The organism is Mycoplasma sp. P36-A1 (genome assembly GCF_049478495.1).
Taxonomy (GTDB): domain Bacteria; phylum Bacillota_I; class Bacilli_A; order JAJDGJ01; family JAJDGJ01; genus P36-A1.
The window spans coordinates 1,499,459-1,557,129 of record NZ_CP168083.1 but is presented as its reverse complement, the minus strand read 5'-3'; the positions used below and the strand labels follow the sequence as shown (position 1 = coordinate 1,557,129).

General features: G+C 27.8%; 55 protein-coding genes, 1 tRNA gene and 1 pseudogene (2 of these 57 running past the window's edge). 43 read left to right on the top strand and 14 right to left on the bottom strand.

All coding sequences use genetic code 4. From position 1 onward, the window contains the following. Both ACD762_RS07610 and ACD762_RS07605 read left to right on the top strand, forming a co-directional pair. A protein-coding gene (locus tag ACD762_RS07610) for a hypothetical protein (protein WP_423363384.1) crosses the window boundary here: on the top strand, positions 1-96 show its 3' end. The gene continues 171 nt to the left of window position 1, outside the view; only the last 96 of its 267 coding nucleotides appear in the window; its start codon lies off the left edge, out of view; its stop codon occupies positions 94-96. A gap of 405 nt (positions 97-501) precedes the next feature. Beyond that, entirely contained in the window at positions 502-945 is a 444-nt protein-coding gene (locus ACD762_RS07605; protein WP_423363383.1) for a hypothetical protein, read from the top strand. Here ACD762_RS07605 and ACD762_RS07600 read toward each other — a convergent pair. Together ACD762_RS07600 and ACD762_RS07595 are read right to left on the bottom strand one after the other, a co-directional pair. Then, positions 893-1,603: a class A sortase gene (locus ACD762_RS07600; protein ID WP_423363382.1), complete on the bottom strand. Its 711-nt coding sequence runs from the start codon at positions 1,601-1,603 to the stop codon at positions 893-895. The two genes, ACD762_RS07605 and ACD762_RS07600, sit on opposite strands and share 53 nt — an antisense overlap. A gap of 144 nt (positions 1,604-1,747) precedes the next feature. Continuing rightward, positions 1,748-6,208: a Cna B-type domain-containing protein gene (locus ACD762_RS07595; protein WP_423363381.1), complete on the bottom strand. Its 4,461-nt coding sequence runs from the start codon at positions 6,206-6,208 to the stop codon at positions 1,748-1,750. A gap of 236 nt (positions 6,209-6,444) precedes the next feature. On the opposite strand from ACD762_RS07595, the pseudogene ACD762_RS07590 reads away from it, so the two are divergent. The 13 genes and pseudogenes from ACD762_RS07590 to ACD762_RS07530 form a co-directional block, all read left to right on the top strand. Beyond that, positions 6,445-6,565: pseudogene (locus ACD762_RS07590) on the top strand (IS3 family transposase); the annotation flags it as partial. Next, a complete protein-coding gene (locus ACD762_RS07585; RefSeq protein ID WP_423363380.1) occupies positions 6,522-8,039 on the top strand; it encodes a hypothetical protein in 1,518 nt (505 codons plus the stop codon). The pseudogene ACD762_RS07590 and the gene ACD762_RS07585, both read left to right, overlap by 44 nt. 2 nt (positions 8,040-8,041) lie before the next feature. Then, positions 8,042-9,541 (top strand): hypothetical protein, encoded by a 1,500-nt coding sequence (locus tag ACD762_RS07580; RefSeq protein WP_423363379.1) that lies wholly within the window; start codon positions 8,042-8,044, stop codon positions 9,539-9,541. Positions 9,542-9,544: 3 nt separating this feature from the next. Further along, positions 9,545-10,015 carry a hypothetical protein gene (locus tag ACD762_RS07575; RefSeq protein ID WP_423363378.1) on the top strand — a complete coding sequence of 157 codons (471 nt, stop codon included), beginning with the start codon at positions 9,545-9,547 and terminating at the stop codon, positions 10,013-10,015. 2 nt (positions 10,016-10,017) lie between these two features. Further along, positions 10,018-10,371 carry a hypothetical protein gene (locus ACD762_RS07570; protein ID WP_423363377.1) on the top strand — a complete coding sequence of 118 codons (354 nt, stop codon included), beginning with the start codon at positions 10,018-10,020 and terminating at the stop codon, positions 10,369-10,371. Next, positions 10,350-10,643 (top strand): hypothetical protein, encoded by a 294-nt coding sequence (locus ACD762_RS07565; protein WP_423363376.1) that lies wholly within the window; start codon positions 10,350-10,352, stop codon positions 10,641-10,643. The genes ACD762_RS07570 and ACD762_RS07565 overlap by 22 nt, the downstream gene beginning before the upstream one ends. 115 nt (positions 10,644-10,758) lie before the next feature. After that, positions 10,759-10,995, top strand: a complete 237-nt coding sequence (locus ACD762_RS07560) for a hypothetical protein (protein WP_423363375.1) — start codon at positions 10,759-10,761, stop codon at positions 10,993-10,995. A gap of 51 nt (positions 10,996-11,046) precedes the next feature. Next, a complete protein-coding gene (locus tag ACD762_RS07555; RefSeq protein ID WP_423363374.1) occupies positions 11,047-11,616 on the top strand; it encodes a terminase large subunit domain-containing protein in 570 nt (189 codons plus the stop codon). Beyond that, a complete protein-coding gene (locus ACD762_RS07550) occupies positions 11,550-12,320 on the top strand; it encodes a hypothetical protein (RefSeq protein ID WP_423363373.1) in 771 nt (256 codons plus the stop codon). Before ACD762_RS07555 ends, ACD762_RS07550 begins: the two co-directional genes overlap by 67 nt. Then, entirely contained in the window at positions 12,320-12,598 is a 279-nt protein-coding gene (locus ACD762_RS07545; RefSeq protein WP_423363372.1) for an HNH endonuclease, read from the top strand. Before ACD762_RS07550 ends, ACD762_RS07545 begins: the two co-directional genes overlap by 1 nt. A 16-nt stretch (positions 12,599-12,614) precedes the next feature. Beyond that, positions 12,615-12,926, top strand: coding sequence for a hypothetical protein (locus ACD762_RS07540; protein WP_423363371.1), 312 nt, complete (start codon positions 12,615-12,617; stop codon positions 12,924-12,926). Positions 12,927-12,930: 4 nt separating this feature from the next. Continuing rightward, complete coding sequence (locus ACD762_RS07535) at positions 12,931-13,377, top strand: hypothetical protein (RefSeq protein ID WP_423363370.1); 447 nt, start codon at positions 12,931-12,933, stop codon at positions 13,375-13,377. Between the two features lies 1 nt (position 13,378). After that, positions 13,379-14,164, top strand: coding sequence for an N-acetylmuramoyl-L-alanine amidase (locus ACD762_RS07530; protein ID WP_423363368.1), 786 nt, complete (start codon positions 13,379-13,381; stop codon positions 14,162-14,164). Between the two features lie 275 nt (positions 14,165-14,439). Here ACD762_RS07530 and ACD762_RS07525 read toward each other — a convergent pair. After that, a tRNA-Cys gene (locus ACD762_RS07525) sits at positions 14,440-14,514 on the bottom strand. Between the two features lie 215 nt (positions 14,515-14,729). Here ACD762_RS07525 and ACD762_RS07520 point away from each other — a divergent pair. The 5 genes from ACD762_RS07520 (at position 14,730) to ACD762_RS07500 (ending at position 19,336) form a co-directional block, all read left to right on the top strand. After that, complete coding sequence (locus tag ACD762_RS07520; protein ID WP_423363367.1) at positions 14,730-16,064, top strand: MATE family efflux transporter; 1,335 nt, start codon at positions 14,730-14,732, stop codon at positions 16,062-16,064. A 15-nt stretch (positions 16,065-16,079) separates the two neighbouring features. Continuing rightward, entirely contained in the window at positions 16,080-16,532 is a 453-nt protein-coding gene (locus tag ACD762_RS07515) for a MarR family winged helix-turn-helix transcriptional regulator (RefSeq protein ID WP_423363366.1), read from the top strand. Between the two features lie 306 nt (positions 16,533-16,838). Then, positions 16,839-17,150 carry a hypothetical protein gene (locus ACD762_RS07510; protein ID WP_423363365.1) on the top strand — a complete coding sequence of 104 codons (312 nt, stop codon included), beginning with the start codon at positions 16,839-16,841 and terminating at the stop codon, positions 17,148-17,150. A gap of 45 nt (positions 17,151-17,195) precedes the next feature. Further along, on the top strand, positions 17,196-19,055 hold the full coding sequence (locus ACD762_RS07505; RefSeq protein WP_423363364.1) for a heavy metal translocating P-type ATPase: 1,860 nt from the start codon (positions 17,196-17,198) through the stop codon (positions 19,053-19,055). A gap of 47 nt (positions 19,056-19,102) precedes the next feature. Then, entirely contained in the window at positions 19,103-19,336 is a 234-nt protein-coding gene (locus tag ACD762_RS07500; protein WP_423363363.1) for a heavy-metal-associated domain-containing protein, read from the top strand. 230 nt (positions 19,337-19,566) lie between these two features. Here ACD762_RS07500 and lysS read toward each other — a convergent pair whose 3' ends face one another. Next, positions 19,567-21,051, bottom strand: a complete 1,485-nt coding sequence (gene lysS / locus ACD762_RS07495; RefSeq protein ID WP_423363362.1) for a lysine--tRNA ligase — start codon at positions 21,049-21,051, stop codon at positions 19,567-19,569. A gap of 200 nt (positions 21,052-21,251) precedes the next feature. Between lysS and ACD762_RS07490 the strand changes: the two genes are divergently transcribed. Together ACD762_RS07490 and ACD762_RS07485 are read left to right on the top strand one after the other, a co-directional pair. Next, positions 21,252-22,172 (top strand): 4-hydroxy-3-methylbut-2-enyl diphosphate reductase, encoded by a 921-nt coding sequence (locus ACD762_RS07490; RefSeq protein ID WP_423363361.1) that lies wholly within the window; start codon positions 21,252-21,254, stop codon positions 22,170-22,172. Positions 22,173-22,257: 85 nt separating this feature from the next. After that, complete coding sequence (locus ACD762_RS07485; protein WP_423363360.1) at positions 22,258-23,439, top strand: DUF998 domain-containing protein; 1,182 nt, start codon at positions 22,258-22,260, stop codon at positions 23,437-23,439. Between the two features lie 112 nt (positions 23,440-23,551). On the opposite strand, the gene ACD762_RS07480 is transcribed toward ACD762_RS07485, so the two are convergent. Then, positions 23,552-25,342, bottom strand: a complete 1,791-nt coding sequence (locus ACD762_RS07480; protein WP_423363359.1) for a hypothetical protein — start codon at positions 25,340-25,342, stop codon at positions 23,552-23,554. 110 nt (positions 25,343-25,452) lie between these two features. On the opposite strand from ACD762_RS07480, the gene truB reads away from it, so the two are divergent. From truB to ACD762_RS07435, 9 genes are all read left to right on the top strand, one after another. Continuing rightward, positions 25,453-26,304 (top strand): tRNA pseudouridine(55) synthase TruB, encoded by an 852-nt coding sequence (gene truB, locus ACD762_RS07475; RefSeq protein ID WP_423363358.1) that lies wholly within the window; start codon positions 25,453-25,455, stop codon positions 26,302-26,304. After that, entirely contained in the window at positions 26,304-27,233 is a 930-nt protein-coding gene (gene ribF / locus ACD762_RS07470) for a riboflavin biosynthesis protein RibF (RefSeq protein ID WP_423363357.1), read from the top strand. Before truB ends, ribF begins: the two co-directional genes overlap by 1 nt. A 25-nt stretch (positions 27,234-27,258) precedes the next feature. Beyond that, on the top strand, positions 27,259-28,620 hold the full coding sequence (locus ACD762_RS07465; RefSeq protein ID WP_423363356.1) for an aldehyde dehydrogenase family protein: 1,362 nt from the start codon (positions 27,259-27,261) through the stop codon (positions 28,618-28,620). Positions 28,621-28,629: 9 nt separating this feature from the next. Next, the gene (locus ACD762_RS07460) at positions 28,630-29,571 is read left to right on the top strand and encodes a TIGR01212 family radical SAM protein (RefSeq protein WP_423363355.1); all 942 of its coding nucleotides are present in this window, start codon (positions 28,630-28,632) and stop codon (positions 29,569-29,571) included. 182 nt (positions 29,572-29,753) lie between these two features. Beyond that, a complete protein-coding gene (locus ACD762_RS07455; protein WP_423363354.1) occupies positions 29,754-30,281 on the top strand; it encodes a gamma carbonic anhydrase family protein in 528 nt (175 codons plus the stop codon). A gap of 3 nt (positions 30,282-30,284) precedes the next feature. Beyond that, entirely contained in the window at positions 30,285-30,962 is a 678-nt protein-coding gene (locus tag ACD762_RS07450) for a YczE/YyaS/YitT family protein (RefSeq protein ID WP_423363353.1), read from the top strand. Then, the gene (locus ACD762_RS07445; RefSeq protein ID WP_423363352.1) at positions 30,943-31,500 is read left to right on the top strand and encodes a flavodoxin family protein; all 558 of its coding nucleotides are present in this window, start codon (positions 30,943-30,945) and stop codon (positions 31,498-31,500) included. The genes ACD762_RS07450 and ACD762_RS07445 overlap by 20 nt, the downstream gene beginning before the upstream one ends. Before the next feature lies 1 nt (position 31,501). After that, positions 31,502-31,951, top strand: coding sequence for a DUF1622 domain-containing protein (locus ACD762_RS07440; protein WP_423363351.1), 450 nt, complete (start codon positions 31,502-31,504; stop codon positions 31,949-31,951). Positions 31,952-32,357: 406 nt separating this feature from the next. Beyond that, positions 32,358-35,060, top strand: a complete 2,703-nt coding sequence (locus ACD762_RS07435; protein ID WP_423363350.1) for a hypothetical protein — start codon at positions 32,358-32,360, stop codon at positions 35,058-35,060. Positions 35,061-35,183: 123 nt separating this feature from the next. On the opposite strand, the gene ACD762_RS07430 is transcribed toward ACD762_RS07435, so the two are convergent. Continuing rightward, a complete protein-coding gene (locus ACD762_RS07430) occupies positions 35,184-35,624 on the bottom strand; it encodes a hypothetical protein (RefSeq protein WP_423363349.1) in 441 nt (146 codons plus the stop codon). Between the two features lie 560 nt (positions 35,625-36,184). Here ACD762_RS07430 and ACD762_RS07425 point away from each other — a divergent pair. Continuing rightward, positions 36,185-38,200 carry a hypothetical protein gene (locus tag ACD762_RS07425; RefSeq protein WP_423363348.1) on the top strand — a complete coding sequence of 672 codons (2,016 nt, stop codon included), beginning with the start codon at positions 36,185-36,187 and terminating at the stop codon, positions 38,198-38,200. A gap of 71 nt (positions 38,201-38,271) precedes the next feature. Further along, entirely contained in the window at positions 38,272-38,493 is a 222-nt protein-coding gene (locus ACD762_RS07420) for a transposase (protein WP_423363347.1), read from the top strand. 526 nt (positions 38,494-39,019) lie between these two features. Here the strand turns inward: ACD762_RS07420 and rpsD are convergent. After that, positions 39,020-39,634: a 30S ribosomal protein S4 gene (gene rpsD / locus ACD762_RS07415; RefSeq protein ID WP_423363346.1), complete on the bottom strand. Its 615-nt coding sequence runs from the start codon at positions 39,632-39,634 to the stop codon at positions 39,020-39,022. A gap of 374 nt (positions 39,635-40,008) precedes the next feature. Between rpsD and ACD762_RS07410 the strand changes: the two genes are divergently transcribed. From ACD762_RS07410 to ACD762_RS07400, 3 genes are all read left to right on the top strand, one after another. Then, positions 40,009-40,203 carry a hypothetical protein gene (locus tag ACD762_RS07410; RefSeq protein ID WP_423363345.1) on the top strand — a complete coding sequence of 65 codons (195 nt, stop codon included), beginning with the start codon at positions 40,009-40,011 and terminating at the stop codon, positions 40,201-40,203. 82 nt (positions 40,204-40,285) lie between these two features. Then, positions 40,286-40,711, top strand: a complete 426-nt coding sequence (locus tag ACD762_RS07405; RefSeq protein ID WP_423363344.1) for a hypothetical protein — start codon at positions 40,286-40,288, stop codon at positions 40,709-40,711. A 58-nt stretch (positions 40,712-40,769) separates the two neighbouring features. Further along, positions 40,770-41,588: a putative ABC transporter permease gene (locus tag ACD762_RS07400; protein WP_423363343.1), complete on the top strand. Its 819-nt coding sequence runs from the start codon at positions 40,770-40,772 to the stop codon at positions 41,586-41,588. A gap of 51 nt (positions 41,589-41,639) precedes the next feature. Here the strand turns inward: ACD762_RS07400 and ACD762_RS07395 are convergent, their stop codons facing one another. Continuing rightward, positions 41,640-42,860, bottom strand: coding sequence for an aminoacetone oxidase family FAD-binding enzyme (locus ACD762_RS07395; protein WP_423363342.1), 1,221 nt, complete (start codon positions 42,858-42,860; stop codon positions 41,640-41,642). Further along, positions 42,853-44,055: a CinA family nicotinamide mononucleotide deamidase-related protein gene (locus tag ACD762_RS07390; RefSeq protein WP_423363341.1), complete on the bottom strand. Its 1,203-nt coding sequence runs from the start codon at positions 44,053-44,055 to the stop codon at positions 42,853-42,855. Before ACD762_RS07390 ends, ACD762_RS07395 begins: the two co-directional genes overlap by 8 nt. A gap of 136 nt (positions 44,056-44,191) precedes the next feature. On the opposite strand from ACD762_RS07390, the gene ACD762_RS07385 reads away from it, so the two are divergent. Both ACD762_RS07385 and ACD762_RS07380 read left to right on the top strand, forming a co-directional pair. Next, positions 44,192-44,653 (top strand): pyridoxamine 5'-phosphate oxidase family protein, encoded by a 462-nt coding sequence (locus ACD762_RS07385; protein ID WP_423363340.1) that lies wholly within the window; start codon positions 44,192-44,194, stop codon positions 44,651-44,653. After that, positions 44,643-45,209: a nitroreductase family protein gene (locus ACD762_RS07380; protein ID WP_423363339.1), complete on the top strand. Its 567-nt coding sequence runs from the start codon at positions 44,643-44,645 to the stop codon at positions 45,207-45,209. Before ACD762_RS07385 ends, ACD762_RS07380 begins: the two co-directional genes overlap by 11 nt. A gap of 124 nt (positions 45,210-45,333) precedes the next feature. On the opposite strand, the gene ACD762_RS07375 is transcribed toward ACD762_RS07380, so the two are convergent. The 3 genes from ACD762_RS07375 to msrB form a co-directional block, all read right to left on the bottom strand. Beyond that, positions 45,334-47,058 carry a hypothetical protein gene (locus tag ACD762_RS07375; RefSeq protein WP_423363338.1) on the bottom strand — a complete coding sequence of 575 codons (1,725 nt, stop codon included), beginning with the start codon at positions 47,056-47,058 and terminating at the stop codon, positions 45,334-45,336. A gap of 108 nt (positions 47,059-47,166) precedes the next feature. Further along, the gene (gene asnA, locus ACD762_RS07370) at positions 47,167-48,171 is read right to left on the bottom strand and encodes an aspartate--ammonia ligase (RefSeq protein ID WP_423363337.1); all 1,005 of its coding nucleotides are present in this window, start codon (positions 48,169-48,171) and stop codon (positions 47,167-47,169) included. A 597-nt stretch (positions 48,172-48,768) separates the two neighbouring features. Beyond that, entirely contained in the window at positions 48,769-49,209 is a 441-nt protein-coding gene (gene msrB / locus ACD762_RS07365) for a peptide-methionine (R)-S-oxide reductase MsrB (protein WP_423363335.1), read from the bottom strand. Positions 49,210-49,627: 418 nt separating this feature from the next. Here msrB and ACD762_RS07360 point away from each other — a divergent pair, with 418 nt between their 5' ends. The 4 genes from ACD762_RS07360 (at position 49,628) to ACD762_RS07345 (ending at position 54,405) form a co-directional block, all read left to right on the top strand. Continuing rightward, positions 49,628-51,256 (top strand): oligosaccharide flippase family protein, encoded by a 1,629-nt coding sequence (locus ACD762_RS07360; RefSeq protein WP_423363334.1) that lies wholly within the window; start codon positions 49,628-49,630, stop codon positions 51,254-51,256. Further along, positions 51,244-51,954, top strand: a complete 711-nt coding sequence (locus tag ACD762_RS07355; RefSeq protein ID WP_423363333.1) for a pseudouridine synthase — start codon at positions 51,244-51,246, stop codon at positions 51,952-51,954. Before ACD762_RS07360 ends, ACD762_RS07355 begins: the two co-directional genes overlap by 13 nt. Positions 51,955-51,992: 38 nt before the next feature. Continuing rightward, positions 51,993-52,553: an ECF transporter S component gene (locus tag ACD762_RS07350; RefSeq protein ID WP_423363332.1), complete on the top strand. Its 561-nt coding sequence runs from the start codon at positions 51,993-51,995 to the stop codon at positions 52,551-52,553. Between the two features lie 604 nt (positions 52,554-53,157). Next, positions 53,158-54,405, top strand: a complete 1,248-nt coding sequence (locus ACD762_RS07345) for a GntP family permease (protein ID WP_423363331.1) — start codon at positions 53,158-53,160, stop codon at positions 54,403-54,405. A 222-nt stretch (positions 54,406-54,627) separates the two neighbouring features. Here ACD762_RS07345 and ACD762_RS07340 read toward each other — a convergent pair whose 3' ends face one another. Beyond that, positions 54,628-55,026 (bottom strand): hypothetical protein, encoded by a 399-nt coding sequence (locus ACD762_RS07340; protein WP_423363330.1) that lies wholly within the window; start codon positions 55,024-55,026, stop codon positions 54,628-54,630. Between the two features lie 222 nt (positions 55,027-55,248). Here ACD762_RS07340 and ACD762_RS07335 point away from each other — a divergent pair, with 222 nt between their 5' ends. Continuing rightward, complete coding sequence (locus ACD762_RS07335; RefSeq protein WP_423363328.1) at positions 55,249-56,532, top strand: hypothetical protein; 1,284 nt, start codon at positions 55,249-55,251, stop codon at positions 56,530-56,532. 58 nt (positions 56,533-56,590) lie between these two features. Here ACD762_RS07335 and ACD762_RS07330 read toward each other — a convergent pair whose 3' ends face one another. Then, on the bottom strand, positions 56,591-57,671 hold the 3' portion of the coding sequence (locus tag ACD762_RS07330; protein ID WP_423363327.1) for an amidohydrolase. The gene runs 239 nt beyond the window's last position; the window shows 1,081 of its 1,320 coding nt (coding positions 240-1,320); its start codon lies off the right edge, out of view; its stop codon occupies positions 56,591-56,593.

The window sequence follows — 57,671 nt, the reverse complement described above, 5'->3', positions numbered from 1 at the left end:
GAAAGCTATGAGGAACTTGGTATTTTTTTGCAACCAATGATGCAACAAATCACATCATTAAGTACTTCTCAAATGACTGCAAAAATAACAGAATAAAAAAATATTTTGCTAGAAATTATCACGTATTAGATATAGATGATTTAACAATCAAACAATTAATTGATTTATAACCAAGCGATGCTGAATTATACGCATTAGAGATATTAGAGACTCAAGGATTAAACATCCAAGAATTAATTTTAAGTAGTATTGAAATAAACGTTAAAGACTACATTACAAATTATGGAAGTAAACAACGAAAGAAAGTTAAAGGCATACTACAAATTATTCAAGAGTCAAAAGCTAAAGAAGAAAAAATTAAGCGTTATTTGGCACGCAAGGGTTTAAATAAGTAACTAGTACTTTAAACTAGGGTAGCTTTTACAACAAAGCGTAAAAATGTTGGGTAGGTTTAAATAGCCGTTAATTATTTAAAATAAAATACGAAACGGAGAAAGAAATATGCCAAATTTAATACCATTCCCAGTAAAAATGGGAGAGATTTTATCAGCTACTGCTACAAGATCATCAATCATTTTAGGAGCAGCTAGACAAGTACCAATTAATTGGGAAGGAAATAGAGCATTTTTAGTAAATGCTGATATTCCATCTTTTCAAACTGCATTAGGTCAAACTAAAAAAACAAATGAAGGTATTGTAGATAAAATTGATTTAGTTACATTAACTATACCTTGTGATTTCAGAATGACAAGACAAGAGATTGAAGCTGCTAAAGAAAACGGAACATACAATGAGTTAGTTGCTACTAGATTAGCTGAAAACATGTCTCAAATGTATCGTGCTATCGATTATGCAATTGTGCATGGTTATGATTTAGCTACTGGAACAAAAATTACAACATACGACAATGTAAATGGTTGTTTAGAGAATGCCCAATTGTTGTAATACGATATGCTGTACTTGGAAATAAACAAGTAATAATTGTTACCTGTGCATTTTGACTGGGATCAAGCACACTCACGTCATCAGCCTTAACCAGCCGTTGTTGTTTAATACGATATTCAAAAATACCGTCACTATTAGCTAGGTAAATGGCTTGATTATTCAACCAATTACTTTTTTGTCTCTGCCCATTCACAAGATAAGGTGAATCATTTTGATAATTTTGCTGCAAACCACTAAACCCCGTTAAACCATCATCAAAATTATGACTAGCCAGTCCATAATTACCTTGCCCCATTACTGGTACTTGCTTACCAGTTGGATCTACCGAGCTACGATTTGCATAATTTGCACCTGCTTGCAGACCTTTTTCTGAATAAGCATCATTAAAAATAGGCTCAAGAATACCAACAACAGGTATACTAACAAATCCTTGCTTTTTTAGACCAGTTTGCGTTTCACGCATTAGGCGTTGTCTAATTCTATTACGATCAACCAAACTCATCTTCTTGCTATCATCAACTACGACCCTATGTGAACGTATTTCTTGCACGATTTTATTATGAACGCCCAGCCAATTTTGTTGGTAGCAAATGTAACTAATGCTACATAAAATGATAATTAATAATATATATTGACAAATTTTATCAATTTTTCTCATTTTAACTAGCTTCCCATCTTAATTTGATACGCTATATGCATCCGCTTAAAAAAATAGTCTGTGAATCTGATGTTGCATACTGATTCACAGACTATTTTTATTTTTTAGATAATGTATTCATCTATCACATCGACATAAAATTTATTAGTCATTATGACGTCTCTTAATAAACACATACCCAAGACTACTTAATACAAACAAGATAAACACTAATCCAGAAATCACAAAGTTCTTCGAACTTAATACACCAGTGGCAGGAAGTATACTTTCCAGTAATCCTTGATGCTTATGATTTTTTGGTGTTCCTTGATTGATTGATTGATTCTTAACGGGTATTGACGATTCATTTAGAATATTAGTCAAATCATAACCACTAACCGTTGTTTTATAACCTGTGACCTTATCTTCAGAAATACTGTACTTAATTTCTTGACCAGCCTTGAACTTATCTAAGTCATTAAATTCATACTTCCAGTTATCCTTAGCGGTTACCGTCTTCGTTGCCACTTCCTTACCATTTGCCAATAAGTGTAGTGTGATACTGTCTGGCCGATTACCATCTTGATCATTATTATCTAACCACGTCTTCTGGCCTGACACACTCGTTTTAGCTACCTGATGCGTATTAACAATGTTATTGCCATCATACGTTGTCTTGTAACCGTCAACTGCTGCTTCGGCAACCGTGTACTTAATTTCTTGACCAGCCTTGAACTTATCTAAGTCATTAAATTCATACTTCCAACCGTCTTTTGCGGTTACCGTCTTTGAGTCAACCTTTTTACCATCTGCTAGTAAGTTAACCGTAATTTCATCTGGTCGTACACCATCTTGGTTATCATGGTCTGACCACGTCTTCTGGCCTGACACACTCGTCTTGGATACCTGATGCGTATTAACAATGTTATTGCCATCATACGTTGTCTTGTAACCGTCAACTGCTGCTTCGGAAACCGTGTACTTAATTTCTTGACCAGCCTTGAACTTATCTAAGTCATTAAATTCATACTTCCAACCGTCTTTTGCGGTTACCGTCTTTGAGTCAACCTTTTTACCATCTGCTAGTAAGTTAACCGTAATTTTATCTGGCCGTACACCATCCTGGTCATTATTATCTACCCAAGTTTTCTCACCACTAACCGAAGTTTTAACCTTCTCATTTGCGATTGTACTAATAACAAGCTTATCAGAATTAGTATCAGCAGCCTTCAATGTAATAATTCGGTCTGTAACCGTTTGATAATCAGTTGGTGCCGTTTCTACAAGAACATACTTACCACTCTTCAGATTATTCCATCTGATTTGTCCCTTATCATCCGTTGTTCCTGTACGCAATAGTTGACCCTTAGCATTATTTTTGTACGACCAAAGTTCAAATTTAACACCGCTTAGAACCTTGTCAGTATCCTTATCAACCTTAGTCAATTGATAGTCTAAATTCGTTCCTTCAGCAGTTCCACTATTGTTTACAACATCATGTGATGTTGTAACTTCTCCAGTAACTACTTTTTCACCTGTACCAGTGACAGTCACTGTATTTCTCAACGTATCATTTATCTTAGAACTATTAATTAATGTTCGATAATGAACAGAATATGATGTTGAAATTTCATGTAAGAATTTAATCGTCATGACTTGCTCACCACTTGTTTGGTCAGTCGTAATATCAATTGAATAATCCTTACCTTCTGTTAACACACTATCCTTATCAACTGTAATTGCACCGTTAGTGGCAATTTTTGTTCCATAAACAATAACGTCGCTCTTATCCAACACTTGATTCGTTGATGGCTTGTCAACAACTGTAACATCTTTCAATGTTGATTGCTCTGGATTTACTGTAATATTCCATACCGCATAAGCAGAATCTTCTGGATCTTGCTCACCAGTTTTATAAGCAACCTTACCACTATTTGGTACTGACACTTTAGCAGTTAGGTCCTTATCCTGACCATCATTTGTATACTTTGCAGTATTATCATAGCTAGGCGCGTCAATGACTTTACCTTCTAATGAAGTTTCAAATATCATAACATAAGCCTTATTGCTATTTTCTGGCAAATTAGCCGTTAGTGTTCTGCTATCTTTATCATAATCAATATTTGTATCAACTTGCTTACCTAATGTATAACTACCATTTAGATTAATTGTGGCTTCATATAACTTGGCACTATCAGTAACATACTCTGGATCCCCTGTCAGTGTATCTACCAATTTACCGTTCTTTAATTCTCGTTGATTATAATTAGCCACAACTGTCCATGTAATATGCTTATTGACTGCATTATAACTACCTGATTTTGTACCATCCGTTACGAATTCTTCTTTTGGTTTAAAATCTGCTTGACCATTATTAAGGTGAGCATCACCATTTTTATCTGTCCAAGTAGCCACAATTTTATTTGTCCATTTATTACCAATTAATTTTTTAGTATCAAAATTCGTCTTATATGTTAATAAGAATTCATCAGAAGTCGTTTTATATGCTCCTGATAATTCAATTTCGAACCCAGTATCCGTTTTAGTGAAATGATAGTCAGTTCCACGTACCAAAGCTTTATTGGTTGTAACATCCTTTAATACAAATGACTCATCATCTACTAATGTTAGACCGTCTGGAATTGTATCTTCAGCTGACCAGTTGGTCATTTCTTGTTGGCCTTGATTAATTCTCACATTCCATATAACTGTTTTTGCATTATAGTCAACAGCACCTAGAGACTTAACAATTCCTTGTTCCACAACCTTTTTGCCATCAACCGTCACTGTTTTGCCATTACTTTCAGCAGAGTTACCAATGGTTGTTGACCCATTAATTGGCGTATTCACTTGCGTCTGATAGGTAATTTTAACCGCTTGTTCTAAACTACTTGTAAACTTAATAGTCATTTGAGTCTTATCACTATTGTAAGTGATCTCATAGTCAGCTTGTTTAACTTCTTGACCACTATTTGGTCCATCCGTATATACTAGTTTTGGTATTCCAGTATATTCCTGTGCTCCTGATAAATTATCAGTTAATACAGTCCCAGCTAGTAGCTTCTTATCGCCCGCATTGTAGTTAATCGTCCAATCTAATTTTTGTGACCCTGAAGCTGAAGCACCCTCGTATTTCTTATCTAATAACTTACCATAACTAGCTGTTACTGTAGCCTGAGCTGGATAATCTTTACCATTGTTGACTAATGTTGCATTATTTTCAAATTTAACATCTCCACCCTCGTTTGGAATTGCATCCGCTTCTATATCAGTTGCATACTTAATTCTAAATGCTTGTTGTGTCTTTGAATAGTTTCCTATCAAAGTAACCGTACCGTTATCTGATACAGTATAATCAGTTTTCTCCGTTAATTGTTGACCTTCACCAGTAATATTACCTTTCAAATCAATATTCAACAGATAAACTTGAGTACCAGTTAATTTCAAACCCTTAGGTAGAGTATCTTTAATAACTGCATTATTTAAAGTCCTACCGTTAGTGTTAATATCAACTTGCCAATTCACACTTTGTGGGTTTTTGGCTGGTGATACAGTTCCAGACTTAGCAATATCATTACCACCAGTTGGATTAGCAATAATGTCAACCTTTTGATCTCCTGAAGTTGTTGGTACAATAATTGTCGTTTGACCAGGTTCAGTAACATTGATCTTAGCGCGATTGTAATTAAAGGTACCTTTAATATTCTCTATATCGTCAACATTTGAATTAAATGTGAAACGTACAGTACCATCACTTTTTATCTCATACGTACCATAGTCTCCAAGGTCACCTGTTCCTGCACGATAGGTAATATTTGCTGGTAATTTAAACTCAAAATAATTTCCAGCTTTAACACTATAGCCATCCTTTAGTTCATTAGGTATTGACCAATTATAGGCTAATGATACATTTGTATCAGCTGTGACATCTGCTGCACTAACCTCATTATTGCTTGGATCTGTAAATTTAATATCTGCTTTATCTATAATAGTGCCATTAGAACTATCAGGTAAGTAACTGCTAATATCATTTGCTTGCTCATCCTGAGTTGTTGCTTTTGGACTAACTTCACTTTTTGAAGTTATACTTGTGCTTGATGTTGTACTCGTACTAGTAGTTACTTTTTCTTCAGAACTACTAGTAGATGAAGATGATGTCTTATTCTGCTTTGCAGCCACATCAACGTTTGCTGTTAATTGACCATTTGTAAATGTTGCAGTTGCTGCCGTATCAGTGGCTGAAAAAGTAACTGGAATGTTAACTTGCGCAGAAACATTCTCATTAATCTCAACATCAATTTGTCGATTCTTAATTTGATACGTTCCAACATTTTTGCCTTCTGTACTTACCAATGTATTTAATACACCTGGTATCATTAATACATCTGAATCAAGTTTAATTTGTTCACTTTTCTTCTCAGAACTAGTATTATTTAAACTTAAATTTAATTCTGCTGTATTCTCCCCCGTTGTATTCTCCCCCGTTGACTTAGCAGTCATCTCTGTTACTACAGTCGATACTTCAACCGCTGCTACCTGAAGAACTGGCACAAACAACTGAGACACTAAACTTAACATCATTAAAACCACATAAAATTTCGTGGCATATCTACTTTTATTTTCCATTTGATACTCCTCCTTCAATATTTCAAACAATAGAAACAATAGTAAACTTTAACCCTGTAAAAACTTTGTACATTGAACAGAAAGTAGCCTATTGTCTAACTCAAACATAAAAAATCCACTTTAAACATCATTCATTTACCCTTAGGCGAATTTTTTAAATCAAGATAGAGCATACTATAGACGGCCCACTAAAAATTTTTATTTTCTATAACATAACGATCGTTTTTACTTTATTGTATTATAGCATATATCGTCGTCCTTCAAAACAACAAGTGGAGAGAAATTCTCTCAGAGAAGATAAAAGCTGTCTTTCATGAGCATAAAGGACGCTATGGTGCGGTTAGAATTACCAAGTTACGCAACAAATCCAGATATACCTAGAGATTTAGATACTTTAGTTAACGCATTAGACCAACAAGTATTAACACTGGATGATAAAAGTGATTTAGAAATAAGATTTCAAGAAAAACTTGCTGAAATGCAAGAGTACATAACAGCATTATCTGAGAGTAATGCTGTACCTACTTTGTATCAATTATCTACAGAAGTAGTTGCACCAAAATATCAAGTTAGCACTGTTGAAATTATAGAAGAGGTATTAATTTTAAACATTAATGATTTTGTTGGTAAGCCATTAACTCAAACAATGAGTGATGATATTGGTGAATACATTTCAATTGGAAGTGATACAAGTAGTGTATACATGATTTATGGAATTGATAGTCCATTAACATATTTGTGTATTAGATCTAATTTTGCATATAAACATGATATTTCAACGTATGATAAAACCAATATCAGAGAAGCAGACTTAGTTGTTAGTGATGAAGAATTAGCAAAAGATGATTGGCAAGGCCTTGGAGGATATTATGGTGAAGAAGACTATTCGGGGTTAAGGTTCATGATTTATGAAGAATCTAGTATTCCTAGTTTATATGCTATGTATAATGGTGATCATTTAAGTACAGTTTTTCCAAATAACTATAGTATGCAAGAGGTTGTATATGGATTAGAAATTCCTCTGTTTTCAGTTTTCTATCAAAAATTAACTAAAACATTTAGAATGTGGGATGGGAAAAAATTCGTAGATTTTGGACAAACCTTTTTGCCCCAAGAAGAAACTTATACTAAAGATGAAATTGATGCAATTACAGGTCTAAATTCATCAGAAATAGCAAAAAGAGAATATAAATTTCAAAGCGGTTCTAACGTATACATTGATAGAACTAATGAAGAGAATCCAACACTAAATGTATTAAATTTTGATGCGTTAGATAAAACAAAAGATGCTATTACTTCATTTACGGTCAGAGAAGATGAAACAAGTGGATATGATGTAACGTTAAATACTTTAAGCAGCGCTGAAAGTGGCGGTTTCAAAATAAAATTAGATAATGTTAGAAATGATGTTTTAGATACTCAAATTAGCGATTTAACTGATAGAGTCAGTAATAATTCAGAAATGATTGATAATATCAAAACACAGAATGTTTTGTGGTCCGGGAGTTGGTATATGGATGCATCTAAAACAATTAATTTAACTCAAAATGTTGATACATTAAATAATGGATTAGTATTTGTGTGGAGTGCATTCGCTGATGGAGAAGTAAGAGATTATTACTGGAATAGTTTTTTCATTCCTAAAAAATTAGTTGAATTAATGCCGGGAAATGGTCATACAATGCACGGTTCTATAGGCGCAAAAATTACAAGTTTTTCTAATTTATATAGTAAGTATATTTATATATCGAATAACAAAATTATTGGAAGTAATGATAATATCCAAAACAGCAATAATACAATGGTATTAAGATACATAATAGGAGTTTAATCATGGCAATTATTATAGAACAAGTTGGTGGTTTTATTCCACAAACAATAATAAAAATAACTGACAACACTAAAAATGCTTTTTTATCAAATATTAAAATTGAAAGAAAAGTAGGTTCTGCATCATTTGAAACTATTATGCAAACTGACAGTGATACTACTAAATATCAATTTCATGATATAAATGATTTTGGAAAAGTTTATGAATACAAAGTATCTTATGAGGTTTATCAAAAACAAGCTTATAAAAATTCTTCAGCTTCAAGAAAAAATTATTGGAGTGAAAATTGGAATTTAGGTGATTTAAAAGTTTCAAGTGATGGAGTATTGTCTGGCACAGGCACTGCTACTGCTAAGACTCAATATCTAAATAATTTAAACAAAAACGGTACTCATGTAGTTAATTTAAGTGCATGGATTGGTACTGGTGGAGATAATAAAGGTTTTAATGGTGGTTATGAAACTATAAAAATCAAAGGTAAAGGTAAAAAGAAAGATCGTATTGCATATAAGCAATTAGATAAAAATACTTATGATAATATCATAGTTTATTTTGACTATGGGAATAACCAAACACCAAGAAGTGTATTCTTTACAAAAGCATGGGCAAACTCTAAAGCATGGTCTAAGAGATTTTGGATGTTTATAAATAAACGTGATGTAGACAATAAAAGAAATCAAATTAAACTATTTAAAGATGGTGCTGATGGTTTTGATTTAAGATTATTCTTCAGGAAACGTGGCAAGGCATATGATTATGGATTAGCTAGAGATATGGCAAGTATGAGCAGAACGCAAGGTTTATCTACAAAAGGTGGTAAATGCACTAGGTTTAGAATGGCATTGAAAAATGGTGCTAAAGTTAGACCAGACTTTAATACAACTGTTACAAGTGGAACAATGTATAGATATGTAAAAGTAGGGTCTTACTCAAAAACTCAAAGAATAATTGCTAGAGATGAGCCAGATGTAGATTATGGAATCTTTATTAATGAGTTAGGTGAAGGCATTAGATTTAATCAATATGAGTCTAATGGAGTAATATCTACAGGACATTATACAACTGAATCAACTACTCAGATGTTAGAGATTCAAGGTAGTACATTGCCTATTGCATATATCAATGACAATAGAAAAACACCAAGTATAGATTTTACTATTTTAGTTGATAACATAGCGTATCGAAATAGAATTAGAGAGAAAGTTCTAATTCAAAATTATGTTTATTTATTTGTTCCAAAAAGATGGAATTATCAAATTAATACTGGTTTTTATGCGTATGAAAAATGTGAAGAGACAAGACTTGATGAAAACATATATTCATTTAGTTTTACTGGTGCAAGAGTTGTACAAGGTAATGTAACTAAACCGCCTAAGTGGACATATAGAAGATTAGCTGATGGAGAAAAGAATTATATTACAACTCTAGATAATTATAAAGACTATTCAGATTTAGCTATTAGTCCACTTGGTGGCGAGATAATAGGTCAAGAGGAGTGATAAGTTGTGAGATATTATAACAGTACTCAAAAAAAATATATGAGTATCATTGGTGATGAACCAACAATAACAGATGAGAATACTGATACTAGAAAGATTAAAATCAATTGCATTAAGTTTTTTGTTGCAAATACTAATAATAAAAACAAAGGTGAGTCATTTATATTAAGGCAAACAGATAGCAGTACTAAGGTATTGAATGACTGGTATACTTGCAAGCTAGGTAAAAAGGTTATGGGATATACAACCTTTGATAGCATTGCACCTAAGCGCACAACATCTGTTAATGTAACTCCACTTATTATTAGTGGTAGCTATGACTACGATGGCGAGAAGGAATCATTTGATATTCCTTTGTTAGCACCAATATACGCTAATGATAATATCAAGTGTAGTATAAGCAATAAATCAAGTACAAAGAATAGTTTAAGTATTAATCCAGAGAGTGGAATCATATCAGTATCAAAAGAGGTGTAGCAATGATTGCAAATATTATAGAGTTACTTAATAGCAAAGGTATAGTTGCTAATCAAAAGTATATAGCTAATCAAGGAGAAGAGTTAAAGTCCCAAGTAGTAATAACATTAGATAGTATTGTATCAAAGAATAGATTGATAGCTACTCATTCATTTAACATTCAATTCTATTACTTAAATGATAATGAAGTTAATAATCTATTTAATATATTAATGTGTGATGTAGTTAAGTTATCTAAGGTTGGTAATCCTAATCTAGAAGTAGTAAAGGATTCTAAGCAAGCACCAAGCAATATCCAGACAGCTACATATAAATATAGGATTGATGTGATAGCATGAGCAAAGACATTGAAGTAAAGCTTAATGAACCAGAGATATCTAAACAGATACTTAAGTCACCTGCATTAGATAGTTTGCTTAAACAAAAGTATGTAAGTGTAAATAAAAAAGTAGATGCTAATGCAAGTGAGGTTGAAATAAGAGTTGGAAGGCTTAGAAAGAGAACTGTTAGAAAGAAAACTAATGGTAGGAAATATAAACTAGAAGAAGCTAGTGCAAAGTATTTAATGCAAAATGGTAATGCAAAACAAAAAAAATTAGCAAGATGGTATTATGCTAACAAAAAGTAAGTAAATTAAAAATGGGGGGGGAGTCAAAGTCAAAGTGTCTATGTCTACCTCACACCTTTACACGGACACGCGCTATATTGATTTTTTAGGGGTAGTACCCTAAAAGGAGGTAAATATGACTAATAAATTAAAAGGGATAACAATAAATGATTGGACAGAAGATAATGCTAGAGATTTTTTGATAAAAGGTGGAGTTGTTACTACTGTTGTTAAAAATTTTAATTCAGAAGATGAATTAACACACTATTGTATAACAGAAAAACAAGTCCCTCCACATTACAAACTACATCTAAATAAAAAAGAAAAAATTCCAGAAAATAAGTTAGAGAAATTAAGAAAGCAATTAAAATAGATGGCTAAAAATAGATTTCAAAAAAAATTTTTAAAAGAGTTCTATTCTTTATTGTCGTTTAAGCCATATGAATGGCAGTCTGAAAGTGTTTGGAAATTCTTTAGAGATAATTTAGATACAGCCATATTTATTGCTCCAAGACAAAATGGTAAGTCACAAATTCTAGTATTGATCACTATGGTTGAACTACTGTTAAATAAAAAAAAGATACTATTTACATCGCATGAAGTAGCATCGTGTGAAGATTTTTTCAGAAAGATTACCTTTGAATTTGAAAGTAACCCAATATTTAATAATGAAGTATCTAAAATTATTAGGCAAAGAGGCGCTCAAGAAATTGTGCTAACAAACGGTGCATGTATACAATTTAGAGCTAGAACAAAATCCGCTGGTATTGGTGGAAGTAATGAAGTATTAATCTTTGATGAATTTCAATTTGTCACTGATGCAATGATGTCAGCAATGTTACCAACTATTTCGGCAATGGGAAATCCAAAAGTTATATATGCTGGTACATGCCCAAGGCTAATAGATGATGATGTTTTTTTAAAAGAATGGTTAACGAGTTTAAAGGCAAGCCAAATTTATTTGAATGGGGTATTGGCGATAGTTATTCACTAAAAGAATTAGAAGAACAAAATTTATTTTTGGATAAAGATTTATTAAAGAGAACAAACCCTAGTTTTAACATAAGTATAGATTATAAAACAGTTGTTCAAGAGTATAAAACACTAGATAACTTAGACTTTGCTGTGCAAAGATTAGGTCTTCTACATTCGATTGAAAATAAAGCTATATTTAATCAAAATTCAATTGAAAGAGTATTAACAAATCAAGATGAAGCACAAAAATACAAAGGCGAGTTTATACTTGGAATTAAATTCTCAACAGACTATCATTGTGCAGTAATTGCTGCTAAAAACAAAGATAAAATTTATTTACAAGTTTTAGATAAAAGAATGAATAAAGATGGTTTTGACTGGGTAGCAAAATACATACTTGAAAATAGCAACATTAAAGGTGTTGTTGCGGATGGAATGTTTAGAGATACTTTTGGCGAAATGATAAAGAAAAAATTTAAGAAAAGATATAAAAAAATTAATTCTCATGAATTTTTAGCCGGTCAACAATTATTAGAATATCAAATCAACACTAATGTTATTGATATAGCAAGTCAGCAAGGAATTACAGATGAATTTTTAAACGTGACATGGAAGCAAAAAGGCGACTATAAAAAGTTTACAAGTTTAAATGTCGAACAAGATATAAGTGTAATTGAAGCAATGGCATTAGCTAGTAATTATGCAGCAGAGAGGTTTAAATAATGGCAAATGATTTATTTAGTAGAAACAGAAAAGTTATTTTAGCAAAAGAAGAACATTGTGCAATATGCGGTCAGTATGTTGATAAAACATTAAAAACTCCTCATCCAATGTCTGCAGAAATTGATCATATAATACCTAAAGCGAAAGGAGGTAGAGATACATTAGACAATCTACAACTAACACATAGAGATTGTAATAGGCAAAAATCAGATAAAATTGGCTATGTTCATAAAAAAAAGAAGAAATTAGTGGGATATGAGCAATTAGTTAATTTTTAAGTCGGAAGGAGAATTTATGAGCGAAGATATAGCATTTTGGGCAAACTGGTTTAAAAATGTTGGAGCGAATTTATTAGCTTTAATTTCTTTTGCTGGAGCCTTGTATGGATTTTTAAAAGGAAGACATGGTAAAGCATTTATTAGATATGTCAGTATAGAAGCTAATGCTGGCTTGTTAGAAAAAATAAATGGAAATAGTGGTGGTATTAGGAACCATGAAACGCGAATTGTAGTTTTAGAAAATGCTAATATCATACATTCAAATGATATCGAAGAATTAAAAAAAGATACTGATCGTATAAACGATAAATTAATAAAGGGAGAATAGATATATGAATTTAGATAATTTTAATGCATTGTTTTTAGTAATAGCGCCTATAGTAATTTTTGTAGTGAACACTATCAAAAGTCAAATTGATAATGTTGCAAAAAGAAATTGGCAAGGGATTATGTTATTTGTAATTACTGTTTGTTTAACAACTTTAATAATCATTTATATTAAAGAATATAAGTTAATTCAAATTGAATTATTAAATAATATGAGTATTGAAAATGCAATCGGAGTTGGAATTGGATTAGGATTTGCAATAGGCGGGGGTTACGATACAGCAAAGGGAGCTTTTAATCAAATATTATATACTAAATTTATTGCAGGAGTAAATAATACAAATGCTGTTGTTGGGGGTAATGATATAATAGCTATTGATTCATCTGAATTTAATGATGACATTGAAGTGATTGATGAAGAAGTTATAGATAATGAAGAAGGAGTGATTTAGTATGGATTACTACTTGATTGGAGGACATGGCGCTGGAGATCCTGGCGCTGTCGGAAATGGATATAAAGAATATAAATTAACAAGAGAGTTTAATGCTTTGCTTGCTAAGTATCTTAAAAAGCTAGGTAAATCAGTACATATATACGATACTTCTAGAGATATGTATCAACAATCAGCTAAAGGAAAAGGACTTTATTCATGGCCACATGGAACTAAACCAATCATTATTGAAACTCACTTTAATGCAGGTGTATCAAGTGCGCACGGTAGTGAGGTTTTAATTGGTAGTGGTTTAGCAGCCGATAAATACGATAAATCTATTTTAAAAGCTCTAGACAAGTATTTTACTAATCGTGGTATTAAGAAACGTTCGGACCTTTTAAACATGAATATAGCCAAACAAAAAGGACTTAATTATAGATTAGTAGAAGTTGCATTCATTACCAGTAAATCTGACATGAAAACATATCAAGCTAATAAAAGTAAACTAGCACAATACATGGCTGAACAACTTACAGATAAAAAGCTTGTTAATAATAGTAAACCTAAAGGCGACCAACCTACACACAGTGCCTATTTCCGTGGTAATGACAATAAGGAATGTTATATTAATATTTACAGTTGGGACAAGATAGGTAAAGCTTCTTTGACAAGTAATTACTATGACACCCCTGTTGAAATACATACAAAAGGTAGAGGTGTTGTTAATGTCGCAACTAAAAAGAAAGTAAATATATGGAATAATGCTGATAGTAAAAGATTTTTGTTTAAAATTGTAAAAATATAAAACATTACTAAAGTAAAAAGACTAGCTTAATTGCTAGTCCTTTTTTATTGCCTATAAATATAAATGTGTTTCTTTAATCGTAATAGCTGCTATTAATTCACTTTCAAAATCACACGTTAATGTTTCTTTAAACTTTATAATTGTTTTAGCCATTCAATTTATCTCCTTTAAATATCACTATTTTCTGCGATTATCTAAATTCTTTGGCGACCGATTAGCGACTGAGCTTATAAAATATAATAAAAACCCCTTAAGTAAGGGGTTTGTTTTTATAATGGAGGTTCCTGCCGGACTCGAACCGGCGGTCACAGAGTTGCAGTCTGATGCCTTACCAACTTGGCTAAGGAACCCTTTATGTATTACTCATATATTATATTACAACTAGAATAGTAATGCAAGCATTAACTTTAAAAACTTTATAATTTTCAAATGTCCTTAGGTAAAGGTAATAGAGCTATATAAATATTTAATGTATCTAATAAAAAAGTGTTGACATAAGGTGTAAAGCTATATATAATAGTCCTTAGTCTTTACTATTAATGTTTCGGACTGAAAGGGGATTTTTATGGAATTATCATTAGATAAAAATATTAGTTTAAAAATGTTATTATTGTTTGCATTACCTACAGTAGTAGCTAATGTGTTGATGGGAATTTATTCCTCTATTGATGCGGTTTTTGTTGCAAGGTTTATTGGTGCTGAAGGATTATCAGCTGTTAATATAGTAATGCCACTATTAATGTTAATAATTGCAGTAAGTTTTATGTTGGGGACAGGTGGAAATGCCTATGTGGCAAAAAAGCTTGGTGAAAATAAAATAAATGAAGCTAGAAGTGCCTTTAGTCTTATAGTGGTTATTGCAGTTTCTTTTAGTATTGTACTGGCAATTATAGGGTATATATTTCATGATCAACTTATTTATATATTAGGTGCAGATGAAACTATTTATGAATTATGTATTAGTTATTTATATCCTTTATTAGTAGGGTTACCTTTTGTTATATTGGGTTTTATATTTCAACAGTTTTTTATAAGTGATGGTAAGCCTAGTATTGGACTTATTGGATCAATTATTGGTGGAATACTTAATATCTTTTTAGACTATTTTCTAATTGTTAAGTTAGGTATGGGTTTACAAGGAGCTGCAATTGCAACAACTATAGGTTATGGATTTCCAGCAATTATAGGATTAGTGTATTTTATGAATAATAAAAAAGAAGGCTTATATCTTACAAAGTTTAATTTTGATCTAGAAGTAATATATAAATCTTTAAGTAATGGTATGTCAGAAATGATTACAATAGCAGCTTCTGGTATAACTATGATTTTGATGAATAACATTATTATAAGAATATCAGGAATTAATGGTGTAGCTGCTGTTACAATTATTATGACTGTTCATGCGATTATCACTAATATTTACATGGGATATGCCTCTGGTATTGCTCCAATTGTTAGTTTTAATTATGGTAAAAATTATTATTCAAGATTAAAGAAAATATATGAACACAGTATTAATATAATATCAGTTGTTTCAGTATTATGTTTACTAATTTGTTTTATTTTTGCATCTTCAATTGTTACTATATTTGTACCAAAAGATGGAGAAGTATATCTTATTGCAGTTAGAGGTTTTAGACTATCTGCCATTGGATTTATGTTTTTAGGTTTTAATAACTTTGCATCTACTATGTTTACAGCTTTAAACAATGGTAAAGTATCAGCAGTACTATCAAGTTTTAGAACTTTAATATTCTTAGTTATAAGTTTAATTACACTACCATTTTTCTTTGGTTTAAATGGAGTATGGCTAGCAATACCTGTTGCTGAAATAATGGCTATTTGTATGAGTATGTACTATAATAAAAAGATGAAAGTAGTATATAAATATGCAGATTAGATAAGAGGTTATTAAATGAGTGATAATGTTATAAAAGATCAAGCTATAAGACTAACTAAAATGTGGCAAGCTTGTGATAAAATATATTTTGAATATGCTAAATCAGTAGGCTTAACAGATATAAGTTTAGTTATACTTGAATTTATTTTTAACTATGAAGGAGATTGTACTCAAAAGATTATATGTGATGATACATTTTATCCTAAACAAACAGTAAATACTATTATTAAGACTTTTATTGATGATGATATAGTAGTCTTAAATGAGATAAAAACTGATAGAAGAAATAAAGCTATTAAACTAAGTGAAAAGGGAAAGAATTTTACTAAAAAGATAATAACTGATTTAGAAAATGCTGAAATATCGGCCTTAGAAAACATGAATGTAAAACAAAGAGAACAGCTCTTACAATTAGTTGAAGTATACAAGTCTAGTCTTGTAGATAATATTAATAATATTATTAAATAAAAAAATTTAAAAACAAAAAAGCACTATATATTGCTAGTAAATCTATGCTATATATAGTGTTTTTTTCGATATAGTCTAAATTACTTTGAAATATGAATTATATATTAAAAGTTTTTTTGTGAAATGCTAATATGTATTACGCTATTTTAATTTAGTGCTAATTATTATCTAGTATATATTAACTGTAATAATCTTTAATTAATAATTAATTTAGATTAAGTGACTTATGTCACGTTATATATATTATATTTTTGATACTATATATCTATAATAAATATTTAATTACATAGAAATGAGGAAAAGAATATGACAAATAAAATGAGTATTGAAACAATAGAAGAAAACTATTTAAAAACACTAAATGTTTTTGTACCTGTAGTATCTCGTGTGCATGGAGCTAACCATCCAGAATTTTTTGAAGTAAAAAAGATATATGAGAAAATGGTAGAAAAATTGGAAGCAAACGGTTTTAATGATAAAAGCTTAAAAGATGATTTTCTAAAATTAAGAGAAATAACTACTAATTATACTATTCCATCTGATGTTTGTGAAAGTTTTGAAAAAGTATATTATTTATTATCTGAATTAGATAAAGAATATGAGTTGCAAAATGAATAAAAACTATCTCAAATATTTAGTGAGCATAGATTAGGAGGTCAAAGAATGCAAAAATTAGTGTTTAAAAATAAAAATTCTATTACAATAATAAGTGCAATTCTAATAATAACTGCATATCTTAGTAGTTTTGTTTTTCTAAAAGAACAAATTGCGATTTATTTGTTAATAATTGCATCTATCATTGGTGTAGCACCAATAGCAATACAAGCCTATCAAGCATTAAAGATTAAAGTAGTAAGCATAGATGTTCTTGTTACTATTGCTGTTATTGGGGCATTTATTATTGGAAACTATGAGGAATCAGCTATAGTAACATTTTTGTTTTTATTTGGAGCATACCTAGAACAAAGAACATTAAACAAGACACGCTTTGCTATAAAAGAATTAACTGAGATGGTTCCTGAAAATGCTTTAAAATTAGATGACAATAAAGAGTTTAAAGAAGTTTCTATAGATGAAGTAGAAATAGGAGATATTATACTAGTAAAAACAGGTTCAAAAATACCAGTTGATGGAGTCGTTATTTTAGGAGAAGGCTATGTAAATGAAGCTAGTATAACAGGTGAATCACTACCATCAAGTAAGAAAATAGATTCAGCTGTTTATGCAGGAACTTTTGTAGAAAATGGTACAATTCAAATTATCACTAATAAGGTTGGAGAAGATACAACTTTTGGTAAAATAATTGAATTAGTTGAAGATGCCCAAGATTCAAAGTCAGAAGCAGAACGTATTATAGATAAATTTTCTAAATACTATACACCTATTGTTTTGTTATTCTCCATTATTGTTTGGATTTTTTCAAAAAACATTGAACTTGCTATTACTATATTAGTATTAGGATGTCCAGGTGCTTTAGTTATAGGTGTTCCTGTCTCAAATGTAGCAGGTATTGGTAATGGAGCTAAGAATGGTATTTTACTTAAAGGTAGTGAAGTTATAAATGATTTTAGCAAAGTTGATACAATGATATTTGATAAAACTGGTACATTAACTATAGGACATCCTAAAGTTGTAGAAAAAGAAGTGTATACAAATGATGTAGAAACAGCATTTAGTTACTTAGCTAGTATTGAAAAAGAATCTAATCATCCTTTAGCAAAGGCTATTGTAAGTTATCTAAATGAATCTAAAACATTTCTAGTTAAAGAAACTGATGTAATAAAAGGTGGAGGTATCATTGCAACTGTTGAAAATCATCAAGTAATTGTTGGAAATGTATCATTAATGAAACGACAAAATATTAAGTTCAGTTGTAAAATTAATTCTGATATAACAAGATTTGAAAAGAATGGTAATTCGCTTGTTTTAGTAGCAATAGATGAAAAAATAGAATTATTAATAGGTATTCGTGATCAAATAAGACTAGGTGTAAAAGAATCACTTAAAACACTAAGAAAATTAGGCGTTAAAAATTTAATAGTACTCTCTGGAGATAACCAAGGAACTGTTGATTTAGTAGCAAAAGAATTAGAACTAGATGAAGCTTATGGACATATGCTACCAGAAGATAAATCTAACTATATAAAGCAATTACAAGATAAAGGAAGAATTGTTGCATTTATTGGAGATGGAGTAAATGATGGTCCTTCACTAGCATTAGCTCAAATAGGAATAGCTATGGGAAATGGAACAGAAGTTGCTATAGAAACATCAGATGTAGTATTGATGAACTCTGATTTTAATAAGTTACCACATGCTCTAGGTTTAACAAAAGCAATTTCAAATAATATAAAACAAAATATTATAATTGCTATAGGAGTAGTTTTAGTCTTATTAACAAGCTTATTCTTTAGCGAGTGGATGAATATGTCAGTAGGTATGTTGGTGCATGAATCAAGTATATTAGTAGTTATTCTAAATGCTATGAGACTACTGCATTACAGATTGAAATCAGGTAAATAATAATATAAACTAAAACAAACTAACATAATAAAAAGGAGAAATTTAAAATGAAAAAAGCAACATTACAATTAGAAACATTAACATGTCCATCATGCATGCAAAAAATAGAAAAAGGAGTTAACTCTTTAAATGGTATAAATAAAGATACTCTAAAAGTTTCTTTTAATTCAAGTAAAGTAAAAGTAGAGTTTGATGATCAAATAACATCAATAAATGATATAGAAAATACTATTACTAAATTAGGATATGAAGTATTAAAATCACAAGTTAAAGATATCTAATATATTACTAAGCATTAATCTAAATAAAGATTAAAAATAAGCCACTACATCTATCAAGATTAGTGGCTTATTTAATTATCTATAAATCACAATAAATAATTTATAAATTAATGATCAAGCAAGTTATGTTATGAAATATTATTATAAAAAAAGAAGAAAATTATTTCTTTCAGAGAAAATTTCTTCTTTTTAATATTTATCAAAATTTATAATTATTACTAAATAATTATTTATTTATTTTTCATATGTGGGAATAATAGAACATCTCTAATACTAGCAGAATCTGTTAGTAACATTACTAGTCTATCAATACCAATACCAATTCCACCAGTTGGTGGCATACCATATTCTAAAGCTTCTATATAATCAGTATCCATTTCATTAGCTTCTTCATTACCTAAGTCAGCTTCTTTTAATTGATTTAAGAATCTTTCTTTTTGATCAATAGGATCATTTAATTCAGTAAAGGCATTAGCGTATTCACGAGCATCAATAAATAGTTCAAAACGATCAGTAAAACGTTCATCTTCAGTGTTTTTCATTGCAAGTGGGCTAATTTCTACAGGGTGTCCATAAATAAATGTTGGTTGTAAAACTGTTTCTTCACATTTTTGTTCAAAAAACTCATTAATTATATGTCCAACACCATAGTGATGATCTTCATATTCAACACCATTGTCATCTGCTAATTTTTTAGCTTCTTCAATAGTCATTGGTTTCCAAAAATCAACACCAGTAACTTCTTTAACTATATCAACCATATGTTTTCTTACAAATGGTGCTTTTACACTGATGTTTTTGTTATCCCAACTTAATTCAGTTGTTCCATTAACTTTAAGTGCTAATTCTTCAAAGACACCTTCACATAATTCCATCATAGATTCCATACTTCCATAAGCTTCATAAAGTTCTACTGTAGTGAACTCAGGGTTGTGTCTTGTAGAAATTCCTTCGTTTCTAAATAATCTACCTATTTCATAAACCTTTTCCATTCCACCTACTATTAATCTTTTTAGTGGAAGCTCTGTTGCGATTCTTAAATAGAATGGCATATCTAAAGCGTTGTGATGAGTTACAAATGGTTTAGCGGCTGCTCCACCTAAAATAGGTTGTAAAATTGGTGTTTCAACTTCAATAAAACCAAGATTATCAAAATAGTTTTGCATAGCACGAATTATTCTAGGTCTTATAATTGCAACTTTACGAGATTCTTCATTCATAATTAAATCAACATAACGACGACGATATCTTTCTTCAATATCTGTTAAACCATGAAATTTTTCTGGTAAAGGTCTTAATGCTTTGCTTAAATGATGATATTCTGTTGCTTTAATAGATAATTCTCCATGGTTAGTTTTAAAGACAGTACCTTTAATTCCAACAATGTCTCCAATATCTTGCATTTTAAAGATATCAAACATATTATCTCCAATAGCATCTTTACGTACATAGATTTGTATTTGTCCACCTAAGTCTTGAATGTGCATAAATCCAGCTTTACCTTGATTTCTTTTAGTCATTACACGACCAGCTACAACTACATTAATATTTTTTTCAACTAATTCTTCTTTAGTAAATTGTTCATATTGCTCAAAAAGCTCATTCGAAAGGTTTGTTCTTTTGAATGGGTAACCAAAAGGTTTAACGCCTTTAGCTTCCATTTCTTTCATTTTCTCTCTACGGACAAGCTCTTGCTCAGTTAATTTTTCTTCCATATTATTGCTCCTTTCGATTTTAATCCATTATCTTGTTTATTATATCACAATAAGCACACACTTAGTAATGTTGAACATAAAAAGAGTTGATATACACACTATTTTAAGAGATATTTAATAAAATAGATATTATTAAATGAAATTTGTACATTATAGATTTGCCTTTATGTTAATGTTATAATTCTATTGGAGTTGATAATATGAAAGTTGATGTAATAAGTCCAAGAGGATATTGTTTTGGTGTTATCAATGCTATTGATACAGCATTAAAAGCTAAAGCAGAAAATCCACAAGAGAAAATTAATATTCTTGGTATGATAGTGCATAATCAATATATTGTAGATGCTTTAAAAAATAAAGGTATAAATACAATATATGAAAAAAATAAATCTAGATTAGAACTTTTACAGATGATTGAAGATGGTGTTGTTGTTTTAACGGCTCATGGAAGTGCTCCTGAAGTTAAAAAGGCAGCAATTGATAAAGGTTTAATTGTCTATGATGCAACGTGTAAGGATGTTAAGAAAACACATGATTTAGTATTGAATTATTTAAATGAAGGCTATGATATTATCTATTTTGGTAAAAAAAACCATCCAGAATCAGATGCTATAAAAGGAGTTGCTAATAATAATATTCATATTATAAGCAATATAGAAGATGCCTTAGCCTTAAAGATAAATAATGATAAAATATTACTAACAAATCAAACTACTATTTCCTATTTGGATGCTGAAAAAGTATTTGAACAGATTAAAGATAAGTATCCTAATGTAGTTGTTGCTGAAGAAATATGTAATGCAACAAGGGTTAGACAACAGGCAATTAGTAAAATTGCTGATGATGTTGATGCAGTATATATAGTTGGAGATCCTTCAAGTAATAATTCTACAAGATTAAAAATGTTAGCTGAAAATGATAATAGAAAAGCTTTTTTAATAGAAAGTGTTACTGAAATTAGAATAGAAGATTTAGTTGGCTTTAATAAAGTAGCTGTAAGTTCAGGTGCTTCAACACCAACATACTTAACACAACAAGTCATAAAGTATCTTCAATCATTTAATAAAGACAATAAAGATACCTATCAAAAACCTGAAATTGATTATAATAAAATAATTTAAAGAAGACTATATGTCTTCTTTTTTACACAAAAGGTTAGTAAAATGTAGATGTTGTTGTATAATGTAAAAAGAATGGGGGATAATAATGGAAAAAACAGACGAAGTCATAGTAATAAGTGAGAAATTAAATGACTTTATTAAAGCTAACAATGATTTAGACTATGAAGTAATGGTGAAAGAAGATGAATTTATAATCAAGCCATTCATTAAAACTAGCGATAATATGATAATATCATTAAGATGGTTTTTAATACCTTCAGTTATTAGCACATTAATATATTTAGGATTGTTGTTGTACTTAAACGTTAGTAAAGTACCAGTAAGTGGAGATTATTCTTTAGCTAGTGCTATCATTGTATTTGGTGTAATTAGTGCAATGTCTTCTTTTGTCTACTTTTATATCAAGAGTAGAAGACAAGTTCATAGTGTATTAGCCACTAGCTTGTACTGGAGAAACTTTTTTACAATAGTAATATCAGTAGGTATAATATTGACTTTTGTACTATTAGGGCTGTTTTGGATGGTTGAATTAATGTTTGTTGGAGTTAGTTTTGATATTTACAGTTCATGTTTTATATTCTTTATGTTTTTATGTATTACAAACTACACAATGATTTATTTAGCACTTTCAATATCACCAAAATTAATTATAAATTTATTTACAGTTTTTATAATTGGTGGTGTAATAATGTCGATGGTAGAAAATGGTCATTTACAATGGTGGCAACACAACTTTAGTTTTCTAGGAACTCAAAATGCCTCTAACAGTTGGCAATTTAATCTAACACTTCTAATATCATCATTGTTAATGATGTCATTAATAGACTACTTATTTGTCTTATTAAGAAAAAAAGATGTAATAAACAAAAGGCTTACTGCATTGAAAGTATTATTATTTGTAACAGCAATTAATTTAGGAGCAATTGGTTTATTTCCTAATAATGGAAAAGGTAATTTACATCATCTTCATGACTTAGTTGCCCAAATGCTAATTGTTTTTACTTTAGTTTTAATACTAGGAATAAAGTACTTTATTCCTAAAATAAGCAATGAATTTTTAGTTTATTCATATGGTAGTGCAATAGTTTTAGTAATTGTAACTTTTTTATATAAAGGTATTCATTATCTAAATCTTACAGCTTTTGAATTTATTTGTTTCATAATGGCTTTTGCATGGCTGATACTACTGTTTCAAAGCCTTCAAAAAATGGTGAATGATAATAAAGAAATAATAATAAAAAAATCGATAAAAAGCAAAACTGAATAACACAACAAAAGTAGATATTTTAACTAATATCTACTTTTTTATGTGATTCTTACTGTTAAAAAAACCTTTATTATTAGATATTGAAATCTTTTAATAAAGGTAATTAAATATTTTATTGTTGTTCAGAAAGAATTAAAGATTTACTATTATAGTATAATAAATCATTAATATAGTTTTTAGTGTTTGTTACTAAACCTTCTAAATGTTTTTTATTATTAGCACTAATTTCTAATAATGCAAGATATTCTAATAAGTTGTCTAATGATATTAAAACATATTCTAATTGTTGATTTATTGTTTTAATACTAATTAAGTAATTATAAAAACTACTTTCACCTAATACAATTTCATGAATATCATTAATGAAAATATCAACAGCATCTTCAATAGAATTTGCAAGATCATATCTTGAAGTGATATATTCTAAGTCAGCTTTTAAAGAGCCTTGACTTTGATAAGAAAAAGGCATTTTTAAACTGATACTTTGATTTTTAATAGCATTAAAAACTAGTTTTTCAATTTGTTCTATAAACAATCTATTTGTAACAATTCCAGACTTGATCGCATCATCAATTTTGTCAAATAATTGACTTTTATATTCAATGGCCCAAGGAGTAGGTAAAGTTTTGAATTCAAGATTATTTTTAACTTTAAAAATATTTTTAAATTTAAATCTTTCATAATCAAATAATTCATTGTTTATTTTTATTAGAGCATCAATAATATTATTAATAGCTTTGACATTAATTTCAACATCCTTGTTCATTTTTTGTTGATCAACAACTAAATATTGAGGATCAATATCTTTAGTAATACCATCTAACTTAGTAGTTATACGTTTATAAATATAATCAGCAGATTTTTCAATTACATAATGAATATTATCATATAAATGGCTATCTTGTTTTGTTATTGATAATAATGCATACTTAACTATTCCTTTTAAATCAGGAGATAAAGCATTATTAAATTCAATAAATTCATTGTGTTGTTTTAATTTCATTAAAGGTACTAAATAAGAATTAAAACTACTTTGAATTTCTTTTACTTTACTTGAAAAATTATCTTGAACATCATCAAAATTAAACTTTGGTGGTGTTGGATCTTGTTCTAATAAGTTATTACTTAATAAGTCAAAACTAATATATGAAGATAGTGTTGGTGCTTTAGAAATGATGTTAAAATAATCATAAGTACTAGGCATAACAACATTTTTAAGATCAGTTAAGTTATCTACACGATAATTATTGTATAAATAATTTTTAGGTAGACTAATAGAACCTCTAACAGCAAGTTCTAAATGATTAAATTGATCATAACTACCATATAAAGATCTATTAATTTTTATAATATTTCCAACATAACCATTTTCATATCTTTCACTATCTAAGGCAATTGCACGATACATAACATCAGCATCAACTCTTAAATGAATAATGTTATTTGAATCAATAACACTCATTTTATTTAATGGTGATGCATTAATACAAATAGCACGTACATGTGGATAATTAGTAGAAACAAATTGAGCGCAACCACCACCTAAAGAACTACCACCAATATATGCAATGCGGTAACCTTTACGTTCTATATACTCAAAATATTTTAATGCAACATCATAAACCATTTCACTCTTATTTAAAAAGCTATTCAGATTATCATTTCGCCAATCACTCATTGAGTCAAATCCCTCATAAATAATAGCAGTATCTTTAGATTTAGTATCTTGTATAGTAATAGTATTTAAGCTAGAACCAATAAAAGGTTGTTGAATATCAACTATTTTAATATCCTGATAATCTTTCATTAATTGTACATAGCGACTACTACTAGTATCTTTAAGTTCATCAATATGATATATGTGATTTACACTTAATTCTATTATAAGTTTGTCGTTTAACATAGTATCACCATCCTTCTCTATTATTATAGCATATTTTATAGAAATTTATTATTTGATAAGAAATTTTCTGTAACTCAATTTATATGGTAAAATAAGTAAAGGTGATAAAAATGAACGGAATTATTATAATAGATAAAGAACTTGGCTTAAGTAGCCATGATGTCGTAAGCAGACTAAGAAGAATATTAAAAACACGTAGAGTTGGACATGCAGGAACATTAGACCCAATGGCTAGTGGTGTTTTAGTCGTTATGATTAATAAAGCAACTAAACTATCAAACTATCTAGTGATGGATAGTAAACAATACATAGCAACCTTTAAATTAGGAGTATCAACAACAACACAAGATTTAGAAGGTGAAATAGTCTCTAAAAAAGAGTATAAAAATGATATAAGTTTAGAAAGATTAGATGAAGTATTGAAAAGTTTTGAAGGTAAAATAACACAAATACCATCAATATATAGTGCTATAAAAGTAAATGGAAAAAAACTATATGAGTATGCTAGAAATAATGAAGAAGTTGAAATACCATCAAGAGAAATAACTATAAATAAGATACAGTTATTAGAATTTAGTGATGATGAAATAAGTATTAAAGTAGATTGTTCAAGTGGTACATATATAAGAACTTTATGTTATGACATTTCAAAAGAATTAGGCTATCCAGGAGTTTTAACTAAACTAAGAAGAACACAATCAGGACAGTTTAATATTAATGATGCATTTACATTAGAACAAGTTGAAAAAAATGATTTCAAAATGCTTAGTATTAATGAAGGACTACAAGATTATGACAAATTAGAAGTAAATGAACAAGAAGCAAAAGATGTCTTAAATGGAAAACCTATTATAACTAATAAAGAAAAAGATTTTATAATAGTTGATAAAGATAAAGAAGTATTAGCACTGTATGGTGCTAGTGTTGATGGAATATCAAAAATGAAAAGAGGGCTTTGGTAATGAATGTTATTAAACTAAATGCAAATTATCAAAATGTACTAGACAAAGGTTATGTGGTAGCAATAGGTAATTTTGATGGTATTCACAAAGCGCATGAACAAGTTTTAAAAATGGCTCGTAAAATTGCTAAAGAAAATAATCTAATATTTGCTTTAATGACTTTTGATACTACTCCAAGAAAAGTAGTAAACCACATCGATAATTATTATATATTACGATCTCAAAAACAAAAATATGCAATCTTAGAATCTTTAGGTGTAGACACATTATTTTTAATAGAGTTTGATGAGACATTTAAAGATATAAATCCCAAAGACTTTGTTCAAAGATATATAATTAACAACAATATAAAATATGTAGTATGTGGATTTGACTTTGGTTTTGGTAAAAATAAAGAAGGAAATGTTCAATTACTATGTAAGTACCATGAGTTTAAAACCATCATACTTTCACAAGAAAAAATAGATGAAATGAAAATAGGTTCATCTTTGATTCATGAGCTAATATTAAATGGTGAAATAGAAAAAGCTAATTCTTTATTAACAATACCTTATAGCATGCAAGGTATAGTAGTAGAAGGAAATCAAAGAGGACGTACAATAAACTTTCCAACAGCAAATTTACTACCAGATGTTAACTATCGAATTCCTAAAAATGGAGTATATGCTACCAAAACTATAGTTGATGGAAAAAGTTATAATAGTATGACCAATATAGGACATAATCCAACCTTTAATTTTAATCTTAATACAAGAATAGAAACTAACATATTTGACTTTGATCAAGATATATATGGAAAAGAAATAGAAGTTATATTTTATAAGTATATTAGAAGTGAAAAAGTCTTTGATAACATAACACAACTAATTAATCAAATGAACAAAGATAAAAAGCAAATCCTAGATTACTTTAAAGAAAAGTCCCTATAATTATAATAAAGAAAAGAGGGATACTATGTATCAAGAAATAATAAAAAAACAAAAAGACTATTTTAATACTAATAAGACAAAAGATATTACACACCGCTACAATATGCTTAGACAAATGAAATTAATGCTAGAAGAAAATACTGAATTAATATATGATGCAGTATATCAAGACTTAAATAAAGATAACTATCAAACATTTACAACAGAACTAGCTTTATTGTATAAAGAAATCAAACATCTACAAAGAAATCTTAGTTTTTACAGTAAACCAAGATTAAAAAAGCCAACACTACATTTATTACCAGCAAGAAATTATACAGTTAATGAACCCTATGGAAATACCTTAATAATAGCACCATGGAATTATCCAATATTATTATCATTACAACCAAGTATTGCTTCATTAGCTGCTGGAAATACAGTGTTACTTAAGCCAAGTGAAATAGCTAAAGCAACTGAAAATCTTTTAAAACAACTAATACCAAAGTATTTTAAGCCAGAAGACTTTTCAATTGTTACAGGAGATAGTTGCTTTACAGATAAATTATTAAATGAGAAATTTGATATGATATTTTTTACAGGAAGTAGTAAAGTTGGCCAAATTGTTTATGAAAAAGCAAGTAAGCACCTATGTCCAGTAGTATTAGAATTAGGTGGTAAAAGTCCAGTAATAATTGCAAAAGATTGTAACTTAGATTTAACATGTAAAAAGATTGTTGAAGGTAAATTAATAAATGCTGGACAAACATGTATAGCACCAGACTATGTTCTAGTAGACCAATCTATAAAAAAAGATGTTATTAATAGATTAGAATACTATGCTAATAAATACTTAATTAATGGTATAGATGATTACAGTTATCCAAAAATAATAAATGATAGCCATCACAAAAGATTATTAGATTTATTAGACAATGAAATATTATTAAACGAGTTAGTTTATAATGATACCAAAATAAGTTTTACCATGGTAGAAAATCCAAGTCATAATTCTAAAATTATGCAAGAAGAAATTTTTGGACCACTTTTACCAATTATAGAATATACAAACATAGAAGAAGCAATCCAATACATAAAAGATAAAGAAAAACCATTAGCATTATATTTATTTACAAAATCAATAAAAATAAAAAAGAAAATAATAAAAGAAATAAGTTTTGGTGGCGGATGTATAAACGATGTACTGTTACACATAACAAGTGAAAGTATTCCTTTTGGTGGAGTTGGAAATTCAGGAATTGGCAACTATCACAATAAATATAGTTTTCAAACATTTTCACATGAAAAAGGCTATATCTCAAGACCAAGTACTTTCTCAATGCCAGTATATTTAATGCCGCAAACTAAAATAAAAGAAAAAATATTAAATATATACTTTAAAAAATAGGATGATTAGATGAAAAATAGATTTGAAAATAGTTGTGATAATAAAAGATATTATACTTTTAGTTATTATTTAAAGAAAACATATGGAAAAAAAGTAGCAAAAATAAGTTTAAATACCAATTTTGGATGCCCGAATAGAGATGGTAGTGCAGGATTTGGAGGATGCACTTTTTGTTCAGCTTTAGGTAGTGGCGATTTTGCAGGTAATATAAAAGATGATCTAGCATTACAATATAAAAATATCAAAGAAAGAGTAAAACATAAATGGCCTGATTCAGACTATATTGCATACTTTCAAGCATATACTAATACTTATGCACCACTTAAAGTATTAAAAGAAACATTTGAACCATTCTCTTTAATAGATGAAGTAAAAGCAATCTCAATTGCAACAAGACCTGATTGTTTATCAGATGAAATAATAACTTACTTACAATCATTAACTACAAAAAAAGACATCTGGGTCGAAATGGGTCTACAAACAACTTATGATCAAAGTGCTAAATCTTTTAATAGAGGATATGATTATGAAGTTTTTGTAGATACAATGAATAGGTTAAATCAAACAGATATTAAAGTTTGTATCCATATGATAAATGGATTACCAACAGAAACTAAAGAAATGATGTTAGAAAATGTTAAAAGAATCGCTAAGATACCTAATATTCATGCTGTGAAAATACATATGTTACATTTATTAAAAGATACTAAAATGGCAAATCAATATATTGAAAATCCTTGGCCATTACTAAGTTTAGAAGAATATGTTGAATTAGTAGTTAAACAACTAACTTATCTAAATAAGGATGTAGTAATTCAAAGACTAACTGGTGATGGAAAAGTAGAAGAACTTGTAGCACCATTATGGTCATTAAATAAAGGTAATGTTTTAAATTCAATAGATAAATACATGGCACTACACGATATAGCACAAGGTGATAACTATCAATAATACCAAAAAGCATCTAACTCACAAGAGTTGATGCTTTTTTTTGTGAAAAAAATTAAATAAATAATAATAATTTATTCAAAGATATTATTTATAATTCTGATATTTAAAAATATAATATTGTCGATATTTTATAAAAAAAATTATAATTATATGTTATAATTTAATAGAAGGAGTTGATTTAAATGAAATGTTATTCATTTAAGGGTAAAACACCTAGTATTCATAAGGATGCAGTAGTATTAGATGGTGTAAAAATTATTGGAGAAGTAAATATAGAAGCAAAAGCAAACATTTGGTATAATGCCACAATTCGTGGAGATTTAGCGCCTGTTACAATAAAAGAAGGTGCAAATGTACAAGAGTTAACAGCTATTCATAACGATGAACCATATCCAGTGGAAATTGGTAAATATACAACAATAGGTCATGGATGTATTATTCATGGAGCTGTTATTGGTGATTATTGTATGATAGGAATGGGAAGCACTTTACTTAATGGTGTTGTGATACCTAAGGGGTGTTTAGTAGGTGCTGGATCACTAGTAACTAAAGGACATGATTTTGAAGAAGGAATGCTAATAGTTGGTAGACCAGCAAAGGCAATTAGACCAGTTAGTGAAGCAGATAAAAAATATATAATTGAAAATGGATCTCATTATGCAGACTTAGCTCAAGAATATAGAACTGAAGTAAAACTAATAGAGGATTAATTGATGAACAAAGAGCTATTAATACTAACAATTAAAAGATGCTTGTTTTTATTTATTGGAGTAAATATTATGACTTTGGGAGTCGCTTTAATAATGAAAGCAGAAATTGGTGTACAACCATGGGACGTTTTTCACCAAGGATTGTCAAGTAAGCTAGGAATAAGCTTTGGACAAGCAAGCATATATGTTGGTTACTGTATATTAGCATTATCAGCACTAATAAAAATCTTTCCAGGACCAGGTACAATATTTAATATAATGTACATGGGAATAGCAATTGATATAATGATGCCATTAGTACCAGTTGCACCAAATTTTTATATAGGTGTTATAATGAATGTTTCAGGAGCAATTATATTAGCAGCAGGAACTGCACTATATTTAAAATCAACTTATGGAGCAGGGGCTAGAGATGCACTAATTATGGGAATAGTACATAAGTACAAAAAAGATACTAAGTTTGTGAAACCAGCTATAGAAGCAGTAGTATTAATAACTGGAATCATATTAGGTGGAAACTTTGGAGTAGGAACATTTATATCTTTAATATTCGTAGGATACTTTATAGATATATTCTTTAATATTTTCCAATTTGATCCTAAAATAACAAAACAGATGACTTTTTTAGATTTCTTTAATAAAGAAAAGGGGATATTAGCTAATGAAGATAGTAGTAATTAATGGATCACCACATAAAAATGGAATAAGCATGCAATTATTTAATCATGTAATTAAAGATATACAAGCAGATATCAAAGTCTATTCAGCATATCATGATAAAATTGCAGCTTGTATAGATTGTAAATATTGTTTTACACATTTTAATGAATGTGTAATAAAAGATGATTTTCAAGCAATGGTAAAAGATATGGATGATGCTGACGTAGTAGCATTAGTGAGTCCAATTCATTTTAGTACATATTCAGCTAAACTGTTACAAGCTATATCAAGACTACAAACAGTATTTGCTGTAAAATACGAGTTTAAAAAACCATTACCATTTAAAGATAAAAAAGGACTATCAATTATTACTGGTGGTAATAATTATCCAACACAATTCGATTCGTTTAAACCAATCGATCATGTAATCTTTAGACATATAAATGCCCATGAGGTAGAAACATTACATGTTAAAAAAACAGATAGATTAAGTATGGAAGAAATATTAGAAGAATATGCAGAAGAAATTTCAAGCATTAGAAAATTTTTAGGGGTTTAAGATGGAAACAATCAAAATGATTATCAACATTTGCAAGTACTTTGTAGATGGAGCTGCAGTAATAATAATGATGTGGGGAGTAGTATTATCATTAATAAAACTAGTAAAAGTAGAGTTTGCAAAATTCAATGATCTAGAACAAATCGTTTATAAAGAAAATATTAGAGCATATCTAGCAACATATATTTTATTAGGTTTAGAATTATTTATTGTAGCAGATATAATATTATTAATAGTAAGTCCAGATCAGACAGAATTAATGATATTAGTAGTAGTTGTTGTTGTAAGAACATTAATTTCTTTTTTCTTAGAAAAAGATTTTAGAGAAGCATTGCACAGTGCAAAACTTTTAAAAGATGGAGAACTAAATGATTTCTACATTCCAAGTGTATCTAGAAGGATGAGTAGAGTAAATACAGAAACAACAGAAACAACAACAGAAAATAAGTAAAAATATAAAGTCTAAAAGTTATACTAACTGTAGACTTTTTTTATGCTCAAAATCATCTTTTTAATATTATGAATTTTTGTTTTAAATTAAAGGTAATAGTATAAGCTAACAAATATACTAAATATGTAGATAATTCATTAAAAATACAGACTGTTACATATATAAATGAATTATATAGAAAGTTAACTATATGAGTATAAATAAGTGATTTTATATTCAACAAATAGCAAAACACTCCTAAAAATACGATATTAATGCAAATTAAGTGAAAAAAATAAACTATGCATAAGTATTGTTTATATATCAATTAGTTGCTATACTCAAACTGTTACTGAATACATACATTAAAGTAAAACAGTCGGGAACTGGTATTTCGTAACCAAAATACAATTTATGAGGAGATAGAATGAGAACACTTAAAAAAATAATGAGCCTATTAATGGTATTCTTTTTAGTTGTTGATGTTAACTTTGCTTCGCAAGTAATAACAGCTACAACTCAAAATTATCAAGAACATGTTGCTCAAACTCAAAAAATGAATGAAGAAAAAGAAATTGAAGATGCAGAACATGCAAAGAAAAAAGAGCAAGCTGAAGAATTAAAAGAACAGCTAAATGCAGAAAAAGAACCCCCTAAAGTAGAAGCCAAAGAGCCTACACTAAAACAACCAGAGAAAAAAGAAGTTGTTGAAGAAAAGAATAAAGAAAAAGAAACAAACGAAGTTGTTAAAGAAGAGAAAAATGAAACAATAGTAGTTGAAGAAAAACAAGATGTTTCTAAAAATAACAGTGAACAAAATACTGTTGATAGCAGAAGAGAAAACAACTATACAGTTACAATAAAATATTGTGTTAAAGATAATTCAAGTACATGTTTATCTGATATTAAAACTGTAAAAAGTGGTAGCAGTTTAACAGTTAATAAAAGATTTGGTAAGTATACTGATACTAGTTTATACAGATATGATAGTGCTAATAGTAATGGACAAAACATTACCTTTACAAATCAGACATACCGATCAACTATAAGAAGAAATACTACAATTACAGTTAACTTTATTAAAAAATCTCATCAAGTTACTATGAAATATAAAAAATGTTCAACAGATGAAAAAGTAAAAGCTCCAATAACAAGTAAAGTTGCTAATAATGGATCAGTAACTAAGAATATACCTTCTGAAATAGATGGTTTTATAATTGATAAATTGTATGATAATGATCAAAAAGAAGTACAATTTTCTGGTAATCAACATGAAATAAAAAATGTAAGAAAAGATAAGACATATACAGCATGTTATAAAAAGAAAGACTATAAAGTAACTATTAATTACTTAGACAATAATAGTAATTCAATAGAAAAAGCAAGTACTGTAACAATTACAGAAGGAAATAACTTAAATTTTGACATTTTAAAAACTCTTAAAAGTAATGGAAAGACTTATGATTTTAAAAGTGCTAAAACAAGTTGCGATAAAGATGTATCATATATAGAAGGGAAATTAGTTTTAAATAAAATTAGTAAAAATAAAACTATTAATGCAACTTATCAAGAACGTAAGCACCTTGTACAAGTTGAATTTATTGATAAAAAAGATGATGAAACATTAAGAGATTCAGAAGATCGTATGGTATCACATGATAAAGAATTTAAATTTTATGTAGATAACATAATTTATATAAAAAATAAAAAATATGAATTTGTAAAAGCTAAACTTGATGGAAAAGAAATATCACTAACTGATCATAAAATTACAATTGCAAACACTACAAAAAATAGAAACATAAAATTATACTATAAAAAAGTGAAATATGATGTTACTATAAAGTATTTAAAAGAAGGTACTGATTATAAGTTAAAAGATGATAAAAAATTACAAATAAAACAAGATGAAGGATTGAATGTAAAAATTCAAAATCCTATTACAAGTGATTATACTAAAAAAGAATATAATTTAGTTAAAGTTGTAAATAATGGTAAGGAAGTACAGTTAGATAAAAATAGTCAACTTATTACAAAAATAGATAAAAATGAAACGTTTATAGCGTATTATACTATTAAGACTAGTAATGTAAAAGTTAATTTCTTAGATAATGCTACTAAAGATCAAATATTAGATACAAAAGAAGAAACAATTGATCATCACGAAAAATTTAAAATGATTATTAATGATGAAGTAAATGCTAATGATACAAGATACAAATTAGTAAATATCATAGATAGTAATAATAATGAACATTTTTTAAATCAAAATTCTAAGCTTAAGATAGAAAAAATTAAAGATGATTTAGTAATCAATGTGTACTATGAAGTTATGAATAATAAAGTAACAGTAAACTTTTTAGAAGATGAAAATAGTAGTGAAATAATGACTTCGGTAAATGAAGATATTAATTATTATGGAAACTTCAATGCTGAAATTGAAAATGAAATCACAAAAGACGGTGTTCTTTATGAGCTAATAAAAGTTGGTGATGATAATCAATACGAATTAGAAGATGGTAAATTAGTATTAGATAATATTACAAGTGATACTACAATCAATGTTTACTATAAACAAGTATCATTCTTAAATGTAAATGTTAGATATGTACTTGTAGATTCTGTTGGAGTAGAAAAAACTGAATTACATAAATTGGAAGATGCTAGTATTAGAGAAGGTGAATCTCATACAGTTAATAAACTACCAGAACAAGGTGTAGATACAAATCTCCACGAATATAAAGACTATAAGATTACAAGAAAAGAAGCAAATAAGCTAAGTAGAGAAGGATCTAATGTAACAGATAGTAGTGAAACAATTGAGATTACAAATATCACTAAAGATAAAGATATCGAAATCTACTATGTTGAAAAAGAAACAACAACTAATGAAAAAGATGAAATAATTACAGATAGTGATGTTGATTCAAATAATGATACTAACTTAACAGATGTAAATAACATTGTTAATGAAAGTGATACAGATCAAACATCAAATATCGCAACAGATAATGATGATACAGAAACATACTTACCAAGTACAGGTAATTATATAATTCTTTATAGTATTATGTTCATGTCTATTGCATTAATAGTAAGTGTTTACTTAGATAAAAAAAGAAAAAACTAAATAATAAAACTAAGTTAAAAGAAATTTATTTTTATATCATGTATCTTCTATAAGAAATCACATGATATTAAGAATATCAATACTAATCAATATATCATTATATGGTATATTGATTTTTTTGTACTAAAAATTAATATTAGAAACATCAAAATAGACAACACCATTCATAATTACCAAGTGTGCATCATTAACACTTTCAATATCATCCAAAATAGTTAAAGTAATTAATGGATAATTTTTAGAATTAACTCTAAGAGTATCAACTAAACTCTGATATTTTTTAATATTGCTAGAATGATTAGTGATAATGTTATTCATAGTTTTATCAGTCAAAACTATCAAAGCAGAAGCAGCATCAGATACTTCATATGAGACATGAGCAATTGCTTGATAATAATCAAGTAACACTTCTTTTTGTTTGCTAAGTTCATGATCTTCATTTACTAATTCAGTATGTTGTAATGCATCACTTCTATTGTTGCTTATTTTATGTATATAAAGCATAGAAGTTACAAACACCATGAATAATAACATAATATATATTTTAGTCTTATTTATTTTCATATAATACCTCCAAGTAATTAATGATATTATCGCATTTTAGTAAAAAGTAAACAATAGTTTCTATAAAAATATAAAGATTAAATAATAGTACTGTTAATTACTAAATAAAATAATAAATAAATTAGTGATTCAATCTATTTTAGAAAAATATAAGAAAATTAGGTAGACAAATTTAGTTTTAATTGCAATAAAGTGTGAAAAAAAGATAAATTATAATTTTTAAAGTGGATATTTATATAATAATTTACTTAAAGTCTATTAGTATCAATTATAGTAAAAAGTGTGATATCTAAAGTCTTAAACTAAAAGTTCACAATAATGTCAAATGTAGATTAAATATATAAAACACGATAGATATCAACGTTTGTGTGATTTCAGTGTTGTGTATAAATAGTTGAATACAAAATATGTAGTTAATTGAACACAATTCTATTGCAAAAAATATAATTGGTTGTATACTATATGTATACATGTAAGAATTCCATATGGACATAAAACGTATTTTTAAAAATATCAAAAGAAGATAATTCTAATTATAAAATGAATGGAAAGATAATTAAATGAAAAAATTTAAAAAGATGATTAGTGTTCTAGTCGTATTTTTTTTGCTAGTAAATGTAGGTTTTGCAGTTAATAGTATTAATGCAGAAATAACAAATCAGCAAAAAGATATTGATAAAGTAAATAATGAAAAAGAAACAAAAAATATAATATCATTCACATTAATACCATTTGTAGAAACATCTAGTGAATGTGATTCAAAAAGAAGAGATTTATTACCTATAACCTTAAGTGGTGAAGCTGGTAGTGATATTACAATATCTAAATATATTGGTAGTAATGGTAAGTTTGATGATTATTATGGTGTTTGGCAAACTGATGATCAAATTGTTAAAGTGCCAACTGTTGCTAATGAAACAATTTATAAACAATATTTTGTAAATAATTTTGACCATGCTGATACTCAAGTTGAACATTATATTCTAAATGATGATGGTTCATCTGTTGAAGTTAAATTTGAAGGTGATGATGATAGTCCTGTATTTAGTGATTGTAAAATAGCAAGCAAGATTAAACAGTATAATGGACAAAAACTAGATTTAGTAGATTACCGTTTTAGTATAATAGGTTATGCACAAGATCACATTGCTGCTGCAGATATTGATGCAAACACTATTAAAGATGAACAAGGAATAAAAGATGTTGATGTTGATTATATTAGAAATATTATTATTGACAAAGATGGTGATAAACTAGTTAAAGTTTATAATTTATTTAGTGGAGAAGTAGGAATAACTAATCTTATTAAATATTATTATAAAATAGAAGAACCTGTTGTTAAAGAACATAATGTAAAAGTTAATTATTGTTTGATTGGCGATAAAAACTGTGAATCTACAGAATCTACAGTTATAGATGGTGAAAGTACAATAATTAATCAAAGATATAAAAGTTATTTAAATGCTGATAAGTATAAATTTGTAAAAGCTATTAATAATAAAACTGGTGAAAATATTACTTTTACAAATTCTAAATATACACTAAATAATATTATAGAAAATTCTGAATACACTGTCTATTTTGAAAAAGTTCAATTTAACATAGTCATTAATTTTTTAGAAAAAGGTAATGAAAGCAATATTTTAGACAAGCAAATTACTGTAAAAGTAGGATATGGTGAAACATTAAATCAAGCTATCTCTAGACTTTTAGTAGCAAATAATATGTTATATGATTTTGATAGCATTAAAGCTGAACATGGTAAGTATGGCTTAAATAGTAATGATGAAATAATTATTTCAAACATCAAAAACTCTAATATGATAAATGTATATTATAAAGTTCATACAAATAATGTTATTATTAACTATTTAGAAAAAGATAATGAAAAAAATATCTTAAGAAAACAATTAATTATTCCTGTAAAGCATAAAAGTGATCTTGTACAAACAATAATACAAAAAATTAATTCAAAAAATGAATTGTATAAATTTGATAGTATCAAAGATAACATCAAAAATTACAAACTAAATAGTAACAATGAATTAGTAATATCTAATATAGTAGAGCCCATTGAAATAAATGCATACTATATAAAACAAAAGTCATTTAAAGTTAATATTAAATATATTTTAACTAATAATAGTAATAAACAGTTGAAGCTTTTCAAGGAAGATAATTTACTTGTTGAAGAATTAGAAGATATTAAAGTAAACTTATTACCTGATAATAATGTAATAGATACTGCTTTATATCAATATAGAGATTATTCTATAAAGATTGTAAATAAAAGTCTATTAAAAGAATATGTCTCTAATGGTAAAATAAATATTAATGATATAAATAATAATATTAATATTATTATTAATTATGTAGAAAAAGAAAAAGCACCTATTATAGATAAAGAAAAAGACAATAATTCTAAGGAAGAAAAAGATAACAAAACCAAAAATACTAATGATAGTAATAAAATCACTTTACCAGTTACTGGTAGTAATTTTGTGATTTATAGTAGTGTATTAGTATTAACAGCTTTAAGCGTATGTTTGTATATTGAATACAATAAAAAGAATTAAATATTAAAACCGTCTATGCAATGCACCCAAAAAGTTAGACCAAAAAATCTAACTTTAAGGGGTGTTTTTATATGGCTAAATATAGCCTAGAATTTAAAATGAAATTAATAAATGAATACAAAAGTGGACGAAAAAGTATAACTAGTGTTGCTAAATCTAATAATATAGATAGATCAATGCTTCGTAAATGGATTAGACATTTTGAAGGAAAAGGTGTAGATTCATTAAAAAATCAAGATCAAATAAAATATATGATCAAGATTTTAAATTTATGGTTGTTAAAGAATATTTAACTTCGAGTATTAGTTATTTAGATTTAGCAATGAAATATGATATCAATAACTCTGCAATGATAGCTAGATGGAAATAAGACTACGAAAAAGATGGTATAATAGGTCTACAAACAAAGACAAATACATAATGTAAAATTTAATATTATAAGTTAATTTGAGATGCAACAGCAATGTTATATCTTTTTATTTTTTTTATAATTAGTTTTTAATTTTGATACCTTTATACTAATTTTAATAAATTAGTTGAATGAAAATCATACTTGTACTTGATGAAATGTAAAAAAATATTAAAACTTTTCAGGTGATTTTGTTAGTAACTTAAGAAAATAGACAAGTATACAAGCAGAAAGAATATTTAGAGTATGCATTTGTCAACTGAAAATGGATCTACAATAAAAAAGCAGACTACAGCTTAATTGATCTCTTGTTTTGATGTACTAATAATTCAGTAAACATGTCTGAAAGCAAAAAAATCTGCAATGCATGATTATAAAATCAATACATTACAGATTTTTTAGTTAGAATATTATCCTAATTTATTATAGTACTCAACGATTAGAGATTCATTAATTTCTTGGTTAAGTTCATTTCTTTGTGGTAATCTTACGAATTTACCTTCCATTTTATTAGCGTCAAATTCAACGAATTCAGGAATGTGAACTCTAGCTTCCATAGCTTCTTTAATAGTAGCTAAGTTTTTAGATTTTTCTCTAATGCTAATAGTTTGTCCTGGTTTAACACTGTATGAAGGAATATTTACTTTTTTTCCATCAACTAAAATGTGATTGTGGTTAACTAATTGACGAGCACCACGTCTAGTATTAGAAAGTCCCATTCTATATACTAAATTATCTAAACGACATTCTAGTAAGAATAAGAATCCACTACCTAAGATAGGGTCTAATCTTTTCTTTTTAGCTTTTTTGAAAGTAGTGTGGAATTGTTTTTCATTTACACCATACATAAATCTTACTTTTTGTTTTTCGTGTAATTGTAATCCATACTCTGATAATTTTGTTCTTCTACCTTTACCATGTTGTCCTGGTGCATAAGGTCTTTTTTGTAATTCTTTTCCGTTTTCAAGAATTGAGAATCCTAATCTTCTTGAAAGCTTCCAAGATGGTCCTGTATATCTTGCCATCTTAAATCCTCCTATATTTTATTATTGTTTTTGGCCACAATAACAAATTCATCATTTTCTAATAGGGATAAATTACGCGACTTTCATCTAACAGCCGATTACTTATCTTTAATTGTAATTCATATCTACTTTACTTAATGAACTGCTGTTTATTTATAGCTATTTAATTATATATTATTTATGCCAAATTGTCAAATTATACAACAATTTGACATAGAGTTTGCTAATCAATTTATTTTATATTTATAACTGATAAATTAGACTTTTAGGGGTGTTATTGATGATTAATTGCGAATTAATTGTGTACTTCTTTTATTATGGTATAATTATATTATATTTATGAAATTATTTTATAGATGGAGTGAGGTGGAAAAATGAATCGTGAAATTGAGAGAAAACATAATATAAGAAGGCTTATAATAGTATTGTTTAGTTTTTGTAGTGTATTATTTATATATTCTTTATTTTTCATGGATGCCGATTTTGCAACTGTAAAAAAAATAGTAGCAGTAGCTTGGTTAGTATCTTTAATTGTATTTATAAATAATTTAAAACGAGGGTTAAAGTAAAGTGTTTCATTTTTATTTTTTAATCTAATAGTATATACTTTTGTGTAGATGCTATTTAAGCAATTAAAATGGAGGATTATATATGAATACAGAACAATATGAGAATATTACTATTAAGTATGAAGATAAAAAAGTTAGTATAAATGTAGATGATAATTTAAAAACTTTTTTAGCACAACCTGAAGATGGATCAATGTTATTAGCAGAACATATAAAACAAGAATATTTAAAGCTATTTTCTAAAGAATTAAACATTTCAAATGATTCTATTGCTATTGAAATAGTGGCAAGAGAATACTCTTCTTTAATAACTAAAATGGCAGGAAGTATTTTAGTTAATTTACCTGATCAAATAAAAGGTAGTGCAAGTAATTTATTAGATAATTTAGAAGATCCTGGTAATGTAATTATTATTGGTGAAGCTGATGTCGATAGCAATCGTCAAATATGGGATGCTTTAGTTAAAGCTAAAGGAGTTATTTTTATGATTGCAGGGAAAAATGCATAATAATTAAATGAATGCTTTTTTAAGCATTCATTTTGATTTCTATAAGGATGGTGTGTTAATGGTATATATAGGCGCTATATTTATAATATATAGTTTTTTTGGTTGGTTGATGGAGTCTTTGTTATTTACAATGAGAAAAGGTAAGTTTGTAAATAGAGGGTTTTTAAAGGGTCCTTATACTCCTATTTATGGAGTTGGAATGATAATAATATTAAAACTTTTATCACCATTTCATAGCAATATATTTTTATTGTTTATTTCAAGTGGAATAATTTGTAGTGTGTTAGAGTATATAACTGGTTTTGTTCTTGAAAAGACTTTTAAAACTAGATGGTGGGATTATTCTAAGAAACCTTTTAATTTACAAGGTTATGTTTGTTTAGAAAATAGTATAGATTGGTGTATCTTAGGTTGTGTAATGATTAGAATTGTTCAACCTGAAGTTAATAAATTAATAAATGTATTTACTTATAGTACTTTAAGTATTATAGTTTATGTTATCTTAGCAATAATGATTCTTGATTTAATTACTACTGCTAGACAATTATTTAAAGTTAAAGAAATAACTAAATATATTGAAGAGTTACATAGTAAAGTATTACTTGAAGTTAAAGATGGTCAAAAAGCAATTTATAATAAACTTATAGATGATGTACTCGTTGAAAGAATTAGTTTTGATGATTTTATTAAGGCTGTTGAAAAGCTAAATATATCTAGTGGATTGAAAAAATTATCTGCTAAAATAGAAAGTATATATACAAGTGATAAACCATTATTTAAAAGATGGAAAGAAAACTATGATGGTTTTGGAATAGTTAATTCAAAACGTTTACAAAAAATTAAACAAAGAATTGAAAAAATAAAAAATAAAATATAATAAAAAAGACATTTAACCAAATTAATAATTTATCTGGTTAAATGTCTTTTGTTAATACTTAGCTGATGTTTTAGTTGTAATATCTTTTGCTATTGCATAACCACAGCTCAAGGCTACACTTATGTTATATCCTCCAATACTACCACTAATGTCTATCAGTTCACCTCCAAAGTAAAGATTAGAGATTTTTTTGCTTTCTAAAGATTTTGGCTTAAGTTCCTTTAAGTTGATTCCACCACCAGTAACAAAGGCAGATTCTGGCTTATATAAACTTTTAAACTCAAAAGTAAAATTACTCAATAGATGAGTTATACTATTAATTTGTTGTTTATTTAAGTAGCTATTATCTTGAGTAATATTAGCTTGATTACAAATGTAATCAGCAAGATTACTTGTTATTTCTTTAGCTAACAATTTCTTTAATTGTTTTTTAGGATTTTCTTTTATTAATTGTAAAATATAAGACCTTGTTTGTTCGTAGTCTTTATTTAATAAAGATAAGCTTATTTCTACATGTTCTTTTTGATGTTTGTTGATATACATGCTTGAATCTAAGATTGCAGGTCCACTTAAACCAAAATGTGTAAATAATATATCACCATTTATGGTTTTAATGTTTTTATTACCAGCTTTAATAGTGACATTAATATCTTGTAGACTTATACCCATTAATTCTGGTAATGGTATCTTTACATTTATTGAACATTCATTTGCTAAAAGAGGTTCAACTTTAATATCAAGATTTTTAGCTATATTAAATCCATCCTTATTTCCACCTAAATTAGGATATGTCATTCCCCCTGTAGCTAATATTACATAATCAGCTTTAAAAAGATTTGAGTCTGTCTGTATTTCAAAGGTATCATTTTCCTTAACAATATTAATGACTCTTTCATTTTTTAATATACTAATATCTTTTACTAAATATAGCAGTGCATCTACAATTGTTAATGAATCATTTGTAACAGGAAATATTCTGTTATTACGTTCTTCTTTAAGCATTACATTATTGTTTTCAAAAAAGTCTATTATTTGTTGTGGTCCAAATTGTTTAATTAAAGGATACATGAATTTAGAGTTATCTAAGTGATCTAGAAATTCTTTAATAGGTTTATTATTTGTCAGGTTACATCTTCCATTACCACTAGCTTTTAGTTTTCTCAATGGTTCATTGCTTTGCTCAAGTATAATTATTTCATTGTTTGTATCTTTTAGCTGAATTGCACTCATGATGCCACAGACTCCAGCTCCAATTATTACGATCTTAGCCATGTTGAACTAACCTTAATGCTTCAAATATAATATATTTTGCTGCTCTTGCTTGTACTAAGGTTCTGTTACCACCAAATTGTTGATGATAGTTATAGATATTGTTTTTATATGCAATTGCAAAATAGACTGTGCCTACAGGTTTTTCAATACTTCCACCATTAGGTCCTGCTATTCCAGTAATTGAGATACTTAAGTCTGCACTAGTTAATTTAGCTAAACCTAAAGCCATTTCCTTAGCACACTGTTCACTTACAGCTCCATAGTTTTGTAAAGTTATAGGACTAACATTTAAATATTTTTCTTTTGCTTCATTAGCATAAGTTACATGGCTTTCATTTAAAATAGAAGAAACACCAGATATTTGTGATATTAATGAACATGCAAGCCCTGCAGTACAACTTTCTGCAAAAGAAATAGTTATATGTTCTTGTATTAGTTGATTGACAAATACTTCTATTGGTTTTGAACTATCACAAAGATAATAAGCACTAAATATTTCTTTAAGTTCATTAAAACAATTTCTTATTTGTTCTTTGTTGCTTGATCTAATTCTAAAATTGATACCAAAGTCTTGCATATATGTACCGATAAAGACTTCATCATATTTATCATAAAGATGTAGCATCATACTTTCAGCATTACTTTCGCCAATTCCAGTTAAATATAAGTCTAATTCATAAATTTCTGTTTTAATTAATGTTTTTATATACTCATCAAACATAACTCTATTTTCAACTGGTGGACCTGGTAAAATACAATATGATACATTATCTTTATCAAAGTAGTAACCATTTGCAGTACCTCTGTTATTAATTAGAATAGTATCAATTGAAGTAAACAATGCTTGTTTTGAATTTACATCTTTATATTCAATATTTCTTTGTTTAAAATGTTCTTTTAGTTTATTTAATTCATTATCATTAATATTAAGTTTTAAATCAAGTGCTTTTGCAATACTTTCTTTAGTAATATCATCGCCAGTTGGGCCTAAACCACCACTAACTATTATTAAATCATGTTTAATCTTTAATAAATTTATAGCATCAATAATATCTTGTTCTTTATCTAAAACGGTAAGTTGAACATGAACATCGATTCCAATTTCATTTAATTTACTTGAAAAATAAGTTGCATTTGTATTAGTAACATAACCTTCAATTAATTCATTACCAATACTTAGAATTGCACATTTCATAATAATCACCTCTTTATTTATTATACACTATAATTAAAGTGATTGGTTATTTTGTGTTTATAGTACAAACTGCATACTTTACATTCTAATTTATAATTAATAGTGTGCTATAATATTTTAAGGAAGGGTGATACTAATGAGTTTTAAAAAAGAACTAGCTTATGATGTTTTTAATAATTGCGATTATGCCTTTATTGGGATGAATGATATTGATAATATGCCTTATGTTTTTGCGATATCGCCAGTTGTAATTGATGATGATATTTATTTTCATGGTGGTTTAAAAGGAAAAAAGATAGAATGCTTAAAGCATAGTGCTAATGTTTGTGTTAGTGCTGCCATTAACATGGAGCCAGTTGCTAAAAGATTTACTATTAATTATGAATCAGCAATTGCTTATGGTAGTGCAACTATTGTAGAAGATAGAACTATACAAATTAAGGTTTTAGAAGAAATAAGTAAGAGGTATGCACCCTATAATATGGATGATTTTAACAATGCAATAGAACGTTCGTTGCAACGTACTAACATTTTTAAGATTACTGTAAATGAAATAACTGGTAAAGAAAGAAAGGTTGGAATAGCACATGTTGAATAATTATTTAGAAGATTTAAAAAATTTGAGAAGTAGAAGAGAAATGATTCCAGAGTCTGTGGTATTAGAAGATTTAGAAAAAGCTATAGAATGTGCAAGATATGCTGCAAGTGCAGTTAATGCTCAAAAATTAAGATTTGCTTTAGTAACTGATTTAGATAGTGTTGATACAATGTTTAATGCTACAAATCTACCTACAAAACACAATATTCCTCAAGAAAAAGCTTGTGGAGGATTTATTGTTATTGGTTTAGAACAAGACATCCCAGTTGATTTTTTAACTGGTGTTAACTGTGGTATTTCTGTTCAAATAATTAGAGAAGCATTACAAAAATTAGGATATGCAAGTTTAGATATTCATAGTTTTGATAGAATAATCTTTAAAGAAAAAATTGGTGTTGATAACTTTTATCCTATTAATATTATTGCTGTTGGAAAATCAAATCAAGAAGTTAATATTGAAGATACTAATAATGATGTAACTAATTATACTAATGATCAAGGAATTCATACTGTTAGAAAATTAACAACTGATAAATTAATTATCAAAAAGTTATAATTTTAACATTTATATTTAAAGTGATTACACTATTTAATGTAATTGCTTTTTTTTATGTAAGCTAAATCATTACCTAATAAAAAAGATGACATAATAAGATACGTCATCTTTATAATATTTTTATTTATTTTTTTAAGTATTCTAGTAGTGAATTAGCTGCTAATTCAGGACCAGTTCTTTCAAAACCTTTAATTCCTAATCTAGTCATTAATGCACCTACTTGTATTTTTTCAGCAAACATTTTATCAAAGTATTTATCGATTAATACATCTGTTTGAGCTTGTCTTTGAACTGGCCCAAATGGATTTGCAAAGTATGATTTAACAAGTCCAATTTCAGAAGTAGTACCTTTGGCAAATCTAGCACCATCTACAAAAACTTGTTTTGCTTCTTTTTCATCAGTATAGAACACAATTGGTTGATCATGATTATCATAGTTGTTTGCATACAAGAACATATCTATTTCATATCCTTTAGTAATATCATCATATGTTGCAACTGGTATTACTATACGAGCATTTATTTTATCAGGATTCATAAAGATTGAACGATCAATAGTTCGATAAGCATAACCAGGGTCTAAATCATCAAGTCTTACAAAAGCTCCAATTTCAGTACCGTATGCTTTTATTTTTCCTTCTGATTCAAATAGGATACCCATATCATCAAAGATGATTTTAATATCGGTAATACCATTATCTTCTAATGTTCTTAATGCTTCTAATGTTTCTGATTTACCTGCTCCAGAATCACCCATGATTATTACATTTTTTTGTAAGCCATTATCCATTGTAATAATTGCCATTGCACCATGAATAGGAAGACCTCCATGATCGATACCTTTAACATTATGTAAAGTTAAAATCATTTTCTTCATGTATCCAAAATAATCAAACTCATCACTATATGAAGCATATCCAATAAATAAGTCTTCATCTTTATCATGATAGAAAGCAGTTTTTTCTTCAACATCTTTTGCTCCATAAACATAGATCATATCTGGTTTGTGGTCTCTAATGAAATCAGTATCTGCAAGTTCAAATAAGTTACCTAAAGTTACACCCATTGACATAAAATCTTTATGGAAATAGATTAGTGCAAAGTATTTTCCAACTCTTGCAGGATAGCACATAAATTCATTTTTATCTAAATCAACACCAATTAATGGATTAGTGTCTACTTCTTTAAAAACTCCTGTTCTAGTATTACGACGAGGATAAGTAATGAATGGAGGATTTAAAATAATAGATTCTATAATTGGAATAGCTCTAAGTTGATCGTATACACCTTTTTCAACTTCTAATTTTGTTTCGTTCAAAACAATACCAGCATTAACTCCTGCAATTAGTTGTCGATATACACGATTTTTCTTACCCATTAAGCTTTCTGATATAGTTCTATAGGCATCTAAAACTAACTTTTCAAAATCATCCATTGATTTAATAAATTGTTGATTTTGTAATCCCATTTGGGTTTTTTTATTATGTATTAAGGCATATCTTTCTAATGTACGCCAGTAATCATACATTGTTTCAACAAACTCTAAAATATCATCTGATTTTTCTAAATATCTTTCTAAGTCTGTATGTATTTTTTTTATGTTTTCAATATCCATTACTAACAACAATTTGAATATCGCAATTAAATCTTCTATAAGTAGTCGATCATTGGTATTAATTGCATTTAGTTTATGATAAAGTGGTTTATCTTTTCTTTTGATATACTCGATATGTCTTTTACATATCGCATGAAATCCTTTTGATTTTAGTAATTCAATTTTTGTAGTGCAATAACTTTTTGAAAAGTTTAATACTGCATTGGTATCACTGATAGTGAATGTCTTTGCCATATAAATTTATCCTCCATTTATTGTATATATTTAATCACATATACTATATTAATCTAATACTGTCTTGTTGACAAGAAATTATAACTATTATAATTATTTAAAACGAAATTATAACAGTTCAATGCCGCTTTCTTTACATTCTATGATCATTTCTTCTGGCCAAACTGAACTTTGTACTTCTCCAATATGAATTTTTTCTAAGAAGAACATACATAATCTTGATTGTCCTATTCCACCACCAACTGTATAAGGAAGTTCTTTTGCTAGTAATTCTTTATGGAATGGTAATTCTAATCTTTCTTGAGCATCAGCTTTAATCAATTGTTCTACTAATGATTCTTCACTAACTCTTATTCCCATTGAAGATAGTTCTAAAACTGAATCTAGTGGTTTGTTATAAACTAAGATATCACCATTTAAAGCCCAATCATCATAATCTGGAGCTCTCATATCATGTGGTTCTCCTGAAGATAATTTATCTCCTATTTGTTTTAAGAAAACTGCTCCATATTTTTTTACAATTGCTGTTTCTCTTTCTTTATCAGTATAGTCTGGATACATATCTAATAGTTCTTGTGAAGTTATAAAAGTAATTTTTTCAGGTAGCTTAGGACTCAAGAATGGATATATAGCATTGATATACTTTTCAGTTTCTTTAAAAACGGCAAAGATATCACTAACTATTTTTTCTAAATAAGCATCGCTTCTATCTTCTTTTGCAATACTTTTTTCCCAATCCCATTGATCGACATAGATAGAATGAATATTAGAGACAACTTCAGCTGTTCTGATAGCATTCATGTCAGCATATAAACCTTCGCCAATTTCAAGTCCATATGATTTAATAGCTTTTCTTTTCCACTTAGCTAAAGAGTGTACTATTTGTAAGTCTTGAGCGAATCTAGTTTCAAAAGTTACAGCTTTTTCCCATCCTGATAAGTTATCGTTTAATCCTGTATCAGCTTTTACAAATAATGGTGCTGAAACTCTTGTTAATTGTAATTTCTTAGCTAATGCAGTTTGAAAGAAATCCTTTAAATGTTTAATTGCTTTTTGCGTTTCTAGTAAACTTAATTCTGATTTATACCCTTTTTTTGTTATTAATGTTGACATGATTATGTCCTCCTTGTATTTTGATTAAAAAAAAAGTCCCTTCATATAGAAGCGACAGTCGCGGTACCATTCTACTTGATTGAATATTTTAAATAATTCGATCATCTTTGTTGTTAACGAATAATTAATTATCCGGGCAAGTCTACTATTATTTCTCCATGCCTACTCCAAAAGTGTTAGTTAATATTTAGTCATGTAGGCATTCTCATCATTTAGCCTTTTCTGTAACACTTCTTTGATATTACTTCTTTTATCTTAGTATTTTAAATATTCAATTTGTAATTGGTTGCGAATCGTTTTATAAAAAAAGACGTTTCTAGATTAAATCTAGAAACGTCTGTAAACGCGGTACCATTCTAGTTCAGATTAAAATTAATCTGCGCCTTTGCTTTGATAACGGACTAACTATGTCCGAGACAGTCTACTTATTATTTTCTCCTGTCTAGCTTGCAAAGTGTTCCTTTAATCATTAATTTTAAGTCTCTTTCAGCTGGTAAAGACTCTCTCTTTAAAAATCAGTTGTTGATTTAAGTTCTTTGTTCGTTGCTATGCATAACATATTACCATTGTATAAAAATAATTGCAAGTCTTTTTTATTTATTTTTCAAATAAAGACAAATATTGTTCATATACAGTGTTTTTTAATTGGTTTTTAGGTATAAACTCAATTGCAGCTGAATTAATACAATATCTTAATCCACCTGTTTTCAATGGTCCATCAGTGAATACATGTCCTAAATGAGAGTCTGCACCTTTACTTCTAACCTCTACACGGTGCATACCATGAGAAAAGTCAGCTTTTTCGATAATATTCTTTTTTGATGCTGGTTTTGTAAAAGCAGGCCAGCCACAACCAGAGTCAAATTTATCTAAAGAAGTGAATAATACTTCTTTACTTACTTTGTCGATATAGATTCCTTCTTCAAAAAAATTATCATATTCATTTGAAAAGGGAGCTTCGGTTTGATTATTTTGAGTGACTTCATATTCTAGTTTACTAAGTTTTTTTAAATTTTCATTTTTGATATTTTGATCCATATTAGTTCTCCTATTTGTATGATATATCCTTACTATAAGGCATTTAGCAATAAATTGCTTGATATATGTACTAATATAATTAAAATGCATCTGTTATAAAGAACAGATGCAATCAAAAAGGAAAATTATATAGTGTCAAAATTTGATGGGCATTTACTCTTCTGACACAAGATTATTATAGCATGCACACAATTGAATTGTGTATGTTAATTGTGTTTTGTATATGTATTTACTATACATTAGATATCTATAATTATAGTTTAGTGAAAACGGTAAGGTTATATTAGACTTATCTTTAAAATATATATCTAAATATAAAGAAATAAAAATGATATAATGTAAATTAAGATATATATAAGTATTTTATTGTTAATACAGTGTATGGTATAATTAAGATTGACTTTAAGGGAGTGATGTTGTGGAGAAAAATAGTTTACTTAAGGGTGCAATGTGGGGAACACTTGCAGTCTTTTTATCGAAGGTATTAGGGTTTATTTATCTTATTCCTTTTAATAGATTTTTAGATGTTAATGAACAAATAGTTTTTACTAGTGCTTATCGAATTTATGCCTATGTTTTATTAATAGCAACAGCAGGTATCCCATTTGCAACAGCTAGTATGATTGCTAAATATAACTCATTTAATAACTATCAAGTAAGTTTCAAATTACTTAGATCTAATGTAATGATGATGTTAACAATAGGGGTTGTTTGTTGCTTAAGCTTAGTTTTATTGTCTCCAACTCTAGCAAATGTAATTGTTACATCTGGTACTGATCCTGATGTAATTAGACATGTAACTTGGGGTATTAGGATTATTGCTCTTGCTTTAATATTTGTTCCTATTCTAAGTGTAGTTAGAGGTTTTTTTCAAGGATATAAAGAAATTCAAGTATCATCTATTTCTCAATTAGTAGAACAGTTTATTAATTCAACATTTATATTTTCTGTATTACTATTAGCAGGTGCTGGAATTGTCAATAATTTATATGCGGTTTACTTTGCTGTCTTTTGTGCAACATTAGGATCAGTAGCTTCTTTATTTTATTTATTAGTTAAATATCGTCATATGAGAAGAATTTTTCATAGGTTACATGAAAAAGGTGAAAAACTAGGCTCAAATGTTGATATAAGTACTATGGCTTTGTATAAAGAATTATTTGCAATATCAATTCCTTATATTTTAGTTATTTTACTAGCTCAATCAAATGATTTAATTGATTTATTTTATACTATTAGAGGGTTAGTTGCTCATGGCTTTACTACTGATGATGCTAAAGCATTTTCAACTATTTATGGAATGAGTGTCAATAAATTATTAACTATTCCTATGACTATCTCTACTGGTTTATCAGTAGCTTTAGTTCCTCATTTATCAGAAGCATATGCACAAAGAGATGGTCGCAAGATTCAACAATTAATTTTAAAAATAATAAATGGTACAATTGTAGTGTTAATACCGATTGTTATGTTAATGATGGCAACAAGTTATGAGACTTTTTATGTGATATCTACTGGTAGAAATGCTGCTTATGGTGCTTATATTTTTAATTACTTTGCACTATATTCAATTGTTAATACTTTCTCAGTTATCGTAGATAATATGATGCTATCATTATCACAAAGAAAAAGAGCTCTAGTCTTTATTGCTGCATCTACTACTTTTAAATTAGTAGCAACATACTTTTTGATAGTTAAATTTGGCATATTAGGATTAGCTTTATCTAGTATTATTTCTTGTTTGATTTCAATGATACCTAGTTTAATAGTATTAAAAAATATTTTCAGATTAGATTACACTGACTTTTTTACAACACTATTCTTAACAGCAGGTGCAAGTAGTATTATGTTTATTACTGTAAGATTTATTGCTTCTAAGATTGATTTTAATTCTTATTTCCTAATATTCATTGAAACAGGAATTTTGTATATCTTAGGTATTTTAATATATGTATTTATTGCAACTAAACTAAATCTTATTCCAGAAGATATTAAAGAGAAGTTTAGTTCTAAAATTGGAAGGTTGTTTAAAAGATGATGAGATTAGATAAATTATTAGCGCATAGTGGTTATGGTAGTCGTAAAGATGTCTCTAAACTAGTAAAAGCTAAACTAGTAGAAGTAAATGGTAAAGTAATTACCAAGGCTGATTATAAAATAGATGAGTACAATGATGAAATTGTTGTTGATGGTTTTATTCTTGAGTATGTTAAAAATGTATATATTATGTTTAATAAGCCTAGTGGTTATGTAAGTGCAAGTGTTGATAATGTTCATCCAACTGTTATGGATTTAATACCAGAATATAATTATTTAGATTTATTTTGTGTTGGAAGATTAGATTTAGATACAACTGGTTTGTTATTGATAACTAATGATGGTAGTTGGGCACATAGTATTTCTAATGCTAAGAAAAAAGTTGAAAAAGAATACCATGCATTGATTGATGGTCTATTATCAACTAATAATATTGCTAATCTAGAAAAAGGTGTTATAATAGAAAATGATTATTTGACAAAGCCTGCAAAATTGAAAGTTATAGAAAATTATGATGATACTTCTTTAGTTAGTATTATTATTACTGAAGGTAAGTTTCATCAAGTAAAACAAATGTTTGCTAGTCAAGGCTTTGAAGTTTTAAAGCTACATCGTAGTAGAATAAAAAATCTAGAACTTGATAAGAGTCTAGAATTTGGTGATTATACTTTATTAACAGATAATCAAATTGCAGAATTAATATTATAGAAACATCGTACCTGTATGGACGATAGTTGGAGGAAAAAATGAAAAATACTAGAATTATTACTATTGGAGCTATGTTTATGGCTATTATATTAGTTATGGCATTGGTACCATATTTAGGATATATTCAAATTAATTTAGTTGCAGTAACAATTATTCATATTCCAGTTTTAATTGGATCTATGGCTTTTAAAAATGTTAGAATGGCTATTATATGTGGAACTACATTTGGTGTATCAAGTTGGATAGTTGCTATGACTAGACCAAGTTCACCTACGGATTTTATATTTCAAAATCCACTTGTAAGTATTCTACCTAGAATACTCTTTGCACTATTAGCTTTTTATCTGTTTGTATACTTAATGAAAAAAGTTAAGAGTGTCTATGCAGCAAGTTTAACATCAACAATTATTGCATGTATATTTCACACTTGTAGTGTTTTAGGAATGATGTATTTATTTGGTGATAAATCATTGTTTCCAGGTGGCTTCTTTAATTTATTACTTGGTGTAGTTGCTGCTAATGGTTGGATAGAAGTTGTACTTGCAGCTATTGTTGTTCCACCAGTGGTCAAAGCATTAGGTGGTTTAAGAAAAATCTAGTTTTATATAAAATAATAATGAGTAGACAAGCTTTGCTTGTCTTTTTTTAAAAGGAGTTTATATGCTTAATCAAGTTAGCTATTTTAATTTATATTTATTTGATATGTTTAATATTTCTATTTATATTAATGGCTTATTAATTTTATTTATATTTATATTATCTTTGTTATATAGAAGTAAAAATAAATATATAAGATATCTTAATTACTTTAGTTATAGTATTATATTAATTGGAGTATTTAAAATTTTTATACAAAATACCGATCAATTAGCTTTAATTGATACCTCTTTATCTGCAATAAATTTTTACATTTATTCACTTTTATTTTTTGCAAAGTCAAATCTAGTAACATTTTTCTTTAGTTATGTTACTTTAAGAATTATTACATTAACCTTCTTTTCTTTTGTTTTTGAAAAAAAATATTCGTTTTTAATATTTGTATTACTATATTCAACTTTAACATTAGCTTTTAATGTAACAGGTTTATCATATAGAACTTTAAAATTTTCAGAAATAGCATTTTGTATAATAGGATATTATCTAGGTAGAAGTATAAAAACATTACTTAAAGATTGATTAAATATATAAAAAGGTGTGATTAAAATGGTTAGTAGTATTGGAGCTTTAGCAGCATTAATTGTAGCGATTATTTTGATATTAAAAAAGATATCACCAACTTACTCAATGATGGCAGGAGCTATTGTTGGTGGCTTAATTGGTGGTGTTTCTTTAGTTGATACAGTAGATTTTATGATAGTGGGGATACAAGATATTTCTCCAGCAATCATTAGAGTCATTGCTGCAGGTATTTTAGCAAGCTGCTTAATTGAATCTAATGCAGCTATAACCATTGCAGACTTCATTATTGATAAAGTTGGTCATAAACACGCAATTTTAGCCATTATATTAGCAACAGCATTACTTTGCGCTGCTGGTGTATATGGCGATATTGCGATATTGACTGTAGCTCCAATTGCAATGTCAATTGCTGCTAAAAGTGGTATTCACAAAAGCGGGTTGCTTATAGCAATGATAGGTGGTGTTAAAACAGGTACTGTTATGTCACCAAATCCTAATACAATGGCTATAACTGATAGTTTTAATATACCTTTAACCCAATTGATGTTTGCTGGAATTTATGCAGCAATCATAGGTATTATAGTTACCTTCATATTTGCAACTATGCTTAAAAAGAAAGGCGAATCTTTTGAAGTAAATGAAGAGCATGATAATGTTGAAAAGCCAAAATTATTAGCAGCTATTAGTGGTCCTGTTATTGCAGCAGCAATCATGCTTTTAAGACCATTATTTGGTATTGATATTGATCCATTAGTAGCATTACCAGTTGGTGGAATTGCAGGAATGATATTTATGAAAAAACAAAAACATATTGTTAACTATTTAGAACTTGGTTTAAGTAGAATGAGTGGAGTAACTTTGTTATTAATTGGAACTGGAACAATTGCTGGAATTATTAAAAATTCAGAATTAAAAGATACTTTAATTGATGCTATAAACATGCTAGGTATACCAGTATTGTTGTTAGGTCCTATTGCTTGTATTTTTATGAATATCGCAACAGCATCATCAACAGCTTCAACAACCTTAACATCTTCAATCTTTAAAGATGAAATATTAGCCTCACAATTGACTAGCTTGCAAGCTGGTGCAATGATTAATGCTTCTAGTTTTGTTTTTGATGGATTACCAAATGGATCTTTTTTCCATTTAAGTGCAAGTAGTGTTAATATGTCAATTAAAGAAAGACTTAATATCCTAATTTATGAAATTGGTATTGGATTAAGTATGTCTATTACTTCTATTATCGTTTTTGGAGTATTACAATTTTAATTAAATAACAAAATCAATAAAGACACTTTCTTACTATAAAATCCCCATTATAATAATTTCTATTTATTATAATGGGGGTTTTATTGTGCAAATAAAAACTATTTGGATTATTGATTTATTTGTTTATGAGTAATAAAAAAGTGATAATTACATTGTATCATCACTTTTTAATATAATATTGATGCTAGGTATAAAGCACTCTAGATAATGTGTAAGCATTTATTATTTAATAGTTTTTGTTTTCTTTTGTTGTTTTAAATATTCTTTAATTAAAATATCAACGGCAATTATTGAAAACATAATAAAGAATATAGTTTTATTTCTTGTTATGATTAAAAATATATACGATATTATGAAGATTATTGATACAACTATGTCATTGTAAAAAGAAAAATCCTTGACTATGACATTTCCTTCAATTCTATTTCTATAAAAATAAGCTAATATGCTTGTTACTATCCATAAAAATGTAAAGATGTAATACTCACTAAAAAATGGGACAGAGAATAAAGATGCTAATATTGTTAGTATAAAAAAAACTATATTTGCTTGTTTTAGATACTTATATGTTGTTTCTACTGAATTTGTACTACTTTTTTTATTGTTTTGTTCAATGTTCATAATATTTTTTCCTTTCTTAGTTATTGATATTTTTTAATACACTTACATAATCATTTATCTATTAAGCATATTATATAATATATATATATGTCTATAGCAGATAATTATACTATATTTTTTCTATTTTAAATATTTACATATTTTGTTGATTCCTTCTTTAAATGCCTTATTTTTTTTAGATATGTTATAATTATAATAACATGAAATAAACGAGGAATATAAATGAAAATAGGAATAATTGGGCCATATAATTCGTGCCACAAAATAAAAAAAGTCTTATTAGAATATAATACTAACATTAGTATTAAACTTTATATTAGACAAGAAATTAATAAAGCTTATGAAGTTATTAAAGAGTGTGAATCTGAATGTGATGCTATCATTTTTACTGGAATAGGAGTTTACCAATCAATTGTAAATGTCCATAATATAATTAAACCCTTTGTCTATATATCCCGAGGCGGGACTAGTATATTTAAGGCTTTATGGCAGGCGAAAAATGATTTTGATACTTTTACTTATTTAAGTGTTGATGTTGTTGATAAAGTATTACTAGAGGATATTTTAAAAGAAGTTTCTTTAGAACATATAAAACATGATACTATGCCTTTTATGATTGATATGAGCGAAGATGATTATTATAAATGGCATCTTCAACAAGCTACAGAAAGTAATAGTATTATGTTCACTGGTTTTGTAGATGTATATAAGAAGTTAAAATCTGAAAATCATAATGTGTATTTATTAGAACCTACTACTCCTTTAATAAAAAATGCATATGATAAACTTATAGAAAAGATTGCTTTAAATTCAGCAAAAGAATCTATGATAGGTGTAGAACTTATTAGTGTTAATGATTATGATTTTACTGTTGATAATTATTATAATAGTATTTTGAATAAGACTTTTCTAGATAGAGAAATAATAGAATATGCTCGTAATATTCAAGGTACATATTTTAATTATGAAAAAGGTAAGTATTTAATCTTTGCCAATAAAGGTGTCTTAGATAATGGCTTAAATTATGAGTTATTAAATGAATTACAAACTAATATTAGTAAGTTAGGTTATAAGATTAAAATAGGAATAGGAATAGGTAATAGTGCCTATCAAGCTGAAGTAAATGCTACAAAGGCTATTAAAAGAGATAATGATAGTCATAATAATTATATTTACTTAATTGATGAAAATGATAATGTAACTACTATGAGTGCTAATATGAATTTACCTATTGTTAATGCTTATGAAGTCAATAAAGATATAATTGATATTGTCTTGAAAACACATATTAATCAAGAGAGCATAATAAAAATTAAAAATCTCACCAAACTAAACAACAGTAAAAATATTGATACAAAAGTTCTTGCAAATTACTTAGGAATTAGTGATAGAAGTGCAAGAAGAGTAATAGCAAAACTGATCGACAATAATTATGCAAAAGTAGTAGCTAAAGAAAGTTTAAACAAAGCAGGTAGACCTAAAAATTTAATTGAAATTTTATTTTAATATTAAAAAAGCACAACATAAGTTTTTAAAAACTTATGTTGTGCTTTTATTATTATGTTTAGAATTTTATTATGCGATCATTTGTTTGCATAAAATCTAGGTATTCTTTTTTGTTCATTACTGGTTTAAAATCTTTTAGAATTGTTTTTGCTTCTTTTGCATCATCAAATAATAAATCTACTACTGTTAGTGCCATTGCTTTTGCTGGTGCTATATATGCGATATCTTCATCTATTATTTCAAAATCTCTTGTATGTAATGCTCCTTTAATTCCACCGATCATTGGGTGAAGTGTTGGCATTAAATGAGAAATATCTCCAAAATCAAATGATCCAGTAAAATCTCCACCATCAACTATTTTGTTACTTTCAATACCGATAGTTTCTAGATTGTTTTTAAATAAATTATCTAATTCATAATTACGTAAAATTGGTAAATAACCTGGAATTTCTGTTATTTCCACATTAGCTCCTACTGCCATTCCTCCAGCTTGTAAAGCTTTATTAACTTTACTATTAATAGAAATCATACCTTTTATTGTACGTGCTCTTACATATGTTTCCATCTCTACATTTGCAGGAACAACATTAACAATATCTCCACCTTTTGTTATGATAGGGTGAAATCTTGCTCTTTCTGATTCTGGAAATGTTTCTCTAAGTGCATTAACATTATTAATTGCTAACATTGCAGCATTTAAAGCATTTATTCCTTCATGTGGTGCTGAACCTGCATGAGATTCTTTTCCAATGAAGTGTACTTTTTTACCAATAAAGCCGTTGCTTTCTGGTCCGACTAAAGCTTTATCATCTTGTAAGTCTAAAGAGTGGAACATCATAGCCATATCTATATTATCAAAATGTCCTTTATCTACTAATTCTTGTTTACCACCAAAGTAAGTTATTTTTCCTTCGTTTTTTAATTTTTGACGATACTCTAATTCTATAAATTCTTCAGCTGGTGTTGCCATAAAAGTAACTTTTCCAGCTAATTGATCAAGAATACCACTATTTACTAGTCCATATGCTGCTCCTAGCATACCGGCAATTTGAATATTATGTCCACATGTGTGAGATGCACCAATGTCATTACTATCTTTATGTTCTTTACATGAAATTGCATCTAATTCTCCAAGTATA